Below are 54,136 nucleotides of genomic sequence, written 5' to 3' on the forward strand. Positions count from 1 at the left end.
GTGGAGCTTAGGGGAATCGAACCCCTGACCTTTTCATTGCGAACGAAACGCTCTACCAACTGAGCTAAAGCCCCGTGCCACTGCGTTTGATCATAAGACCGCGACACGTCGATCGCCAAGCTGGCAGGATGCAGTGTTGCGCGCCTGACACGCTGCCGTGGTGTCCTGCACAACCAGCGCTCCGCCCCGATCGCCGATTCTGATAACGAATGTGCAGCGCTCACTGGCGTCCTCACGGGCAAGACGAACCCGCGCCATAAACTCTGCCCATGGACAACAAAGTTCTCAAGGCCGTCTACACGGTCTTTTTGGGGGTCATCATCGCGCTCTTCGTCGGGCTCGGCATCCGCACGTTCTATGCCCCGCCGGAGGTGCCGGAGTACCCGGTGGAGATGATCTTCGAGAAGACTAACCCGACGGATGAGGAGCTGGCGAAGCAGCGGGAGGTGCAGATCCGGCAAGAAGCAGCCTTCCGCGAGTACAAGGAAGCATCCGAAATCTACAACCGCAACGTCACCATCGCGGCGCTGACCAGCTCGGTTGTCCTACTCGGTCTGAGCCTGGTGGTCGAGAGGCGCAACCGGGTGTTGGCCAACGGCGTGATGCTCGGCAGCCTGTTCACACTGATCTACAGCATCACGCGCAGCTTTATGTCCGGGAACACCACACTCTCGTTCATCGTGGTGACCGTGGGCCTGGCCATCGTGCTCTTCCTCGGCTACAAGCGATTCTTCCAACCGCGTGAGAAGCAGAACACTCCCCCGCTCAACGGCAACGCTCCGGCGAATGCCGCCTGAGCCTGCGCCCATCCAGCAACAGACACCCTTAACCCCATCAACAGCGAGACCCCTGACGGTCCGGAATCCGGACTGGCAGGGGTCTTCGGCTGTGTGAACAACAAGGTCCGGGCTTCGCGGGCCCGCAAACACTGCCCCGGCGTCGTGAGCTTGGACTGTGTACCTCAGCGGGCTACGGCTTGTGACTTCGCCCGATCTGGTAGCCATTCCAACAGCATGGCTACAATCCGTGCAAGAGGCGGCCTTATACTTGATCAGATTGTTCAAGCAGTCGCACGACAATCGGCAGGAAGTGGTCAAATTGCAGCAACTGGACGCGACCGATCGGCGAATCCTGCTCGCTCTGGACGAGGACCCGCGGGTCCCGGTGATGATGTTGGCGCAGCGGCTCGGCCTGGCCCGCGGCACCGTCCACTCCAGACTGGAACGTCTCGCAGCCTCGGGGTGTCTGCGCACTCACTCGGCCCGGGTGCTTCCGCAGGCTTTGGACCGCGGGGTGATGGCGATGGTGAGCGCCGAACTGGACCAGAGCAAGCTCAATGATGCAGTGGAAGCCCTGCGGAAGATTCCGGAAGTGCTGGAATGCCATGCCCCGGCCGGCGATACCGACCTGCTGATCCGCGTGGTGGCGCACAGCCCGGACGACCTATACCGGGTGAGCGAGGAGATCCGGTTCTGCCCCGGCATCACGCGCACATCCACGCAGATGTTCCTTCGCGAAGTCATCCCCTACCGGACCACCGGTCTGCTCAAGCAGGACTGATTTCTAGACGAACAGCACCAGCACGCCGACCACCCAGACGGCCCCGGCCGCGAACGCGCAGCCCAGCTCCACCAGCATCCCGAGGCCTACGGCCTTGAGCGCCGCCCAACTGGCCCCAACCGCCTGGCCGAAGTGCCGCCGTCGGGCGTATTCGCTGAGCAGCAGGCCGGCCGCAAACCCGATGAACAGCCCCACCACGGGAATCACGAACATTCCGACCACGCCTGTCAGCACGGCGACCAGGACTGACCAGTTGGGCACCTGCCGCTGCTTCAACCGCCGGCCGGTCAGCACCAGACTGGCCAGCATGCCGGCCGCCACGAACACCATGCCGATGGCGAAGACCACCCAGCCCACCGTGTTCTGCAGGGCGATGGCCCAGACCAGCAGGCTAATGCCGATGGTGATGGTGCCGGGCAAAACGGGCACGACGATTCCGGCAATGCCGACGGCGATGAGCAGACCGCAGACGACGGTCGCAATAATCTGTGCTTCCATTCACCCCACACTAATAGGGTTGTCCTGACTATCCGCGGTCGGCTGATGGCACGGCGCCGCTGAGTCCGGGTCGCAGGCCGGCCGTTCGCGTGGGGCTTCGGCGGCTGATACCCCTGCGGCCCACGCGCCGGGGTCTTGACTGTCCTGCCCGGCGAGGTTGTAGACTGCGCGCACGTTCTGGAAGGGCTCTAAGCTATCCGGTGCGGTGGTGCCGGGAAATCGGAGGTGGGTGCCATGAACTTCGGGGAATCGTTTTGGGACACAATCTGGTGGTTCTTTTGGGCGTTCGCTTTCATCGCCTACCTCTTCGTACTGTTCGGAATCATCACCGATCTGTTCCGTGACAAGTCGCTGAACGGGTGGCTGAAGGCCTTGTGGCTGATCTTCCTGCTTTTCCTGCCCTTCCTGACGTCACTGATCTATCTGATCGCGCGTGGCAGGGGAATGGCCGAGCGCAGCCACGAAGCATCGCAGGCGATGCGCATGGATACCGAGTCGTACATCCGCGGGGTGGCCGGCACGAGTCCGACCGATGAGATAGCAAAAGCCAAGGAACTGCTGGACTCCGGCGCGATCAACCAGCAAGAGTTCGAACACGTCAAAGCGCGGGCCCTCAGGTTTGAGCAGCAGCCGAGTTCGCCGGGCGCATCACCGGGCGGAACATCGGGTGCAGCACCAATGAATCCCGGCGCTGACTGGTAGCTCGGGCTTGTCTGGCTCCGGCCTGTCGCTTACCGACCGGCGGGGCCGCTTCCGGCGGGGCCGCTTGTGCCGGGTTCAGGCCCGTCAGCTCGGGTTGGCTCGCCGTCGCCGTGTTCTGGTGCAAACCCGTCGGCCTCGGCCTGGCCTGCGGGCCTGCCCCCGGCGTTCCTGAGGCCGACCTCCACTGCGCCCAGGAAAATCTTTATCACCAGACCCAGAAGCATCAGCCCGGTGATCATCTGCACCATGACGGCGATTCGCGCGGCCTGCGTTACCGGGACGATGTCACCAAATCCCACCGTGGCCAGCGTGGTGATGGTGAAGTACAAGGCGTCGGTTCGGTCCAGCGGTTCAGAGAAGGCGTCCGGGTCCCACGAGGACATGGTGGCGTGGGAGATGGCGAACAGGACAATGTAAAGCGGGATCGACGTGGCCAACGACTCCGCGGCGCGCAGCCGCGGCGACGGCGACCTGGTCACCGCCCGTATTTGCCAGGCGACCAGCGCGGCCAGCGCGCCAAGGCCGATCAAAAGCCCAGGGATGGAGCCTTGCCGGTTGAGCGGCAGCGCGTAATAAACCACCCCAAGGGCGACGCCGGTCAGGGCGGGACGCAGCAGCACCCACAGGCGCTGCCCACGCCGCGGAGCGGAAGGATGGTGGACCGTGCTCATCGCGCACCATTATCCTCCGCCCGCAGATTTGGGCCATCGCCTACAGCGAATGATGCCTGGTCCGGGAACCATCGGCTTGGCCATGGAACGGGCGGCACTGTGGTCACTCCGATGGCCGAGGACGTTGCGGTGGCCGGGGACACGATCACCGTCGGCGAGCGTCGCCCCCTCCGCGCACCGGAACTGCAGGGCTCGCCGATAGGTCCGGACAGTGAGGGCCGGGGAATGCCTTTTGCCGCTCGACCGGACTTTCCCGCCCAACCGGAGCACCGCCGTCGTCCGCCGTCTGCTGATGGCGCTTGGCGCGCCGCCTCCGCTTCACCAAGGAATATACGACGACGGCGATCACCACCGCTGCGCCTGCCCCCGCCCACGGGGACGCCAGAATGAGGGCGACCCAGGCCGCGATCGCGGCTAACCCGACCGTGGCGTAGACGACGGCCCACAGCAAACTGCCGGCGATGACCGCGGGCAGGAAGCGGCGCAGCGGCATGCGGGCGATGCCCGAGCTGCCGATCACGGCGGTCTGCAGGCCGACGGTCAGGAAGCACAGCGTCACCGCGAACGGTCCGAACCTGGCCGTCATCGCTTCCGCCCGGCGCATCAGCGGCCCGTCCAGATGCTTCTCCAGTCGGGTGTGGCGGCAGCCAGCGGCAACACCGCGGCCCAGCCAGTACGTGGCGTTAGACCGGATCATCGCACCGCCGAACAGCGCGGCGATGGCCCACCCCAGCGGCAGCCCGAGGAAGAAGTCCATGAACGTCCTTTCACTGGCGAGCGGACCGGACATATCAATTCTACGCACCGTAGAAACAGTAGGGGCGTCGGGGTACGGCCGCCGCCCGGGTCTTCCGGGACAGACAGCTGGCTTGTGAGCTGAATCCACACCTTGCGCAGCCGCTATTCAGTGTTACTATCTACCAGTAGTCAGCAAGACTAAGTAGCTGAGGAAGGGCACCATGGCGAAGCAAATGACCGAGATGCTCAAGGGCACGCTCGAGGGTATCGTTCTCGCAATCCTGGCCGTGCAGCCGGCCTACGGATACGAGATCACGGCGCGGCTGCGGGAACAGGGCTTTTCCGACATCGCAGAGGGCACCATCTATGCGCTGCTGATCAGGATTGAGCGGCGCGGATTCGTTGACGTGACGAAGGTTCCGTCCGAGAAAGGGCCCCCGCGCAAGGTCTACTCGATCAACGACCTGGGCAGCGAGTGCCTCGACGAGTTCTGGGGAGCCTGGACCTTCCTCGCACAACGCATCGAACGGCTCCACCACCGCATCGAACACCCGCAGGATGAAGGAGAGTAATCATGGCAGCAAAGTGGATCGAGACCCTCACCGGATCACTTGAGCAGAAGAAGCGGTACAAGCAGGACAAGGCCCGTATCGATTCCCTCCCCGAGCCGTACGGAAGTGCCGCCAAAGCGATGCACCGCTACTTCATGCACTACGGAGGCATCACCGATGGTGAGACCCTCATGGCGATGTTCGGCGACTTGGCCGACCTTTGGGAGCGCGCCGCCGCCGATGGGACGCCCTTACGCGAGATCGTGGGCGACGACCCGATCGACTTTGCCGAGAACTTCGCTCAGGCCTACAGCGGTAAGCAGTGGATCGACAAGGAGCGTGCGCGCCTGACCAAGGCGATTGAGGACGCCGAGCGGGAGGAGCAAAAGTGACTGTTGAACCCGCGATCCGATTACGGGGCATCGAGAAATCGTTCAAGGACTTGCACGTACTGCGAGGCGTCGACTTCGATGTGAGGGCGGGGAGTATTTTTGCGCTGCTCGGCTCGAACGGCGCGGGAAAGACCACGCTGGTGCGGATCCTTTCGACACTGCTGAAGGCCGACGCTGGTACCGCCACCGTTCACGGCATCGACGTCGCCGCGAAGCCTGCCGAAGTACGCGAGTCGATCAGCCTCACCGGCCAGTTCGCTGCGGTCGATGAAGTGCTCACGGGGCGAGAGAATCTAATGCTGGTCGCCAAGCTTCGCCACCTGAAGAAGCCGGCCGCGATCGCCGATGACCTCCTCACCCGCTTCTCGCTCACCGACGCAGGCGACCGCAAGGCGTCATCGTACTCGGGCGGCATGCGACGCCGGCTCGACATCGCCATGAGCCTGATCGGGAACCCGCCGATCATCTTCCTCGACGAACCGACTACGGGGCTCGATCCGCAGGGGCGCACCGAGGTATGGCAGACCGTCAAGCAACTCGCAGGCCAGGGCACCACCGTGCTACTCACGACGCAGTACCTCGACGAGGCCGAGCAGCTCGCCGACCGCATCGCCATCCTGCACAAGGGAGTAATCATCCAGAACGGCACCCTCACCGAACTCAAGCAACTCATCCCGGCCACCACGGTCGAATACGTTGAGAAGCTGCCCTCCCTTGAGGACGTCTTCCTGGCCGTGGTCGCTGAAACCGGCGAGGCAGACACCACCAGCGCTGAACGCGCCGACAACAAAGAAACGGCACGAAAGGAACCCCGATGACCGCCCACGTCCTCGGCGGCACCGGTGTCCTCACCGGCCGCTCGCTGCGCCACATCCTCCGCAGCCCCGACACCATCATCACCACCGCGGTCACCCCGGTCGCGCTGATGTTGTTGTTCGTGTATGTGCTCGGCGGCGCGATCAATACCGGATCCAACCAGTCGTACGTCAATTATTTACTGCCCGGCATTCTGCTCATCACGATCGCATCCGGCATCGCCTACACGGCGTACCGGCTGTTCCTCGACCTACAGGGCGGTATCTTCGAACGCTTCCAGTCCATGCCGATCGCCAGGTCGAGCGTGCTCTGGGCGCACGTGCTCACCTCGCTGGCGGCCAACCTGGCCTCAGTCGCGATCGTCACCGGCGTCGGACTGCTCATGGGGTTCCGCACCGGAGCATCCGTGGCGGCATGGCTCGCCGTCGCCGGCATCCTGATCCTGTTTACGCTCGCGCTGACTTGGATCGCGGTGATCGCCGGGCTTTCCGCGAAGACTGTCGAGGGCGCCAGCGCGTTCAGCTACCCGCTGATCTTCCTGCCTTTCATCAGCTCGGCGTTCGTACCCACCAGTTCGATGCCCGCTCCCGTCGCCTGGTTCGCCGAGAACCAGCCCGTGACGTCCATCGTAAACGCCATCCGCGCCCTCTTCACCCAGCAATCCGTCAGGAATGACATCTGGACCGCCCTCGCCTGGCTGGTCGGCGTCCTCGTCGCCGCCTACGTGATCGCGATGGCCATTTACCGTCGCAAAATCAGCTGAGGCCGTTCGGCGCTGTCGCTTCCTATGGTGATGACGCCAGGACCTGTCGCCGAGTTTCCGCGTTCAAGGCAGGGCGACTTTACGGAGTTCCCTACGAGTTGCGCTGCACGTCGCGGAGCGATTCCGCATGGCGCATGACGAGCGACGCGGAGATGAGCGCCGCGGAAAACGGTAAAAATGTAGCCGTTATGAGCAAGTAGATCGTTGATACCGCCATGGCGACGGGCGCATCTGCAACAACGGTTGTTGTTCCGAAGTTGCCAAGAATCAGTGGGCTGAACGCGATCAGCAGCACGGCGATGATGCCCAACAAAACACCGACCCGCATCGTGGTCTTCAACATCCTTGATGCGCCCATAGTGCCCTCTCTGAGATGTGGCCGATTGTGTCAGCCAAACACCGAATGACAGAGGTGGCAACCAGCAAGTCCATTTCTTAACGAGACCGACACTTCCGCCCGGGCTTAGGCCAGTGACTTGTCCCCGGCCTTTCGGCGCTACAGCTCCGTGAAATGGCATGCCGCCAACCTTCCTCACGGCGCCATGGCGCCCCGGCGAGGGTTTCGACGGTGAGGAGCGTGGACTGAAACTGTTAACTCCCGGCTAGGCCGAGTAACCAGCAGGCGGCGCGGACATCGCTCCTCCGTCGTTGCCCGTTCATTGACATGGGCAACAGTTGTCGGTGCCGGCCACTGTGAACGGCGGGCAATCACTCGACCGGAGGTCCGTTTCATGCAACCGTCCCCCACTCCACAAACAGCCTGGCTGTCCCGGCCGCTGCGCCTGACCGTCGGCGCCCTAGCTCTGCTGGCCGCCGGCACCATGGTTGGTCCCGCCGCCAGCGCTGTGCCGCCCGGCCCTGCCCCGGCCGAAAACGACTGGGCCGCTTCCGCCTACCGAGGAGGAGTCGACGTCGTTATTGGTCCGGATGCAGACCAGCAGACCCTCGATGGCACCGTCTTCAATGACAAGAACAAGAACTCAAAGCAGGACGTCAACGAGCCCGGTCTGCGCGGCGTCACCGTCTCCAACGGCCGCGACGTCGTTAAGACGGACAGCCACGGCCGCTACGAATTGCCGGCCTTCGATAACATGACCGTCTTCGTCACCCAGCCGCGCGGCTACCAGGTGCCGGTGGACGAGGACAACGTCGCCCAGTTCTTTTACAACCACTTGCCCGAAGGCTCGCCGGAGCTGAAGTACGGCGGGATCGCCCCGACCGGAGCGCTACCTGAGGCGGTGAACTTCCCGCTGGCCCAGAGCCAGCTCACCCAGTCGCCGGAGCAGCACTGCGCCTTCGGCGCCGACGTCCAGACCTACAACCAGAAAGAGGTCGAGTTCGCGCGTGACGGCGTCTTCACCGATCTGGCCGCACGCACCGACTATGCCGGCTGCGGCGCCCTGTTCATCGGTGACATTGTGGGCGACGACCTTTCCCTCTTCGAGCAGACCCGGGAACTGACGGCCATGCTCAACGGCCCGGCACGGTTCCTCCCCGGCAACCATGACCTTGATTTCGACGCCCTCGACGGCGAGCACGAGTTCGACACCTACCGCAGCCAGTTCGGCCCGGAGTACTACTCGTACGACGCTGGCAAGGCCCACGTCGTCGCCCTGAGCAACATCGAATATCCGACGACGATCCCCGCGAAGAAGAGCAGCTACACGTATGCCCTCGGCGAGCGTCAGCTCGAGTGGCTCCGCGCGGACATCGCGAAGGTGCCCAAGGACCGGGTGATCGTGCTGGCCGGCCACAGCCCGCTGCTTGAGTTCTTCTACAGCGACTCCCACACCGTGAAGCAGCTGGAGGAGATTTATGGGATCCTTGAGGGCCGCGAGGTCGTTTCCCTCGGCGGGCACACACACATGGCGGAGAACCTGCGCGAAGGCGATCTCATGGCCGGCTGGCGCGACGAGGTCGGCGACGCGGGCCTGCCGTACACGCACCTGACCGTCCCGGCAGTGTCGGGCCACTGGTACGGCGGACGAGTCCTCGAGGAGGGCTACCCCACCTCGGTGCAGCGTGACGGAACCCCTCCCGGCGTCCTGACCCTGGACATCAAGAACACCGAGGTCAAGGAACGCTTCAGCATCCGCGGCGGAGACGAAACCGAACAGATGGCCCTGGGCCTGAACACCCCGGCCTACCGCACCTGGTACGCCGAAAACGTCACCAAGCCCCGCGGCACGGCTCCAGCCCTCGAGAATCCGCTGCAAGTCTCGCGAGACGACCTGGCCGGCCAGACCTGGCTGACCACCAACTTCTGGATGGGCAGCACCGGGTCCACCGTCAAGGTCACGCTGGACGGCCGCGGCGCCACCGAGGCCGTCCGCACCCAGCAAATGCAGGGCGAGACTCCGCTCATCGGAGCCGAGTGGTCAGACCCGTCGGCCATCCAGGAGCAGTTCGTCCACGGCGGCGGCCTGGCCGACCGCTCCATGCACCTCTGGCGGCTTGAGCTGCCCGCCGACCTCGAAGTCGGCAAGCACACCGCCGAGGTCGTCGCCACCGACGTCCACGGACGCGAGTTCACCGAGACACTGACCTTCGACGTCGTGGAGTAACCCCCGGCACTTCGGCCAGCACGGGCCCGGCGGTTCGCTCCGCCGGGCCCGTGCTGGCCTTTGTGGGGATCGGGTCCTGCTGCAAAACTGAACATCGACGCGGAGGAAGAGCATCGGTTCGCAGCGGGGTCTACAGCATAGGACATCTCCAGCTCAGGCGGTCGCTGCAACGAGGTTGAGGCGCGACAACAGTGCTGTCGTAACGTTCATCCGGCGCTTAGGCTGCCGCCATGCCGGGGCGGCAAACGGTTCACTCCTGCCCGGTTGGCTCACATTCGTGCGCCCCGACAATTACCTTGAAACCCTTCAGGCAGCGACCGCTACCCGGCGCCGGTTCCTTACCGGCACTGCAGCAGCTGCGGCCCTCGCCCTCACCGGCACCCTGGCAGGCATCCGTACCGCTGACGCGGCACCCCGTGGCCGCGAGACGCGGGACATGTTCACGCTCGGGGTGGCCTCCGGCGACCCGCTGCCGGACGGCGTCGTGATCTGGACCCGCCTGGCACCCGAACCCTTGGAACCGTACGGCGGGATGGCCAGCCGTAACGTCCAGGTTCAGTGGCAGGTCGCCGAGGACGAACGGTTCGGCAAGGTGGTGCAGTCAGGGACCGCGACCGCGCGGCCGGAATACTCACACACCCTCCATGTCGACGTCCGCAATCTACGCCCGTGGAGGCACTACTTCTACCGGTTCCGGGTGGACGGGCAACTCAGCCCGGTCGGGCGCACCCGCACGGCCCCGGCCCCGGACGCGGAGATCTCTGCCCTCACTCTTGCCTTCGCCTCATGCCAGAAATGGAACGACGGCTTCTATACCGCCCACCGGGACATCGCTGCCCGGGACCACGACCTCGTGTTCTTCCTTGGCGACTACATCTACGAAACCGGTGTGCCGGGCGACGGCGGGCTCCGCAAGCAAGCGGTCCCGGCGGAGGCCCAGGGCCCCTGCGTCTCGCTCGACGAGTACCGACTCCGCTATGCCCTGTACAAGCAGGACCCGGATCTGCAGGCGGCGCACGCGTCGGCGCCCTGGGTGGTCACGATGGATGACCACGAGGTTGAGAACGACTGGTCACCGATGGGGTCCCCGGAGTTCGTTGTCCGCCAGGCCAACGGCTTCCGCGCCTACTGGGAGCACATGCCGCTCCGAATGGCGCAGGAACCCAAAGGGCCGGACATGCAGCTCTACCGGCGGCTTAAGTACGGCCGGCTCGCGGAGTTCTCCGTGCTGGACACCCGGCAGTACCGCTCTCATGACGACGGCGGCTGGCGCGCCCCGAGCGATGCGACCTGTGACCCGAACCGCACCATTACGGGCGACGTGCAGGAGAAGTGGATCCTCGACGGCCTCGGCGGTTCCGATGCCCGCTGGAACGTGCTGGCCCAGCAAGTCATGATGATGCGCGCCGACAATTCGGCCGGCGAAGGGCAGTCCTCGCCGATGGGCACATGGGAGGGTTACTCGGCCTCCCGTGACCGTGTCCTTGGCGGAGTCCATGAGCGCGGGGTGGACAATTTGGTCGTGCTCACCGGTGACGTCCACGCCAACTTCGGCGCCGATCTCAAGCTCGACTTCGATAATACGGATTCTCCGACCGTCGGCGCCGAGCTCGTCGGCACCTCGATCTCCTCCGCCGGCGACGGAGCGGACCAGGACAGCTGGACCCGGACCATCGTGGCCGAGGGGCCGCACATCGCGTTTGCCAACCGGCAGCGCGGCTACGTCAGCTGCACGGTGACGCCGGAGGAATGGAGCGCGGACTACCGCGTGGCGGACAGAGTTACCGAACAGACCGGGTCAATGAACACCCGCACCACCCTCACGGTGGCCAACGGCGTCGCCGGCATCCAGCGCTGACCAAGGAGACATGACAATGCAGCGACCTACCAAAATCCTCGTCGCGGCGTCCGCATGCGCCGCCCTGCTTGCGGTACCGCTGGCCGGAGCAGCACTCGCCAACGAAGGCGGGCGCAAAAACAAGGCGCCCAGCGCGCCCCCGGCCGTCCTGATCAGCGCACCGAGTCTGGTGACCGTGTCCTCACCGCTGCCTTGCCTGCCCGGCGGCGGCTTCACGGTGGGCATGACCAACACGACCGACGAGTCCCTGTACACCGACATGGACCTGACCGTGCAGGCACCCCTGACGCTCTCCCAGCGGATCTTCTCCACGTATTTGCCCGCGGCGGCCCCGGACCAGACGGTCAACACCGAAATTAACGTCGCCCTACCCCGGACCGCAGAACCTGGCTACTACAAGGCGACGCTCAGCGTCCCCGGCCAGGACTCCCAGGACGTGTGGCTGGAGGTTGGGGAAGTCCCGGAGCGCGGCGCCGATGACAACCTCGCGCTGGGGGAACAGGCCTACGCCTCCTCGACCCACAGCAACGTCAAGCTCTGCGGCGGGGTCGACGGCAACACCGATTCCGCCCAGTGGGGCGGGAGCGGAACCCACGACGCGACGTCGGGAGTCTTCCCGGACACCTACGGCGTCAGCCTCGCGGCGAAAAGCACTATCGGCCGCGTGGAGCTTTACACTCTCGACTCCGCGAAGTACCCCGCCGCAGTGATGGGGGTCCGGGACTTCGACATCCAGGTGCACACTTCCACCGGATGGCAGACGGTCAAGGAGGTCAGAGGCAACGAGGTCGGCCGGATCACCGCAACGTTTGCTCCTGTCCAGGCGGACAAAGTGCAGGTCGTCACCTACGACTCGAACGACCACAAGTACTCGCGGATCGTCGAATTGGAGGCCTACGCCCAATAGCCTGGCTGCGAAACGAACGCCCACGACCTTGGGCTCGGTTACGGCATCACGTCCCCGCTGTTCGGGCCCAGAGTCTGCCCGGTGTACAGGTCTCCACCGGGCGAGGAGGCTAGCAGCAAGGCCGTGGGCGCTACCTCGTGGACGTGTCCGAAGCGGCCGATGGGAAGCTCCGCCTGTTTGGCGGCCTTCCACTCTTCGGAGAGTCCGTCGATCAGCGGAGTAAAGATGGGCCCCGGGGCGATCGCATTGACGAGGATGTGGTGCTCGGCCAACTCCAGTGCCATGGCTTTGGTCATGCCGATCACCCCTGCCTTGGCGGCCACGTAGTGAGTCAAACCGACCCCGCCCTTGAGCCCGAGCTGCGAGGCGATGTTGATGATCCGGCCTCCGCCGCGCTTCACCATATGGGGCGCGGCCCAACGCGCAGCCAGGAACACGCCTTTGAGGTCCACGGCGAGGGTCTTATCGAACGTCGCTTCGCTCATTTCCAGCAGCGGCGTCTCGTCGAGAATGCCAGCGGCACTGACCAAAATGTCAATGCCGCCGAACGTGTCTGCGACGTCGTCCATCACCCGCCGGACTGCTTCGCCGTCGGTGACGTCCACAGCGAGGGCTGCGGTGCGGCCGCCGAAGGTGCCGGCCTCGGCGGCTACGGCCGCTGCGCCCTGTTCGTCCCGGTCCAGCAGCGCCACATCGGCGCCCTCCTGGGCGAAGAGCAGAGCGATGGCCGCACCGATCCCGCTGCCTCCGCCGGAAATGACGGCGATCTTGTCTGCGAGCTGTCGTTCCATCTCAACTCCTGTCCGACACTCAGCTCGGCCAGCGGACGGTCAGCCCGCCATCGACAATGAGCTGTTGTCCCGTGATGTAGGCCGAGTCGTCACTGGTGAGGAAGCGGATTACGCGGGCGGCCTCGTCGACGTTGCCAACGCGGCCCCACGGGATGATGGATCCGGCGGCGTCGAGGCCCTCCCGGCCCAATGAGTGCACTGGGTCCAAGGACTGCGGGCTTTCGATAAGCCCAGGGATAATAGCGTTGACCCGGATCCGGCGCGGGGCCAACTCCACAGCCAAAGACCGGCACAGGCCAAGCAGGCCGGATTTGGCGGCGGCATAGTGGCTGTGTTCTTCCCAACCGTAAACGCCGCCGGCGATCGAGGACGTGGCGACCATCGCACCGCCGCCGTCCATCCGCATGCTGCAGGAGCGGAAGACCCGCAGGACGCCGGAAAGGTCCACAGCCATCATGTCGTCCCAGGCTTGGTCGGTCATGTCTGCCAGTGGCGCCCGGCGCAGAATGCCGGCCGCGGCCACCGAGATGTCCAGCCGGCCGAACTCATCCAGCGCGGTTTGGGCGAGTTTCTCCGTGTCCTCGAATCGGCGCACGTCCATGGGGACGGCGACGCAGCGTCCAGCGGCATCCTCGACGGCGCGGACTGTGTCCGTTGCGTCGTGAGGATCCGAGGGGAGGTAGCCGATCACACTGTGGGCGCCGGCCCGGGCGTAGGCTACGGCCAGCGCCCGGCCGATCCCGCTGCCTCCGCCGGAGATCACGGCGACCTTGCCCTCGAGTCCGTCGTCGCGGTTCACGCGACCACCGTCCTTCCGTCGTTCTTGCGGTTGGCGTCATTGGTGGTCATGCGATCACCGTCGTCCGCTGATGGGCATCGCGGATGGTGCGCGTGCCGGCCATGCATAGAGCCGAGACGAACAGCCCGCCGGTGCCGGTGATGATCGCCGCCCATCCGGTATTCACGCCGGCGGCGAGCAGAATGGAGAGCAGGCCGGAGCCGGCGATGCCGCCGACTGGCGCCATCACGTGGGCCACGTTGGTGCCCATGCCGCGGACGTGGGCGGGGAAGGACTCGCCCATATAGAACAGCAGCGCCGCATAGGGGCCGGTGAGGAAGAAGAGGGTCAGCGCGTACAGCGGGATGATGACAGCCGAATTGCTCGGGCCCAGCAGCATGATCAGGCTGACGATGCCACCCGCCAGCCAGCCGAGGACGACGGTGCGCTTCCGGGTGATTTTGTCACCGAGCCAGCCGTGGAAGACGTAGCCTACGAAGCCCACCGCGTTAGCCAGGACCAGAATGACCAGGGCGTTGTCGAAGGAGACCCCCTTGGCTTCGACCAGGATGGTGGTGCCCAAGACTGAGAAGACCATGATGGCGAGCCAGTTGAAGAACCATGACAGGGCCAGGAGGATGGTGTGCCAGCGCAACTCGGGGGTGAAGACGTCCTTGACACCGGTGGCATGGTGGGCTGCCTCCTCCAGGTCGTGTTCGTCTGCCAGCCGATGGGCGCCGTCGACGTCGCCACTGGCACGGCGGCGTTTGACCTCCTGCATTGCGGCAAAGGTGGGCGATTCGGGCAACCGCAAGGCCATGGCCACCACGACCAGGGACAGGACGGCGGCCACCACGAAGGTCCAGCGCCAGCCGATGATCGGCAGCAGCAGCGCCGAGAGGCCCGCAGAAATAAGGGCCCCGACCGGCCACCCGCCCTGTACCAGGGAGTACATCAGACCCCGGCTTTTGGCCTCCTTGTAGATCTCGTTTAGGTAGACCGCGTTGACGACCTCCTCGGACATGGAGAACCCGGTGAAGGAACGGATGATGATCAGGCTTACGGCGCCCGCCGCGAGGCCGGTCAGGCCGGAAGCCACAGCCCCGCCGAGCATGAGGATGATGAGGGCCCGTTTGCGACCCATCCGATCGAGGATGGTGCCAACGAGCAGGGAGACGATGAAAACGCCGATCGTTGCGAAGGTGTTGATGGCAGTCGATTCAGCTGTTGACCATCCGAACTCATCGGCGATGACCGGCAGCAGGGTGCCGAAAAGGGTGTAGTCATAGACCGAGGCGACCCAGGCGATGAAGCAGACGACCGAGACCTGCGTGATCGTCTTCTTGGTGATGGGGACATTCCACGGCTCGACGGAGCGGCCGCCGGGAGAACGAAGCGATGACATGGCAGTTGCTTTCCGTGACGCAAGGACTCTCAGGAGTCCTTTCGGGGGTGGCGGGCGGCGAAGTCCCGCGCGAGGTCTTCCATGAAGGCGAACTCAACGCCGTCATGCTGTTGGATGTGGTCGAACAGCCGCTCGAGCATGAGCAGGTTCTGCGGCTTGCCCGAGACATCAGGGTGGATGGTGATGGGGAACACTGCGTAGTCCATCTCGCGGTACACCCAGTCAAACTGGTCTTTCCAGAGCTGCTCGATGTCCCGGGGACTGACGAAGCCGTGGCTGTTGGGGCTGGACTTGATGAACATCATCGGCGGCAGATCGTCGAGATACCACGACGCCGCCACTTCAATGAGGTCGGTCTCTTGGCCGCGCACCAGCGGCTTCATCCATTCCCGGGCCGATTCGGCTTCGTAGTCGATTTTGGTCCAGCTGTCCCCCACCCTCACGTAGTACGGGGTGAAGTCGTCGTGCATCAACGAGTGGTCATAGAGGAACCCGCGCTCAAGCAGGATCTCATTGGTCACCGGGGAGAACTCCCACCAAGGAGCCACGTACCCAACTGGCTTGCGCCCGGATCGCTGCTCGATGAGATCGGTGCAGTAGTCAAGCACTTCGGTCTCCTGCTTTCGGGTCATGGCGATGGGATTTTCATGGCTATAGCCATGCACTCCGATCTCGTGCCCGGCAGCAACGACGGCGTCAAACTGCTCTGGAAACGTCTCAACGGAGTGCCCCGGCCAGAACCAGGTCACGGGCATCTGACGGCGCTGGGCGAGCTGAAGCAGCCGGGGCACGCCGACCTCGCCGGCGAAGAGCCCGCGGGAGATGTCGCCCGGGGAGTCCTCTCCCCCGTAGGAACCCAACCAGCCGCCGACGGCGTCGACGTCTATACCGACCGAGACGTAAATTTTCTTGGACATAATGTCTCCTCTGGTGGCGGTGGATGTTCTTAGAGGTAGGTTTCGAACGCTGCCGGGAATTCTTCTAGCGGTTTGCCGAACGAAAGCAGGACGGCGGTGAGGATGCGCGCCTGGAAGGGGTTGAGGTCCATCGAGGGGATGGCTCCGGCTTCGACCAAATCGATGCCGCCGCCATCGCCGTAGGTCGGGACCACGGGTCCCGACGGGGCCCGCGTGCTGAGCACCACGATGCAACCATTCCCCGTCGCCTGCTTGACGGCCTCGGCGAACCCCGGCCCCGCGTTGCCGACCCCGGTACCGGCCAGCACGACGGCGCGGCTGCCGAGCTGCACGGCGTGGTCCAACAACTCCGGCGTCGCGCCGGGGTAGGCAGTGATGATTTCCACCCGGGTGTTATCGAACCCGGTCGACAGGCCCGGCAACGGCGGGTAGCGGCGGGGTGTGGCTGTCACTACAAGCTGGTTGCCCGCCATGTGCGCCACTTCGGTGCCTCCGCCGAAAGGGCTGCCCGCGGTCGTATGTACCTTGCGAGCACCCCGGGCGGAACGGACTGTCCCGTTAAAGCAGATCAACGCTCCGGCCGCGCGCAAATGCTCGTCGGCTGCTGCGCGGACAGCCTCTGCGACGTTGCGTGGCCCATCCGCGTCGGGGCTATCGGCAGTCCGCTGGGCGCCAGTGACCACCACTGGCTTGGGCGAAGCATGCACGAGGTCGAGCAGGAAAGCCGTTTCCTCCAGTGTGTCCGTTCCGTGGGTGACCACCACGCCGTCGATGTCTGGATCCGCAACCGCCTGCCCGACCGCCTCAGCGATCCGGCGCAGGTCGGCCAGATCGAGCCGGTAGCTGCCGATGGTCAGTACGTCGCGGGCGCTGACCGTGACATCGCCGTACTGGGTATCGACCAGCGCGGATGAGGCGTCGCTTGCGACAGCTCCCCGCGTGCCATGGCTGCGCGAGGCGATAGTACCGCCGGTGCCCAGCAATTGGATATGGGCCACGGTGCGCCTCCTTCTTGAGCGAGGGACCGGCTCCGGAGGGTCGGGCTATCTTTCAAAAGCAAGCTGCAACGGGTCCAGAATATGACGCACTTGACACCAAGAAAAGGCTAGAGGGCATCAACGGCGGCGCATTAGGGCTCACCGCCGGGTTTCTGCCGCCTAGGACCTCTCCTGCTCAGGCGGTCACGGCGACGAAGTTGGGCGCGATTGAAGCCCCGCAGGTGCTCTGCGGGGCTTCAATGGTTATCTACGGTTTTCGGCTACAACGCCCGGTCTCTGGCCGGTTCGTCGACTGGGGACTTGTCAAGGAATGCGTTTACTTCGGAGTCATCGGACTTCGTCCAGGTCTCGCCCTTGGTGTCCTGGTCTTCCCGGCGGGTTTCCGGCGTGCGCTCGTTTTCCTTCCTGAAGCGCCAACCGAAATCCTTATTCGAGGCGTAGCACATCACGAACCTCCTTCGTCTCGATACCTTTAATCGTCCTCCTGTCGGCGGCGGAAGCCAAGGGCCCCGAGGCTCCTCCGAGGATTCTGGTTTCCCCTTTCCCCTCCCGCGCCGTTGAGGCGTCCAAGACCCCGATTGAGAAGCCCGGACGCGTGGACCGGGCTTCGTCGCCGGACCCGGGGACTACGGCTTGAGCACCGCCTTGATGCAGCCGTCCTCCTTCTTCTGGAACATCTCGTACATCGCCGGTGCCTCATCCAAGGACGCGGTGTGCGTCTTGAGGTCGAGGACGCCGAGGGGGTCCGAGGGGTCATCGACCAGCGGCAGCAGGTCGTCGATCCAGGACTTCACGTTGCACTGGCCCATGCGCAGTTGGAGCTGCTTGTCGAACATCGTGAGCATCGGCAGCGGATCCTTCATGCCGCCGTACACCCCGCTGATCGAGATGGTGCCGCCGCGCCGGACGGCGTCGATGGCGGTGTACAGCGCGTCGAGCTTGTCCACCCCTGCCGTCTCCATCGCCTTGCGTCCCAGCGGAGACGGTAGCAGCCCCACCGCTTTGTGGGCCAAGCCCGCTAGATGCGAATCGTGGGCCTCCATCCCGACCGCATCCACCACGGCGTCCGGGCCGCGGCCATCCGTGAGGTCCCTCAGCCGCTCGGGCACATCGCCGGAGGAATCCAGCGTCTCAATGCCGTGGCGCTCGGCCATGGCGCGGCGCTCGGCAACCGGGTCCACCGCGAGTACGCGGTAGCCCAGATGCCGTCCGATGCGGGCTGACATCTGGCCGATTGGCCCCAAGCCCAGCACCGCCAAGGAGCCGCCAGCCGGCGGCGCAGCGTATTGCACGGCCTGCCAAGCGGTGGGCACGACGTCGGAGAGGTAGAGGTAGCGCTCGTCCTCACCCGTATTGGGGACCTTGATCGGGCCGTAGTCCGCATGAGGGACGCGCAGGTACTCGGCCTGCCCACCAGGCACCGAGCCATAGAGGCGGGAGTAGCCCAGGAAAACCGCACCGCTGTTGTACTCCCGGACCTGGGTTGTCTCGCATTGCGACTGCAGGCCCTGCTTGCACATAAAACAGTGGCCGCAAGATACGTTGAACGGGATGACCACACGGTCACCGGCTTTGATGTGCGTGACGGCTGAACCGACCTCCTCGACGATCCCCATAGGCTCGTGGCCGATGATGTCGCCCTTGTCCATGAACGGGGCGAGTACCTCATAGAGGTGCAGGTCCGAACCGCAGATGGCGGTCGAGGTGATGCGGACGATCGCGTCCGTGGGCTCCTGGATTCGTGGATCCGGAACCTCTTCGACGCTCACCGAGCGTTTTCCCTGCCATGTCAAAGCCTTCATCTGTCCTCCTTCTCAGGGCCGCCGGCCCGCACTTCCTCACCGCGCATTCCAGCCGCCGGAAAAAACAGGGCGGGTATTGCCACTGTCCGCAAGCGGAGCGCTGTGGGGGTCTTGAAATGAACTGACGAGGAGAGGTTCACCCCTCCTCGTCAGTTCCTTCAGCATTTGTCAGGAGTTGTTTCCCTGATGGCTGTTTGCACCGCCTGCCGCCTTAGCTTCGTTAGGCTGGGCTTCTGCGCCCATCCGGCCGGCGGCGGAGGCATCGGCGCTATTCTCGCTGCCGAAACTGCCACTGCTGGCCTGGCCTCCCTTGCTGGCCTGCTGCTCCGTGTCTTCACGGTTTCCGAACTGTCCGGGATTGTTCTGGTCTGCCATCACGTTCTCCTTTCATTTCGACTGCATCCTCACCATAAACACAGAAAGAATTAGTAAGCAAACTTGCTATCAACACCTCGGCGTACGTCATTCCGCCCAGCTTGCTAGGTTGTGCAGCGGGCGCCACCGGCCGCCGGGGTACTGAAACCGCGCCTCCGTGCTAGCGCACGCCCTTGATCTTGACCACGAAGACCGCTCCTAGCAGGCCGATGACGGCGGACAGGACGAAAAGCGCGGTGTAGCCGCCGAGGTAGAGCACCGTGGGGGCAGCAATCAGCGGGGCAATGACTTGTGGCAACGAAGCCGCGATGTTGATGACCCCCATGTCCTTGCCGCGGTCCGCAGCGCTGGGCAGAACCTCCGTGAGCAGGGCGAAGTCCACGGCCAGGAACATGCCGAAGCCCGCTCCGAGGACCATCGCGGCCGTGATCACCGCCGGCCACGCAGGAGTAACAGCCACGATCACGGAGGCGGTCGCGATGGTCGCCGAGGACGCGATCACGAACGGCTTGCGCCGTCCCACCCTGTCGCTCAGTGGTCCCCCGAGCAAGGCCATCAGCACAACCATGGCGGCGTAGATACCGGTCAGCAGGAGCACACCGGCGGCGGGGTTCGGATGTCCCACGGCGTCCTGCAGGAAGAAAAACAGGTAGAGGGTGAAGATGTTGTTGCCCAGGTTGACCAGGAATCGGGTCAGCCAAGCCCAGCCGAAATCTGGATGCTTGGCAGGGGAAATCCAAAAGCTCTTGAGGAAACTCGACCAAGCGAAGGGCGGGCGGTCTTTCTTGTCCAGCGGGGTATCCCGGCCGGCAATCACGAACGGAATGATGCTGGCCAGCAGGAACACGGCGCAGTAAAGGTAACCGGCGGCAAAACCGCCGGCAAGGTTCGCCAACACGGCGCCCATCACGATGCCCAGCGTCTGCCCGATGGCAGCCAACCCGCCGATCTGTCCGCGCTGCCGCCGGGGCACGCGGTCCGGGATGCTGGCGGTAACGGCCGCGTATGCTCCGTTGCAACCGGCCTGCACCAGGCACCAGCCGATCACCATCACCGCAATGTTGGGCGCGCCCGAAAGCAGCAGCAGCGCAGCGAAGCCCAGGATGCCGCCGGCGAGCGCCCACGGCACCCGTCGTCCGAACCGGGACGTGGTGCGGTCGCTCAGCGCGCCGAAAATCGGATTCGCGACCAGCGACACCGCAGCGCCGAATCCGGTGGCCAGCGCGAGGACGGCTTCCTTATTCAACGCATCGAACGTCTGCGATTGCTGAGCCAGCAAGACCTGCAGCGGGCCGAAGAACGCCGCGTTAATGCCAAGATTGGTCAGCACGACGGCGGTGACCCAACCGGGGCGGACCTTGACGACGGGCTCCTGGAACGCCGCCGGAACAGCGAGCGCGGGCACCGGCTCGCGCGGTTCCTGGACTGTCATGGCGGCAGCCTCCCTACCCGACGACGCGGCATCGCCGCAGGCCTCTCTTTCGTGGCATCAGCGTACAACCGCCACCGAACAAGCAGGCACAACCGTTCCGTATATGTCTGCGTGGTCGGCAAACGGCGGGTTTGGTGCGGCAACCGGAGCGCTTATCTGCCTGCCGAAGCAGCCGAACGCTGCCGGGCTAGCTTCTTCAGACCGCGCGAGACATGTACCGGCTCCGGCCAGCGCGGCGGCAGGTTGTCTCCCAAGGTGACGCCCTTAAACTTTCGCCCGAACATCGGGATCACCCACTCCTGCAACCAATCACGTTCGCGACGGACCGCCTGCCGCCAGCCGGCCGGTACTAACGGCTCGGGCTGTTTCAGCTGGAGTGTGTGGTCGACGCCGAGGGCCTCGAGCACCCGGGCGGCCATGTATCTGTGCCCCAGCGAGGACATGTGCAGCCGGTCCGTGTCCCACATCCGGCGGTCCTGGTATCGCTCGAACGCCCAATGGTCCACCAGCACGGCGTCGTAGTGGCGGGCTAGTTGCCGGACAGCCTCGTTGAAGGCCCAGTTTCGACGCCGCATCGGTTCCAGCACCGGCGGCAGCATCACCTCGAACCCTGTGAAAAGGATCAATCGCGCGCCGGTTTCGGACAGTTGCCTGATGGCCGATTCGTACTCTGCCATGAGCTCCGGCATGCTCCGCTTGAATTCCAGGATGTCGTTGCCGCCAGCGTAGAAGGAGACGAGTGTGGGCTCCATGGCGATGGCCGGTTCCAATTGGTCGGCAATGATCTGGTGCAACCGCTTGCTGCGTACCGCAAGGTTGGCATAACGGAAGTCCGGGTCCTGCTTGCCGAGTTGCTTGGCCACCCGGTCCGCCCAACCGCGAACCCCGTTCGGGAAGTTCGGGTTGTAGTCCCCGACGCCCTCGGTAAAGCTGTCGCCCAACGCTACGAAGAGTCCGCCCACGCGCTCACGCTAGCGCGGACGGGGAAAGTCCGGGCAAACTCTGTGTGAAGGTCGAGGGCCTCCAGTGTCTCCACGGCCTGCCCGGGTGGGGTCTCATCGGTATGCACTGTGCGGAAAGTCAGCCGCGCGAGAGCGCCACTTGCGGCGGGTCGAAAATCCACGGCTCCAGCGGCAGCGCATCCGGACGGAACTCGGCGGCCAACTGGTCCAGCGGCACGTCCGGCAGGCGCAGCGACTCCAGCAGCACGCCACGCACGGCGGCCGCATTGAGCCCGGCCATCGCCAGGGCCCCCAGTGTCACCGCACCATCGCGCTTGGCCAGGCGCCGCCGTCGTTCATTGAGGACCAGCGGCACGTGGGCGTATTCCACCGGCGCCAGCCCCAGCAGCTGTGCAAGATATGCCTGCCGTGGGGCGGAGGACAGCAGATCGTCGCCGCGCACCACCTGGTCCACCCCTTGGTCCGCGTCGTCCACCACCACCGCGAGGTTGTAGGCGGGCACGCCGTCGTTGCGCCGCAGCACGAAGTCGTCCACCAAACCGGTGTAGTCCCCGTGCAGTCGGTCGGCAACCGTGTAGCTGGCGGTGTCCGCGCGCAGTCGCAGCGCGGCGGGACGGTGCTGGCGGCGCTCCTCGCGTTCGGCATCGGTCAGGTTGCGGCAGGTTCCCGGGTAGGCGCCTTCAGGGGCGTGCGGGGCGCTGGGCGCTTCCGCGATTTCCCGCCGGGTGCAGAAGCATTCGTAGACCAGGCCGGCCTCGGCCAACTGTTCGAGGGCCCGCTGGTAGATCGGTCCGCGGTCGGTTTGCCGCACCACCTCGCCGTCCCAGTCGAGCCCCATGGCCGCCAGATCCTCGAGCTGCTGGGCCTCGAAGCCGGCGCGCGCCCGGTCCAGGTCCTCGACCCGGATGAGGAAGCGGCGGCCGCTGCTGCGCGCGAAGAGCCAGGCCAGCACCGCGGTGCGCAGGTTGCCAATGTGCAGTTCACCGGAGGGGCTGGGCGCGAACCGGCCGGCGGCACTCAGCGGACCGGCGGGGCTCTGGACTGCTGGCACGTCCCCACGTTAGCAGGACGGCAGCAGGCCGGAAGCGGCCCGGCAGCCGGGCAAAGCTCGGCCGGGTCGTAGGGAAGGTAACAGCCGCAGTCCGGCCGGCTCGCCTGCCGGGTGTTGCCGCGGGATAATATGCTGTAGCCATGAGCGCACCCGACTCCCCCGAGGTAACCCCGATTGCCATCACCGGATCCACTGGCCAAGTGGGCGGGATGGTGGCCAGCATGCTGGCGGAGCAGAACCTGCCGCTGCGCCTGATCCTTCGCGATCCCTCTCGAGCGCCGCAACTGCCGGGAACGACGTCGGCGCGCGCCAGCTACGGCGACAAGGCCGCCGTGGCCGCGGCGCTGGAGGGCGTCGACACCCTCTTCATGGTCTCCGCGGCCGAAGCCGAGGACCGGCTGCAGCAGCACTTCACCTTCATCGACGCCGTGATCGACGCCGGCGTGGATCACATTGTCTACACCTCGTTCATCGGCGCGGCCGAGGACGCCACCTTCACGCTGGCACGCGACCACTTCGCCACCGAAGAGAAACTGCGCGGATCCGGCCTGAAGCACACGCTGCTGCGCAACAATCTCTATGCAGACATCCTGCCGCTCTTCGCCGATGAGGCCGGCGTGATCCGCGGGCCGGCCGGCGACGGGAAGGCGGGGTTTGTGGCCCGCGAAGACGCGGCCCGGGCTGCGGCGACGATCCTGGCCGAACCGATGCCGCACGCAGGCTTCACCTACGAGCTGACCGGTCCGGAATCGGTGACCCTGACCGAAGCGGCAGCGGCCATTGCTGAGGCAACCGGCCGTCCGACGTCGTTCCTCAACGAAACAGTAGAGGAGGCGTACGCCAGCCGGGCGCACTACGGGGCCCCCGACTGGCAGGTGGACGCCTGGGTCAGCACCTACACGGCAATCGCCGCCGGGGAGCTGGACCGGGTGACGCACGACGTGGACCTGTTGACGGGGCGTCCGGCGCTCAGCCTGCGCGAGCTGTTCGCCCGGGACTGATTCGCCCGGGGACTGGCTGCTTTACGCGTTCCAGAGGCCGTAGGAATCCGCCAGCGAGGAGATCTTCTCGGCACGGGCCAAGCGCGGCAGGTAGGAGCCGTCGCCCACCACGGCACCGGCCGCGTGCGCGTCCAGCAGCTCGTGCGCCCACTTGATCTCCGAGTCGCTGGGCGAGAGCCCCTTATTGATGGTGTCCGCGGCATCCGCCAGCAGGCAGAGCTTGCCGGTCATGCCCATGGACGCGGTCACCTTGCAGGCTTCGAGCAGTTCCTCGCCCAGTGCACCGACGGTCGGGCCGTCGATCGGGCCGGGCAGCTGCCCCACCCGGGAGGCGACCACCAGCCGGGAGCGGGCGTAGGCCAGCGCCATCGGAGAATCGCTGGCGCCGGTGTCGCGGCGGAAGTCGCCCACGCCGAAGGCCAGCCGGAAGGTGCCTGGCGCACGGGCGATGTCCGTGGCGTTCTCGATGCCGATGGCGGATTCGATCAGCGCCAGGACCGGGGTGCCGGCCTGCAGGCGCATGGCGGTGTGCGTGACCTGCTCGGGCTTCTCCGTCATCGCCAGCATGACGCCGCGCAGGCCCGGCGCCTTGGACAGGGCTGCCAGGTCGTCGGCCCAGTAGTCGGTTTCAATGCCGTTCACGCGGACCCAAGCGGTCATGCCGGTGGACAGCGCCTCCACCACGCGTTCGCGGGCCTCGGCCTTGCCCGCGGCGGGTACGGCGTCTTCCATGTCGAAAATGACCGAGTCCGCTTCAGAGGCGAGCGCCGGCCCGAAATTCGCTTCGTCCGCCGCCGAGGCCAGCAGCCAGGAGCGGGAAAGTTTGGCGGGGAGGGCGGCGGCACGACGGTTTCTGAAAGCGGGCATACCCCTAGCCTAATGTTTCCGCCGCCGGAGCCACCAACGGCGGGAGGAATACCGGCTGAGGCGTCTGACACGTGGTCCGCTCCGGCGCCCCGGCGCATCAGGCGGAGGCTTGGTCCCGCTGCCGACGGCGCCGGGCCAGCACGATTCCCACCGCCACCGCAACTGCCAGCAGCGCCACCACGGCGATCCCCACCGGGGAGCCTGCGGTCGCGGCCAGCCAGGCTTCCAGCGCGGCCAGTCCGACGGTGGCATAGAGCACCGCCCACAACACCGAGCCGACCACCACGGCCGGCAGATAGCGGCGCAGCGGCATCCGGCCCAGCCCCGCGGTGGCATTGACCGCCGTCTGGATTCCCACGGTGAGGAAACACAGCGCGACGGCGGGGGCTCCCCAGCGCGCGATGATCGCCTCCGCGCGGCGCATCGGCGGCGAATCCAGCCGGCGCGCCAGGCGGGTGTGCCTGCCGCCGGCGGCCACGGCCCGGCCGGCCCAATAGGTGGCGTTGGCGCGCAGCATCACGATGCCAAACAAGGTGAGCACCGCAAGCCCGAACGGGAGCCTGGCAATCTGCTCCATCAGTTCGCGGGCTCCGATGTGCTCCGCCGCTCCCCCGGCCCAGCCACGCCGGCCCCTCCCGCCTGGCGGTGCGCGGAGGCAGCGGCCGCGGTCCGGTTCAGCGAGAACGTCTGCCGCACGATGTCCTCCTGTGGGTGGGCGGATGGCGGCATGAGGAGTCGATTCTCCACGCCGGAAGGGGATTCTAGGAGCACCTAACATCACCGCCGGAAGGAATGTCAACGCCTGCCGGAGTAGGCGTCAAAGGCTGACGACGACGGCGGGGCACACCTTCCGCCGCCGGGCGGGGGAAGTGCCCTACGCTATGTTCATGGCCCAGCTGACGCCCCGCACCGCCGACGCCCTTCCCGCTGCCCAGGCGCAGCGGCTGCAGCGCGCGCTCGACGAAAGCGCTGATGTCACCGTCTTCGTGAATGGCACGGCGGTGAAGCTTCCCGCCCAGGCGGCGGACGCCGTCGTCGACATGCTCCGGAGGTTTGCCCACGGCGATGCGGTGATGGTCAGCTCCTCGGTGGAACTGCTGAACACCTCGCAGGCGGCCGAGGTGGCTGGTGTCTCGCTGACCTACATGCGGCGGTTAACGGATGCCGGAACCATTCCGGTCCAGTACCGCGGGACGCATCGGCGGATCCGGCTCTCCGATGTGCTGGCCTGGCTGGAGACCCGCACCGCGGCGCCGGACGCGGGTACTCCGGAGGCGGCGCCGGAGGCGGGTACTCCGGAGGCGGCGCCGGAGGCATCCGGCGGCTCAACCGCACCCGCCCACCGGTAGGACCCCCCCGGCTCTCTTCCACGTTCCGGCACGGGCGGCCGCTGCCGGGGTGCACAGCCGACGCGATCGCCCTTAGGCTGGGTGGCACTGGCCCGGAGGTCGGGCCGGAAGGACAACCAGAGGAGACTCTCATCGTGGCTGACCTGCTTGCTCCGCTCGTGACCCTGCGCAATGGGGCCAAAATGCCGTTGCTCGGGCTGGGAACCTGGCCGTTGGACAATGCCGAAGTTGCCCAGACGGTCGAAACCGCCCTCGGGCTGGGCTACCGGCTGATCGACACGGCGGAGAACTACCAGAACGAAGAGGGCGTGGGCGAAGGGTTGCGGCGCAGCGGACTGGACCGGGCCGACGTCTTCATCACCACCAAGTTCAACAAGGAGTGGCACAGCGTCGACGGCGCCCGGCAGGCTTTCGAAGCCAGCGCCCGGCGGCTGGGCGTTGACTACGTGGACTTGCTGCTGATCCACTGGCCGAATCCCGCGCAGGACCGCTATGTGGAGGCGTTCCAAGGGCTGGCCCGGCTGCTGGCGGACGGGAGCGTGCGGGCCATCGGCACGTCCAACTTCAAGCCCGCGCACCTGCAGCGGTTGTTCGACGCCGGGCTGGTACCAGAGGTCAACCAGATCCAGTTGGATCCGCGGCACACCCGCGGCGATCTGGTGGAGATCCACCGCGAACACGGCATCGTGACGGAGTCGTGGAGCCCGCTGGGCCGCGGCGGGGACCTGCTCCTCGAGCCGGCGGTCCGGTCGCTGGCCGAGAAGTACGGTAAAACTCCCGCGCAGGTGGTGCTTCGCTGGCACACCCAGTCGGGGCACGTGCCGATCCCCAAGTCTTCGCACCCGGAACGGCTGGCCGAGAATTTCGCCATTTTCGACTTCATGATGGAGGCCGAAGAGCTGGACCAGCTTTCGGCCCTGGACCGCGGCACCAAGGACATCGCCGACGCCGACGTCTTCGGACATTAAGCCGCCTGTTCGGCACCTGCCGACAGCGGTGACGCTGGTTCCCCACCGGCCCTGTCCGGAAGCGCAGCGGGCGCCCTCCGGTGGGAGGGCGCCCGCAATGGCAACTCGGGTCCTAGCGGCTTGCGGCCAGGGCCTCCGGTTGCGCGGCTTCCGGCGGAGCGGCGGCGGACGGGGCCACCGGCGAAGCGGGCTTGCGCAGCACCATCAGGGCAACGGCACCCAGCACCAGCGGCAGCACGAACACAAGGTAGATATTGCCCGGGATCCAGCCGGCATCCACCAGCGCACCGGCCAGGATCGGCGAGATGATCCCGCCGCAGCGGCCGATGCCGCCGATCAGCCCCACCGCAGTGGCGCGCATCGAGGCGTCATAGTAGACAGGGCCGATGGTGAACATGCCGGCAATGGACGCGTTAGTGAGCAGGCCCAGCAACACCGCACCCATGAGCGCCGGGTTCAGGGCGTCGGCCAGCAGAGCGAAGACGGCAAAGGACGCGGCCGCCATGATGAAGAAGACGGCCAGCGTGCTTTTGAGCTCGAAGCGGGCGCCGGCCCAGGCGAAGACCAGCGCCCCGATGATGGCGCCGACGCTGAACAGCACGCCGGCCGTGATGCCCTGGTTTGCCGAAAATCCGGATTCGGTCAGCAGGCGCGGGGTCCAGGAGTTGGCGAAGTAGAAGCTGCCCATGATCATCATGAAGGCGAAGGCCAGCAGCACCGTCTTCTTGGCCTGGCCGTTGGCAAAGACCGCCACCAGGTTGTTCTTCGGCCGCCCGGTGCTGACCGGAGCGGCAGGAAGCGCCTCGAGCTTGGGCTGCTCCAGCCGGACCAGGACCTTGTTGATCTCCTCCAAGGCGTTCGCCGGCCGCTTGGCATTGAGGTAGTCGATGGACTCGGGCAGCCACTTGATCACAATGGGGAGCATGGCCAGCGTGATCACGCCACCGAAAATGAACCCGGAGTGCCATTCGAAGTGGGTCAGGAGCGCGGCCACGATGATGCCGCCGATCACGCCGCCGATCGGCTGGCCGGCGGCGTAGATGCTCACCGCGGTGGCCCGGCGCCGGGCGTTGGCGTATTCGGCCACCATCACGTTCAGGCTGGTCTGCATGGTGCCTACCGCGATGCCGGTGATGATGCGCAGCACCAACAGGACCTCGTAGGACGGAGCAAGCGCGGAGGCGAACATGCCGAGTGTGATCACGGAGGTGGACAGGATGATGGTCTTCCGGCGGCCGATCTTGTCCGCGATCTGCGCCACGAAGATCGCGCCGATCGTCATGCCGGCCAGCGCGGAGCTGAGCAGGATGCCCAGGTCCGACCCACTCAGCGCCCAGGCTTCGGTAATCGCCGTCGCGCTGAAGGCCATGACCAGGACGTCGTAGCCGTCGATGAAGTTCAGGGCCAGACAGATGGCAACGATGCCAACCTGCGCCTTCGTCATCGGTGACGCTTCGATGCGTGCCTTAATGTCCATACTGTCCACTTCTCTTCTGAATTTGGTGCCAGGAGCGCCTGCTTCCAACCCCGACGGCGGTGTGAGGCTTCGCTGCGCCCCGCACTGACCGAACGTTCGGAAACTTCGTCCGTATACGGAGGGTTACCTTACGCGGCCTCCGGCGATGATCACAATTTGACCTTCGTCACACATTAAGCAATTGATGTAGACGTGAACGTGTCCCCTGCCACCCTGAAGCCCGCCGAGGATTCCCTGGACCGCGAGCGCTACCGCAGCTTCCAGCTCCGGCGCGCCTTGCAGTTCCATGGCGCCTTGTGGCAGCAGAAAGTGTCCACCGAGGTGTCTTCGGTGGCCTACGGAGTGCTGCTCGCGCTGCGGCATGCGCCCGGCATCGGGCAACGCGAATTGGGCCAGCTTGCGCAGCTGGATAAGTCCACCATGGCCGAGCTGCTGAAACGCCTTGAGCTGTTGGGCTTGATCAGCACCTGCCGGGACGAAGCCGACCGGCGGCGCAAGTGCGTGACTTTGGAGGATGCCGGCGTGAACCTGCTCCAAGAATTGATGCCTGGCGCTCTGCGCGTCAACGAACTGATGGCGGAAGGGCTGAATCCAGAGGAAGCGGCACAGCTGGATGCGCTGCTGGACAAACTGCTGGCCTCACCCGCAGCCGGACCCACTACCGGCGGCTGACATGCGCCGCTCCCTCGCCGCGTCCCTGGCCTCAGCCATCGGCGCCGTTGCCCTGCTTCTCGGCGGATGCAGCGGGCCTCACGGTCCGCTTCCTGAGCCGGGCAAGCATATGTACAGCGGAACGCCGCCGGGGTCGGCCTCCGAGCTCCAGGAGCCCGGCCCGCTAGCAGATCCCGAATCCGCCATCCAGGTGGTTCTCCTCGAGGGCGGCATCGAATTCGCCGTCGTCACCTATGGGTCATCGTCGTGCCCGGTGGTCAGTACCGGCAGTACGGTCTTGTCGCCGAACCACGTCGCTATCGACGCCGTCGATACTTATGACGATCCACGCTCAGAGGTCTGCACGGACGATCTCGCGCCCATGACGCACGTTTTCGACGTCCCGCCGGACATCGACCACCGAAAGCCGCTGACCGTATCCATCCTGGGGCAGGACCGGCGGCTCTCTTGGAATGAGCCCAGTCCTGAAGCCCCACAAAAGTAGGGTCTGACAAAAATAAGGATCAGGCCGGAGCATTGGGGGGAGGCTCCGGCCTGATCCTCTTGGGGGAGGATGGCTTGGTGGCCGGCGGAATGCCGGCGGGTTTTTCTCTTACTGCCAGGCTTGGTCCGCCCACGCGGCGTCACGCAAGTAATTGCTGCCGGTGAGGTTCCAGAGATCGTCATCCTGACCGTGCGCACCCAGTACGCCGATCTGGTCCAAATCAGATGATGTTCTTTCGTTCGGGACTTCCGGCACCCTGGATTCGGGTCCGATCGACGAGAAACCGAACGGGCTCATTTTGTCCTCTTTTCCAACAGTGAGGATTCGACCTCAGGCGACCATGCTCTGGCATAGACGCCCAGTGTGGCTTCCTCCCAGGTAGTAAAGCCCAGCCGGTTCATCAACAGGTGGGCCTGGCAGAACGTCAGTTGCTGGGCACTGCGGCTCACGCGGGCCCGATCAGCCCGGTAGAGATACGAGTCAAGGGTCCTGATCCAGCGACGACGCCAGTTCTGTACGCTGCTCTCGTCCGCGGTGGCCGCCATCAACCGGTGCATGGGTGCTGTGCGGGCGACCAACCCGGCGGTGAGACTGTGCCGTGCCTTCGGTGCCGAGCGGCCCAACTCGGCCGTGGATACCCGCAGGTGGTTGTCCCAGCAGTACTCCCAGGAAAGCCGACTGCGGTCCGGCCATTGCTGCGCTTTCGGCCCGTACATCATGGCCCAGGCGGCATCGCAGAGGAGCAACGAGGCCAGCGCTGAACGGCCTTGCGTCTTACTGAAGCGCTGCGTGGCCCACATGGCCAGCTCGGAGGAGAGTTCGAACACCTCCTCGGCCAGTTCCAACCCGTCCGGTCCGCCGAAGCGATCCAGGTCGGCTTCCGGAACGGGGACAACTGCGTCGCCGGGGGAAGTCTGGATGAAGTCCTCGCTGCCGGAAGGCAGGACGAAGTTCTCCTGGGTCGTCACGTCGGGGAGGATATCGAGGACCCGGTCCCGGGCCGCCAGCTCAAACCTTTGGAGGCTATCGAGGATTGGGCGGCGGCCCAGAAACCGGACCTTTAAGTGAGGCCCCATCTGGTCGGCACTGTTGCTGAAGTACCAGCGGCCCACGCCTTCGCGGCGAGCGTGGGCGACCAGCGGCGTAACCAGTTCTCCTATGACGGCGTCGACTACGTCCTGCCTACCCGTGTAAATAGACAGAACCCACCAGTACGGTTTGACGTTCACCGAACTTGTCGGGCGGATGGCTGTCAGCTGGCTCATGCGCTTCTCCTGGTTCGATGTTCTGGTGGTTTGGGGAGGGATAGTCGTCGTCATCCTGGTTACGGATTCAGCACAGTGCCGATGAGATGGGGCGGCTTTTTACCAGTCCCAGATAAGGGCGGAAGTGGAGACGTTGACTGACTTTACGGACTGCGGAACCGGACCTAGATCGGCGGCTGCTGCAGGGGTGGCAGCGGAGACCGCCCCCAATGCAACCAGCAGCCCTGCCGCGATGCTTGCGATCTTCTTGAACATGTCATTCCCTTCACATGGCTTCGGTTCGTACGGTGGCTAATCCAGCCGAACTGTTCGGCCCGACAACTCCAAGAGTTCCGTGCTACTGCTCCGCCTGTCCAGCCAATCCACTTGCAACATCCGGCCATGCCCTGATCGTGCCTCGAGGCTTGCACTGACAGCTTCCGGACACGGCGTGGAGGGCGCGCTTCTCCGCGAGAAACCGCAGAAATCAAGGGGTTAGACGGTTCGCCGGACAAACACCGAAAGCGGGTGGCATAATGTGGCCATGGCAGCAAGTAGCAGCCATCGGGCGGCGCAAGATCGGCCCAAGAAGTGCCCTAGACTGGCCAAAGGGCCGCCAATCGGCGGCTGAAACGGCAAGCCCTGCGTGATACATAAACGGATCAACCGGAGGAGCGCCCCATGCTGAGCGGGACAGCATTCGAGGTCTATGAATTCGCTGTGGCTCATCCCGGCTGGACCAAGGAGACCGCATCCACGGCCCTTGGGTACACCATCCGCGACCTCAATATTGCCATCGGGGAGCTGGTCAGCCGGCAGTTGCTACAGCAGCCGGCACCGGACGTGGAGTCCTACGTTGCCATCTCCCCCGACGTCGCGCTGTCGCAGTTGGTGGACTCCGACGAACGGCTGCTGATCGACCTGCGCACCAAGATCAGCGGACACCGCGCCGATATGGCTGCCCTGGTTCCCACGTATCTGGCGGCCCGTAAGCGCGTCTCGCTCGATTCCTCCGTAGAGGTCCTCGAAGACCCAGGCGTGATCCGCAAACTGCTGGTGGACTATGGCCGCGATGTCGCCGAGCAGGTGCTCATCAGCCAGCCCGGCTCCGGCTCCTCGGCCGATGTCCATGAAGAGGGCATCCAGAAGGACCTCGAACTGCTCAAACGCGGGGTGGTCCGCAAAAATATCAGCCACGCCAGCACCTTGGACCATGTGCCCACGCGCAAGGCGGTCGCCGCCATCTCCCCGGCCGGCGGCGAGTACCGCACACTGCCCTACGTGCCGCTGAAGATCATGATCTTCGACCGCAACCTGGCCCTGATCGGACGCCAACTGCACCCGGAAGACCGCGGCGCCCTGGTGGTTCGCGACTTCAACCTCATCCAGGTCTTCATCAACCTGTTTCATGTCGCCTGGGAACTGGCGGATCCCTACGTGCTCGACGGGCAGGACGGCGACGCGTCCGCCCTTAACGGCATCCAGCATTCCATCCTCAATGCCATGGCAGCCGGTTACTCCGATGAGGTCATTGCCCGGAGACTGGACATCAGCGTCCGCACCTGCAGGCGGCACATCGCCTGGATGCTGGACCAGCTTGGCGCGGACAGCCGTTTCCAGGCCGCACTGAGGGCCCGGGACGCCGGCTGGCTCTGAGCCGTAGCAGCACTAATAGAAAACTTCTGTTTCCTGTTCCGTAACATGTCGCGTTATCCTGTGTGAGTGACTTCACAGGATGCAGACCTCGCCCTGCCGGCCGAAACGGAAGTGGCGCTGGAACGCGCGACGGCGGCGCACCGGCACCAACATCTCTTCTCGCAGCGGGCGGCCAACATTAAGCAATCGGCCGTCCGCGACGTCTTTGACGTCTCGATGCGGCCCGGCTTGGTCTCGTTGGCAGGCGGCAACCCTTACCTGCAGTCCCTGCCGCTGGAGAAGATCGCCGGCATGGCCCAGCGGTTAATCGCCGAGCATGGGATGGCCGCCCTCCAGTACGGCGGCGGACAGGGCACCGAAGAGCTGCGCCGCGCGATCTGCGCCGTGATGGAGCACGAAGGCATCGCGGGGGCAGATCCGGCGAATGTGGTGATCACGGCCGGATCCCAGTCCGCCCAGGATGTGGCCGCCAAAGTCTTCTGCAATCCCGGTGACGTGGTGCTCTGCGAGAATCCGACGTACGTGGGTGCGCTCAACACTTTCGAGGCCTATGAGGTCCAGGTGGAACCGGTCGCCATGGACGAGCACGGCCTCATCCCGTCCGAGCTCCAGCGCCGCATCGAGGAACTGCAGGGCGAAGGCCGCAGCATCAAGTTCCTCTACACCATTCCCAGTTTCAACAACCCCTCCGGCATCACGCTCGCTGCCGAGCGCCGGCAGCACGTCGTCGAAATTTGCCGCGAGGCAGGCATTCTGGTCCTCGAAGACAATCCCTACGGGCTGCTGCGCTTCGACGGCCATCCGCTGCGGCCGCTGCGCGCGGACAATCCCGACGACGTGATTTATTTGGGCTCGTTCTCCAAGATCCTGGCGCCGGGCCTGCGGATCGGCTGGGCGCTGCTGCCCGACCACTTGCAGCGGAGTTTCTACCTGGCCAACGAGGCGGTCACCCTGTGCCCGCCCACGCTGAACCAGATGCTCATCACCATGTACCTAGCCGAACATGACTGGCTGGGCCAGATCGATACCTACCGGCAGCTGTACGCCGAGCGGTGCGCCGCCATGCTGGCCGCCCTGAAGGAGTTCATGCCGGCCGGGGCCAGTTGGACCGAGCCCGAGGGCGGCTTCTTTGTCTGGGTGACCCTGCCGGAGGGCGTGGACACCTACCCGCTGCTCTACGACGCGATCGATGCCGGAGTGGTCTTCATCCCCGGCGCCGCGTTCAGCCCCTCTGACGAGCCGTCGAATCAGCTCCGGCTGGCCTTCAGCGCCGTGCCCGAGGAGGCCATCCGCGAGGGCGTACGAAGGCTTGCCCCGGTCCTTGAGAAGGCTATGGCCGGCGGCGGTTCTTGATGTAGCGGTAGTACGCGTAGCGTCCGGCGAAATACAGCCCGATCACGATGATGATGCGCAGGATTGGGTGCAGGCCGGGCACCAGCCAGATCATCACATAGCTGAGCAGGAAGACGGCAGCCATGGCCCACAGCGTGCCCTTCCAGTCGATCCTGGGCACCCCTGAGTCATTGCGGCGCTGACCCGAGGGCCTGTTGTTACTCATGCGCCCAGTCTTTCACAGGCCGTTCGCTCCCGCGTCTTCCCCTGCGAGGTCAGGACGACGCCTCAGGAAGCGCTGGAGGCTGCACCATCCGGGCGGATTTCCTGGATGACCCAGCGGTTCCCGTCAGGATCGCCGAAATAGGCGAAGAGGAACCCGCCGAGGTCGTGCGGTTCGCTGATGTCTGCGCCGCGCCGCAGAAGCTCGGACCTCGTTGATTCCATGTCGGGCACAACAAGCTGCAGTCCTTCCAGGCTGCCGGGTTGCATGCTGGTCATTCCGGTGCCGATGACGATGGACGCCGAGGATCCGGGCGGCGTGAGCTGGACAACCCGCATGCCCGGGATGTGTTCCACATCGTGGTCGAGTGCGAAGCCCATCTGCTCGGTGTAGAACTCTTTTGCCCGGTCTACATCCGAGACCGGAACTTGGACGACCTCAAGGCGCAGTTCCATTTCACGGACATTAGCACGCATACCGTCCCGGTCAGGCGTCCACCAGGATGCCGTCCAGGTCGGCGTGGACCGTGGCGCCCGGCCGGAACAGCACTCCCCCGATCTCGACGGGTACGTCCGCTTTGCCGCTGCTCTCTTTGGCGCTTTTGCGCGGGTTGCTGCCGAGCGCCTTGACGCCGAGTGGCAGCTTCGCGAGGGCAGCCCGGTCCCGGACCGCTCCGTTGATGATCACGCCGGACCAGCCGTTGGCTACCGCGGCGGCAGCGATCATGTCCCCCATCAGGGCCGTCTCCAGGGACCCGCCGCCGTCCACCACCAGCACCGCGCCGTCCCCCGGGGAGTTGAGCACGGACTTCACCAGCCCGTTGTCTTGGAAACACTTGATGGTCCGGGCCGCTCCGCTGAAGGCGTCCCGGCCCCCGAAGTTGCCGAACTGGAGCGCCACCGACGCGAGCTCGTCACCGCGTTCGTCGTACAGGTCGGCGGTGGGCGTCACGGTGGGTTCGACGGCGGTGCTCGCCTGGGCATTGCCTGCTGGATTGGTCACGTGATGGGCTCCTCCTCGCCACACGGCGATCCTAGCAAGCAGGGCGCGGGCGGGCATCAATGTGCCGCGGCCAAACACCTCGCCGCCGCGCCGCCGGCGTCAGTCGAGCAGCAGCGCCGGTTCTTCCATAATGGCGGCGACGTCGGCCATGAACCGGGCAGAGAGGTCGCCGTCCACCACGCGGTGGTCGAACGATCCGCCCAGCGTGGTGATCCAGCGCGGGATGACTTCGCCGGAGACCACCCAGGGCTTCTGCCGGATGGTGCCGAAGGCGACGATCGCGACTTCGCCCGGGTTGATGATCGGCGTGCCGATATCGATGCCGAGGGCACCGATATTGGTGATGGACAGGGTGCCGTGCTGCATGTCCGCGGGCTTGGTCTTGCCTGCGCGGGCCGTGGTGGCCAGTTCGTTGAGGGCGACCGCGAGTTCCTTGAGCGAGAGGTTCTGCGCGTCCTTGATGTTCGGCACCAGCAGGCCGCGCGGGGTGGCGGCGGCAATGCCCAGGTTCATGAAGTGCTTGACGTGGATCTCGTCGCCGGACTCGGTCTCCACCCAGCTGGCGTTGACGCTGGGGTTGCGGGCGGCCGCCCAGATGACTGCCTTGGCCAGGATAAGCAGCGGGGACACCTTCACGCCTTCGAAGTCGCGGGACTTCTTCAGCCGCTGTACAAACTCCATGGTCCGCGAGGCGTCCACGTCCACGAAGATGCTCACGTGCGGGGCGCTGAAGGCGGACTCGACCATCGCCTTGGCGGTGGCCTTGCGCACGCCCTTGACCGGGATGCGTTCGATCCGGTTGTCCAGGAGGCCCTTCCGCGGCGTCCAGAAGGTGGGGGCGGCCGCTTGCTCCGCCTCGCGCTGGGCTTGGTAGCTGAGCAGGTCCTGCTTGGTCACCTCGCCGCCCTTGCCGGTGGGGGTGATGTCGGCCAGATTGATGCCCAGATCCTTGGCGGCCTTGCGGACCGGAGGCTTGGCCAGCACCCGCGTCAGCAGCCGGGAGACCGCCGCCTGGACCGCTTCGCCCCGGTGTCCGGCGGCAACCGGCGCCGAACCGGGGACGGCCGCGTCGTCGTCGGTGGGGACCGGGGGCACGTGCTGTGCTTGGCCGTGCGGTTCGGGCAAGTGCAGGGGGACGGCTGGCGGGGTCGCCTTGCCGGACGGAACCGCGGAGCCGCGCCCCGCCGTCCTCGTTGTTCCGGCAGTTGACGCGGCGCTGCCGCGCCGCAGCCGGCGCCGGATTGGGTCGGCTTTGGGGCCGGAACCGACCAACGGGCCAGCCTCTGACGTCACATCCGGCACCGGCTGCTCCGGCGCCTGCGCGGCGGCGGACGCTCCGGCGGTGGGCTGCGGCGTTGCGGTGACGGGTTGAACGCCTTCGGGGGCCACGGCGATGATCGGCGTGCCGACCTCCACGGTCTTGCCCTCCGGCACCAGCAGTTCCGAGACCACGCCGGCGTACGGGCTGGGCAGCTCGACCAGCGACTTGGCGGTCTCGATCTCGACGATGACGTCGTTCACCGCGACGGTATCTCCGGCCTTGACCTTCCAAGACACGATCTCGGCTTCGACCAGTCCCTCGCCGACGTCGGGGAGGTTGAAAATCTGCGTGTTCGACATTAAATCTCCGATATCAGTAGGCGAGCGAACGGTCGAGGGCCTCGAGCAGGCGGTCGATGTCCGGCAGGTACTGTTCCTCCACCTTGGCCAGTGGGTAGGGCATGTGGAAGCCGCCGACGCGCAGCACCGGGGCTTCCAGGCTCAGGAAGGCGCGTTCGCCCACCCGTGCGGCGATTTCGCCGCCGATGCCGCCGAAGGTCGGGGCCTCGTGTGTGACGATCAGCCGGCCGGTCTTCTCGACCGATGCCGTGACGGTGTCGAAATCGATCGGCGAGATGGAGCGCAGGTCGATCACCTCGACGCTGTTGCCGTCCTCTTCGGCCGCCATTGCCGCGGCCAGGGCCACCGGCACCAGCGGGCCGTAGGCCACAATGGTGGCGTCTGTCCCCTCCCGGACCACCTGCGCGCTGAAGGCATCGCGGCCGGCCGACTCGGTGTCCACCTCGCCCTTGAGCCAGTAGCGGCGTTTGGGCTCGAAGATGATCACCGGGTCCTCGCTGGCCACGGCCTGCTGGGTCATCCAGTAGGCGTCGTGCGCGTTGGAAGGGGTGATGATGCGCAGTCCGGGGGTATGCGCGAAGAGCGCTTCCGGGGATTCCGAATGGTGCTCGATGGACCCGATGCCGCCGCCGTAGGGAATGCGGATGACGACCGGGGCGGACAGCATGCCGGAGCTGCGGGAGCGGATCTTGGCCAGCTGCGTGGTGATCTGGTTGAACGCCGGGAAGACAAACCCGTCGAACTGGATCTCGCAGATGGGCCGGTAGCCGCGGAAGCACAACCCGATCGCGGTGCCGAGGATGCCCGACTCGGCCAGCGGGGTGTCGACCACCCGGTCGGCACCGAATTCGGCCTGCAGCCCTTCGGTGACCCGGTAGACACCGCCGAGCTTGCCGATGTCCTCGCCCATAATCAGCGTCTTCGGGTCGTCGGCCAGGACGGCGCGGAGGCCACTGGTAATCGCCTTGGCAATGGTCATGGTGGCCATCAGCGTGCCTCCCCTTCAGCCTGTCCAGCGTTGTCCTCGGCGAAGCCGGCCTGGTACTGCCGGTGCCACTCCAGCTCCTCTTGGACCAAGGGGTGCGGATCTCCGTACACGTTGGCGAAGTGGTCCTCGAAGTCCGGCGCCTCCATCGCCAGCACATCGGCACGCGTGCTTGCCGCGAGCTTGTCTGCCTCCACGTCGACTTGGTCGAAGAAGTCCTGGCCGGCGGTGTTGGTGCTGCGCAGATACCGTTCCAACCGCAGCAGCGGATCGCGTTCGCGCCACTGCTCTTCTTCGGCGGCCTCGCGGTATTTGGTCGGATCGTCCGCGGTGGTGTGGGCGCTCATCCGGTAGGTAAACGCCTCGATCAGCACCGGGCCCTTGCCCGAACGCGCCCGCTCCAGCGCCCAACGCGTCACCGCGTGGACGGCGACCACGTCATTGCCGTCCACCCGGATGCCGGGGAAGCCGTAGCCGGTGGCACGGTTGGACAGCGGTATCCGCGACTGGACCTCCGAGGGAACGGAGATGGCCCAGTGGTTGTTCTGGCAGAAAAAGATCACCGGCGACTGGTTGGAGGCGGCAAACACCATCGACTCGTGGACATCGCCTTCCGAGCTGGCCCCGTCGCCGAAGTAGGCGACCGTCACGGCATCGTCGCCGTCGCGCTGGACGCCCATGGCGTAGCCGACCGCATGCAGCGATTGGGCGGCCAGCACCAGTGTGTAGAGGTGGAAGTTGCTTTCCCGCGGGTCCCAACCACCGTTGCTGACGCCGCGGAAGAGCCGCAGCACCTTGGACAGTTCCAGCCCGCGGGTGAGCGCGACGCCGTGCTCGCGGTAGGTCGGGAACACATAGTCCTGAGGTTTCAGCGCGCTGCCCGAGCCGATTTGAGCCGCTTCCTGCCCGAGCAGGGGCGGCCACAAGAGCAGCTGGCCCTGCCGCTGCAAAGCGGTGGCCTCCTGGTCGAACCGGCGGACCAGGGCCATGTCCCGGTACAGGGCACGGAGCGCATCGCCGTCCAGGTGGGCTGCATACTGGCCGTACTTGGCATCCTCGCGGACGCTGCCGTCGGGCGCCATCAACTGCACCAGCGGTGGCGCGGCAGCGGGGTCGCTGGTCACTAAGGACTGCTCGAGTTCTTCGATATCGAATTCCGAGGCGGGCAAGTGCTCAGCGCCCATATGAACTCCTCGCCGATCCGCCGGGCATCCGGCGATCTTCGCTGTTCATATATGCCGGGTCGGGAATGCATTCCAGACCCGGCATATATCGGTCGTTTGTCTCGTCCTAGCCTAACGGCAGCGGCCCCGGGGACCCGTGCTATTACCGTCAGGAAACGCCGGGGCCGTTTGTATAGTTCTCACAGAGCGTCAGGAAACGGGTGTTGGCCTCGACCTCGCCGATACTGACCCGGACGCCGTCGCCGGCGAAGGCCCTGACGGACAGCGCATGCTGACCAGCCAGTTCGGCAAACTCCTGCGCCCGTTCGCCGAGGGGCAGCCACACGAAGTTGCCCTGGGTCTGCGGAATCTTCCAACCCAGCAGGGCGAGTCCGGCTACCACACGGTCGCGTTCGTCGACCAGGCTTTGTACCCTTTCTACAACTTCGTCGTAGTGGCGCAGCGATGTGATGGCCGCATGCTCGGCCAGGCTGGAGACCGCAAACGGCGTCGCCGCCACGCGCAGGTGCTGGGTGATCTGCGGCTGCGAGATCGAATAGCCCACGCGCAGGCCGGCCAGGCCGTGCGCCTTGGAGAAGGTACGCAGCACCACCACATTCGGGTACTTCCGATACATCTCGACACCGTCGACCACCTCCGGGTCGCGGACGAACTCCGTGTAGGCCTCGTCGATGACCACAATGATGTCGTCCCGGACGGAGCGGACAAAGTTTTCCACGTCCGCTGCCTTCAGGGCCGGGCCCGTCGGGTTGTTCGGCGTGCACAGCAGAATGACCTTGGTCCGCTCGGTCACGGCGTCCAGCATGGCTTCGAGGTCATGCGTACCGTCGGTTCTGTTGGGGATCTGCACGCTCCGGGCGCCGGAGAGTCCCACCATGATCGGGTAGGCCTCGAACGACCGCCAGGGATAGACGACTTCGTCTTCGCTGCCGTCCTCGTGCTGTCCGGCAAACGTCTGCAGGATCTGCACCAGGGCGCCCAGGCTTCCCGCGCCGGTGACAATGTCGTCGGCCGGGACGTCCAGGAAGCGGCCCAGTTCGGTCCGCAGCGCGGTGCACAGCGGGTCCGGGTAGCGCATGATGTCCGTCTGTGCGTTCACGGCTTCCAGCACGGCAGGCAGCGGCGGCAAGGGGTTTTCGTTGGAGGACAATTTGTAGGACTGCAGTCCCTCGATCGCCGTCGGCGGTTTGCCGGCAGCATACTTAGGCAGCCTGTCGAGGACCGGACGCGGGTGTATCCCGGCCGACGTTCCTGCTGCCTGAACCGCAGCTTCCTTGATGGGGTTCTCAGGAGAAATCATGCCTTTAAGGATACGTGGGCCGCGGCACAGTTCGGTCAGCGTGGCGACGGCGGGGGTGTGGCAGCATAAGCGCATGGGAAAGTTCATTGTGCGGGTCATCATCAATGCACTGGCACTCTGGGTGGCCAACTGGATCCTGCCCGGCATGGACATCCACGGATCCGCCGCGGCCGACGCGGTCGGCAATCAAACGCTCGGCACGGTTCTGGGTTACCTGTTCATCGGGCTGATCTTTGGCTTGGTCAACGCCATCCTCCGCCCGATCGTTTCCTTCCTCTCGATTCCCGTGACGATCCTGACCCTGGGCCTGTTCACCATTGTGATCAACGCGCTGATGCTGGTGCTGACCGCTTGGCTGTCCAGCTTCACCCCGGTGGAGTTCGTCGTCGATTCGTTCTTCTGGACCGCGATCCTCGGCTCGCTGATCATCAGCGTGGTGTCGCTGGTGGCCGGCACCTTGACCCGCAGCCGCTGAGTCAGGGCCGCGCCTTCCGGAGCCCACCGGAGCCGGCCCGCGGATGTGCCGTGCGGCCTACCGGTGAACCAGTCCGGGGCGGTCGTCCACCGTCCGGCTGGGAGCGGCGCAGCGTAAACAGATGCTGCCGGGCGACGCCGCCGGCGAGCGCCGCACCAAGGTACGCTGCCGCATCCTGCACGGAAGGATCCGGACTCGCATCCATCTCGCGGGCACCCTGCAGGTAGTTCTGCAGGTCGTGGCCCGGCCCCAGCCCGACGCCCGCGCCCGCAGGAGTGGCCAAGGGGTCGGTCAGCGTCACGGTGACCTGCTCGCGCCGGTCCGGATTGGGACTGGCGTCCGCGCCCGGAACCCAGTCCTGGACGTGTTCCAGGTGGACACTGCGGACGCCGGGGCCGGCCGCGATGCCGGCGACCGGCGATCCGGCCGTCAGCAGGAATCCCACGTTGTGCTCCGCCAGGAAAGCCGGGTCCGCGGCGAGGTTCATGGCGTGGATGCCGCCCTGGCTGTAGCCGGTCAGCACCACCAGCTCGTCGGCGTCCGCGCCCGCCTCGCGGAGGGCCCGCGACACTGCGTCCGCAACAAACGGGCTGCCGTCGGCGAACGCTTCGGCGATACCTGACTCGTCGAAGGGATTCACCGTCGGTTGGGTCGTGCCCGCGGCCTGGGTGCCCGGAAGTGCTACCACCCATCGCTTCTGCCCGCCGGACTCCACCTCAAGGACCTCCACCGTCCCGCCACCGGCTTCGGCGGCGATGGCGGTCCGTTCCAGCAGCGCCGCCAGCGAGGCCGGTGCGGGTTCGACTTCTCCGGCCGCCGCGTCCACGCGCTCAATCTCGATCCGGGAACCGTGGAGCAGGCCGGCGCGGTGCGCCGCCGAGCCCAGCAGTACCGCGATCTGCCGGCTCACGGGCTCGTTCCACAGGCCGCCGTGCCGGCCGTCCCGCAGCAGCACGCCCGCCGCCGGTCCGCCGATCGCCCCGGCGAGCGCGGCCGGCACCTGGTTCAGCAGCCGCTCGCCTCCGGCCAGCGTGGGCCGGCCCTCGTTGGCGGCCATGCCGGCGGGAACCGTGAACCACCAGGTCGCCGCATCTACGGCCTGCAGCCCGCTGGAGGCAGCCTGCTCCGCGGCCCGGTAGGTGCCGTGTGCCAGCCGCACCTTTGCCGCCAAGGCACCGCAGTCGTCGGCGAGGGCGGCCAGCGATCCCGCGGCCGCGTTCACCGCCGCCTCGGCCGCCACTCGTTCCGGCAGCACTGACCAGCGCGGGTCGGCCAGCAGCAGCTGTACTCGTAGCACCTGCTGCCACAGGTGGCCGATGGTTGCAGCGGCAGCTTCGAGTCCGGTCGCGGCCGACGCCAGCTCCTGCCATTCGAACGCAATACCGCCGATCCCGCCGGCCACCCGGTAGCCGTCATAGCTGCGGTAGCCGGCCCCGCCGTCCCACCACCGCGCTCCCCCGGGCAGCCAGCCTGCCTCAGCCACCGGGCATCCTCACCACGAGGTCTGCGGGCCGGATGTCACAGCCGGCGGCCATACAGGGCTGCGGCCGACGCCCTTGCAGCGCTGACCGCCCCATCTGCGGCACTGAGCGCGGCCGCCGAGACCCTGAGCAGTTCGGCCGCCTCGGCCATCCGGCGGCGGTGCTCGTACAGCCGCTCCCTGAAGGCCTTGCCGGCCGGCGAGACCCACGCCTGAGCGGCGGCCGCCAGATCCGCGCGCACCCCCAGCAGTTCCTGCTCGCAGGAAAGGAGCCGTCCGGGAGCCGGCCCCCATCCCGGGTCCGGCGGCCCGCCCCATCCGGCCTCCGCCGTCGTTGTTTGCCAGAACATCACCCAGACCTCCTTTGCGCCTCCGCCATCGACGCTAGGCCCGGCGCCTTCCTCGGCGGCCGAGGGGATCCGGCGATGTGCACGGCGCCTGACGGAGCACCGCTGTGGAGGCGAAGTCACGCAGGAAACGGCGGCGTTGAACATGGAAGAATAAGGGCCATGGCTGAAACTCCCCGCGTCCCCTTGGCAGAAGTCACCCCCGCTATCGCGCTTGGTCCGCTGGACGGGCGGTACCACCACGCGGTCGCGCCGCTGGTGGACTACCTCTCCGAAGCGGCGCTGAACCGCGACCGCGTCCACGTGGAGGTGGAATGGCTGATCCACCTGACCAGCCAGTCCGTCCTGCCCGGCGCGGGTCCGCTGACCGAGGACCAGCAGGCTGCGCTGCGCAAGATCGTCACCGACTTCGACGGCAATGCCGTGCGCGAACTGGCCGAGATCGAAGCCGTCACCGTCCACGACGTGAAGGCCGTGGAGTACTTCATCGGCCGCCGGCTCGGCGGGATCGGCATCGAGCACCTCACCGCGATGGTGCACTTCGGCTGCACCTCCGAGGACATCAACAACCTGTCCTACGCGGTGGGCGTCAAGGGAGCCGTGGAGCAGGTCTGGCTGCCCGCCGCGCGCGCCCTGGTCGAGCAGTTCGCGGAGATGGCGCGCGAGCACCGCGACGTGCCGATGCTCTCGCGCACCCACGGACAGCCCGCCACCCCCACCACCTTGGGCAAGGAGATGGCGGTCATCGCGCACCGCCTGAACCGCCAGTTGGACCGGATCGCCCAGACCGAATACCTGGGGAAGATCAACGGCGCCACCGGCACCTACGCGGCGCACTACGCCTCGGTGCCGTCGGCCGACTGGCAGGCCGTGTCCAGGTCCTTCATCGAGGGCCTCGGGCTGACCTGGAACCCGCTGACCACGCAGATCGAATCGCACGACTGGCAAGCCGAGCTGTACGCGGACATGGCCCGCTTCAACCGGATTCTGCACAACGCCTGCACCGACATCTGGAGCTACATCTCCATCGGCTACTTCGCGCAGATCCCCGTGGAAGGCGCCACCGGCTCGTCCACCATGCCGCACAAGGTGAACCCGATCCGCTTCGAGAATGCCGAAGCCAACCTGGAGATCTCCAACGGGCTGCTGGACACGCTGGCCGCCACCCTGGTCACCTCCCGCTGGCAGCGCGACCTGACGGACTCGTCGTCGCAGCGCAACATCGGCGTGGCCTTCGGGCACTCGCTGCTGGCCATCTCCAACGTGGCCAAGGGCCTGGACCGGCTCAGCGTGCCGGCGGACGTGCTGGCCGCCGACCTGGACCAGAACTGGGAGGTGCTCGGCGAGGCCATCCAGATGGTCATGCGCGCCGAGGCCATCGCGGGCATGGAAGGCATGGAGAACCCGTACGAGCGGCTCAAGGAGCTCACCCGCGGCCACCGAGTGGACGCCGAGCGGATGAAGGAGTTTGTCTCCGGTTTGGGACTCTCCCCCGACGCCGAAGCGCGGCTGCTGGCGCTGACCCCGGGCAACTACAACGGCATCGCCGGCAAGCTGGTGGACCACCTCAACTAGTCCTCCACAGGCTCTGCCGACGACGGCGGCTGCGCACCTTCCGCGGGGAAGGCGCCCGGCCGCCGTCGTGCTTTGAGGACAGAGGTTTTGGACGCTCGCGGTGACGCGCCTCACCAAATTCGTCGTTTGGTCACTTGGGGGTCTACAGTCATTAATACGCCGCGGGGTGGAGCAGTTCGGTAGCTCGCCGGGCTCATAACCCGGAGGTCGTAGGTTCAAATCCTACCCCCGCAACTCCACTAAGAATCCCGGCCCGGGTCACCGGGTCGGGATTCTTTTTTGTGCGCGCTGCCTGCAGCGGACCGCCCGTCGGCATCGGCAGACAGCGATGAGAAGACGCCAAGCCGCCTGCGGCGCAGGTCGATGAGCAGACCTGAGTTTGCTGAATGAGCACCGCCAGGCACCCTTGCTCCAGCACCTCTGGAGCGTCGGCCAAGGTCCGAGTACCGTGCCTCTTACGGGGCGGTGCGTCCAGCCCCGTGATAGAAGGAGATCGTTATGGCCAAGGCCGAAGACGCATCCACACCGGAGAATGAGACCCCGAAGCCGCTGGTTGAACGCAGCCGCTTCGGCGCGGTTGAACGGCGCAAACCCGTGGACGCCGAGGTTGAAGCCAAGCGTCCGCCGATTTCCAGCACCGAGCTGAGCAAGGGGCCCACCGAGCTTGCCGAGCATCTCGGCCCGCGGGTCAACTGGCGCGTGTTCATCATTTCCTCCGCGATCGTGCTGGCGTTCTCCATCTGGGCGATGGCTGCCCCGGACAACGCGGCCGGAGTCATGCTCACGGCGGTCACCTGGATTTCCACCAACCTTGGCTGGTTCTACGTTGTGACCGTCACGTTGGTCATCCTCTTCGTCCTGTGGGTGGCCTTCTCAAAGGAGGGCAGCGTCCGGCTGGGCCCGGATCATTCACGCCCCCAGTACAACCTGTTCACCTGGGTCGCCATGCTTTTTGCTGCGGGCGTGGGCATCGACATGCTTTTCTACTCCGTGACCGGCCCCATCACGCAATACATCTCTCCGCCCACCGCCACCCCGGAATCCGCGGAAGCCGCCCAGGACGCGGTGGTTTGGACCATGTTCCACTACGGCGTGGCCGGCTGGTCAATGTACGCGCTGCTGGGCATGGCGATGGGCTACTTCGCCTACCGCTGGGGAATGCCACTCTCCATCCGGGCAGCCCTCTACCCGCTGCTGGGCAAGCGGGTGCGCGGGGCAACCGGCGACGTGATCGACATCTTCGCCTTGGTGGGCACGGTCTTCGGGGTGGCCACCTCGATGGGCATCGGCGTTGTCCTGCTCAACGTCGGCTTCAGTTGGCTGTTCGGCCTGCCGGAGGGGCTGGCCCTGCAGATCGCCCTCGTGCTGGTGGCCGTCGTGATGACGGTTGCCGCCTGTACCTCCGGCGTGGACAAGGGGATCCGCTGGATTTCCGAACTCAACCTGTGGGCGGCCGGAGCGATGATGCTCTACATCCTCGTCACGGGCAAGACGTCCTTCCTGCTGAATGCCATGGTGGAGAACATCGGCCGCTTCATCTTTACGCTGCCGGAGCGCACCCTGCAGACGCTGGCCTACGAAGAGGACGGATCCTCGTGGATGGCCGGCTGGACGCTCTTCTTCTGGGCCTTCTGGCTGGCGTGGGGGCCGTTCGTCGGGCTCTTCCTGGCGCGGATCTCGCGGGGCCGGACGTTGCGCGAGTTCGTCATCGCCGCTATCACCGCCCCTGTTCTCTGCGACTTCTTCATCGTCTCGATCTTCGGCAACAGCGCCATGAGCGAGGTGCTCGGCGGGAATACGGAATTCGCACGGCTCGCCGTCGACAGCCCCGAGCACGGGTGGTACGCGTTGCTGGAGATGTTCCCGGGCGCGCCGTTCCTGATCGGACTCGCCACGCTGTCAGGCCTGTTGTTCTATTTGACCAGCGCCAACTCCGGCGCGATGGTGATGTCCAACTTCTCCTCCTCGATACCCGACCCGGCGATGGACGGGGCCAAGTGGCTGCGCATCTTCTGGGCACTGGTCACCGCAGTCCTCACGGTGGCCATGCTGGTGGCCGGCGGCGTGACCACGATGGAACATGCCACTTTGATCTTCGCCCTGCCGGTCACGATCATCGCCTATTTGGTGATGGCCTCGTTCTCGAAAGTACTTCGGATGGAGCGCGCGGAGCGGGAAGGCCAAGTGCGGCGCAGGCGTTCGGCCGCTGCGCACGGCGGACAGGTTCCGGAAAAGACCTGGCGGCAACGCCTGGCCCGCCTGCGTTCCTACCCGTCGAACAAGGCGGTGGCGCAGTTCGCCGAACGGACCGTGCTGCCGGCCCTGCAGGACGTGGCCAGGGAGTTCACCAGCCTCGGCTACGAGGCAGAGCTGACGACCACGCCGAACGAGGAAACCGGCATCGACGAGCACACCCTGGTGGTGAACATGGAAAACCACCGCAACTTCCACTACCAAGTGGCCGCGGTTGAGGCACCGGTGCCGACGTTTGGCGGCCGCAGCATGCCACGGGAGATCGACACCTACTACCGCCTGGAAGTGTTCACCCAAACGGGGACCGAGGGCTACGACCTGATGGGCCTGACCCAGCAACAGGTCATCAACGACGTGCTCGACCGGTACGAGGCGCACCTCGGCTTCCTCAACTACTCCACTGAACACGACTACGCTTCGGTGCTCACGCCCCGGGTGCCGCCGATTACGGAATCCATCCCACATGTACCTGCGAAGGCCGACGACGTCGAAAAACTCGACGAGTAACTGCCGCTTCGGCCCACGGCTTCCGGGGATGTGCTCCGTCGGGCGTGGGCCGCGGCCCGCAGGTCGGCTACTGTCGATTCCATGGAGAACGGCGACATCACGTTTCACACCCGCAAGTGGGTGCGGCCCGAAGACCTCAATGCCAACGGCACCTTGTTCGGCGGCAGCCTGCTGCGCTGGATCGATGAAGAGGCGGCCATCTACGCCATCGTCCAGCTGGGCAACGGCATGGCGGTGACCAAGTACATGTCGGAGATCAACTTCGTCAGCTCTGCGCAGCAGGGAGACCTGATCGAGATGGGGCTGACGGCGACGCACTTCGGCCGGACATCGCTGACCATGCGGGCCGAGGTCCGCAACATGTTTACCCGCCAGTCCATCCTGACCATCGAGAAGATCGTGTTCGTGAACCTCGGCGAGGACGGCAAGCCGGCGCCGCACGGCTACACCGAGATCACTTACTCCCGGGACCGCGTGCCGAGCCAACATCTGGACGCTGTCCGCCGCGCCGCCGAGTAACGAATCCCGGACCGTCCCTCAGACCGCGCGGACAAGCCAGGGGTTCAGCGGAACCCACGGAAGCCCCGCGGCGGCCGGCGCTTTTCCCGCCAGAGCCCGCAGGGCTGTGTGGAGCCGCGGCGCACACCGCGGCAATCGGGCATCGGCTCCGGCTGATGTTCCTCACAGTAGTTTGCCGGGTCCCAGAGGTCCCCGTTGGGCTCATAGGCACTGAGAAACAGCTCGCAGTCACAGTATCCGCCGCGCGCTGCCAGCCTCTCCTCCAACATGGTGGCTCTCGGTGCAGTCAGGTCGCGGTAACGCTTCGCCCACACCAAGCCGGTACAGCCGTATTCGAGCATCCGGAGCGTGTAGCAGAGCAGGCATTCGTGAGGCCATGGCCACGTCATCTCATCGGATAGAAGCGTTACCTGCCCGGCGATGTGTTCCCGCTCGCCTCCAGGTCCGTTGCCGTCCTGCACAATGTGGTTGCCCATGCCGTTCCCCTTTCCTGTAGGGAAAGCATCACAGCCACAGGAACCCGCACGTGGAGCCACGTTGTCGGATGTGGAACGGGGCTGGTTATCCGAGCCTGTGGAGGCCTGGTCAAAGCTGGCCGGAGGCGGGCTCTTTCCCACAGACAACAGGGAGGCGGGACCCGGGTCTCCGCGCGCTCGCTAGCGCTCGCTTGGTCGACCACCGTAGGCAGGGAGAGGCTACTCTGCTGCCGCCAGCTGGCCGCAGGCGCCGTCGATCTCCTTGCCGCGGGTGTCGCGCAGCGTGGTGGGGATGCCGGCGTCGTTCAACCGGTTGACGAACTCACGGGTGACAGCCGGATCCGACGAGGTCCAGATGGAGCCCGGCGTCGGGTTCAGCGGGATCGGGTTGACGTGCACCCAGCCGCGGCCGCGCTTGTTCAGCTTCTTGGCCAGCAGGTCGGCGCGCCAGGCGTGGTCGTTCATGTCCTTGATCAGCGCATATTCGATGGACACGCGGCGCCCGGTCTGCTGGTAGTAGCCGTAGGCGGCGTCGAGGGCCTCGTCCACCTTCCAGCGGGAGTTCACCGGGATCAGCTCGTCGCGCAGCTCGTCGTCCGGCGCATGCAGGCTGAGCGCGAAGGTGAAGGGGAGGTTCTCATCCGCCAACTTCTTGATCGCCGGCACCAGGCCGACGGTGGAGACGGTGATGCCGCGGGCACTCATGCCCAGGCCCTCGGGCGCCTCGTCCACCATTCGATGCACGGCGTTCATTACGCGCTTGTAGTTGGCCAGCGGCTCGCCCATACCCATGAAGACGATGTTGGTGACGCGCTCGGCGTCGTGCCCGGCGTCCTTGCGCTTGCCGCCCAGGCCGCCCTCGGCGATCACGCGGTTGGCCTGGACAATCTGGTCCAGGATCTCCGCGGTGGACATGTTGCGGGTCAGGCCGGCCTGACCCGTGGCGCAGAACGGGCAGTTCATGCCGCAGCCGCACTGGCTGGAAACGCAGAGCGTGATCCGGCCGGGGTAGCGCATCAGCACCGACTCGACCAGCGAGCCGTCGAAGAGCCGCCAGAGGAACTTGATCGTGTCGCCGTTGTCCGTCTTCAGCCGCTTGACCTCGGTCAACAGGGTGGGGAAGAACGTCTCCGCCAACTCCGCACGGCGTTCCTTAGGCAGGTCGCTCATCTGCTCGGGATCGGTGGTGTAGTGCTGGAAGTAGTGCGTGGAGAGCTGCTTGGCGCGGAACGCCGGCAGCCCCAACTCCTTCATCTTGTCCTGCCGCTCGGCCAGCGTCATGTCCGCCAGATGCATCGGCGGCTGCTTGACCCGCGGGGACTTGAACTGCAGCAGCGGCCGGCCCTCGGTGGTGACGGCTTGGTCCCAGCCCTCGGCGGCTGGGCGCACCTGGGGCCGGTCGGAAGTATTTTGGGGGGAAGAAATCTGCGAAGACATTGCCACCCATTGTCGCACAGTCGGGATATAGTTCTCCCTCCGCCCCCGAATGGCGCTCCGCGCGGCCGCGGGGACGCGATCAAAGGTCCGCCCGGGAGGCCGTCCGGCAGGCCGGGTGTGCCTATTCTGGATTAATGCGTATCTGGAGCCTGCATCCCCGGTTGCTCGACGGCAAGGGCTTGGTGGCGTGCTGGCGGGAGACTTTGCTGGCCCAGAAGGTGCTCGCCGGGGAGACCAAGGGTTACCGAAACCACCCGCAGCTGCAGCGCTTCCGTGCCACCCCGGACCCCATGGCCGCCATCGGCGCCTACCTCTGCGGCGTGGAAGCCGAGGCGCTGTTCCGCGGCTACGGGTTCAATGCCGGCCTGATCCGCCAGACACCCGAACTGGTCGTGGGATGTGCGCCCGGCACGCTGGCCCCTCCGATACCGGTCACCACTGGACAGCTCCGCTACGAATTCGAGCACTTGCTGGTCAAGGTGGCCCTGCGGGACCCGGCACACGCGCGGGTCTTGACCGGCGGAACAGACGCGCCCGGAAACAGCCCGGACCCGGCGTACGTCCCGGAGCCGCACCCCCTGTTCACCGTGGTCGACGGGCCGGTGGAGGCCTGGGAGCGGGCCGCCTGACCTTCCGGAGATCAGCCCTCCCGGGCGCGGTTCGCCTGGAACCGGATGATCCGTTCCACGGCTGCGGCCACGGCTTCCGCGCCGGCGGCGAAGGACAGCCGGACGGAGCGGGTGCCGTTGACGGCGTCGAAATCTGCGCCGGGCACCAGTGCCACGCCCTCTTCCTCCAGCAGCGCCTGGCAGTATTCGGCCGAATCCGCGAAGCCTTTCAGCTGGTCCCCGAGGTCGGCGTACAGATAGAACGCGCCGTCGGCCGGTGCCGCCGCTCCCCACTGCAGCCCGTCCAGGTTCTGCAGCAGCACTTCGCGCACCTGGGCGAAGGCGGCCACCGCAGCATCGGCCTGCTTGTAGGAGTCCTCCGTGAACGCCGCCAGCGCTGCCAGCTGGGCCGGCGCCGGCGGGCACAGCGCCACGTTCCCGGCGAGCGCCTCGATGGCCAGGGCGAGGTCGGCGGGCATCAGCGCCCAGCCCAGCCGCCATCCCGTCATGCCCCAGTACTTGGAAAAAGAGGAAATGACGACGCCGGTGCGGTCCAGTTCCCAGGCGCAGGTTCCGCGGGCGTCGGGGTCCGAGGGATCGGCCGGGTAGGTGATGCCGTGGTAGATCTCGTCGCTGACCAGCCGGACAGCGTGCTCGGCGCACCAGGCGGTGAGGGCGGCCAGTTCGCTGCGCGTCACCATGGTGCCGGTGGGGTTGGCGGGCGACGCCAGCACCAGTCCCGACAGCGGTCCATGTGCGGCGGCCGCGGCGTCCAGCAGCTCCGGCGTGGGCTGGTAGCGGACCTCCGGCCCGCAGTCGATCTCCACCACCTCGCAGCCGAGCGCGCGCAGGATGTTCCGGTAGGCCGGGTAGCCGGGCCGTGCCAGCGCCACCCGGTCCCCCGGGTTGAACGCGGATAGGAAAGCCAGCAGGAACCCGCCGGACGACCCGGTGGTCACTGCCACTTCCTCAGCCGACACATCCAGCCCGTACCAGCGCCGGTAATGCCCGGCGATCGCCGTCCGCAGCTCACGGATGCCCAGCGCGCTGGTGTAGGTCAGTGCCTGGCCGGAGGCATGGATCTGGGCGGCCTGCTCCGACACCGCCCGCGGCGCTCCGCCCGAGGGCTCGCCGGCACACAGCGAAATCACGTCCTGGCCCGCGGCGCGCATCTCCGCCACCCGGTCCAGGATGTTCATCACCTGGAACGGCGGCACCTGGGCCCGGTCGGACACCTGCAGTTCGTTCACGGCCCGGCGCCAGCTACGCGGTCTTGGCGATGTAGACGTCGCAGGCCGCCTTGTGCGTGACCGAGCTGGCCACGCTGCCGAGCACCCGGCCCAGCCCCTGCATCCCGACGTTGCCCACCACGATCAGGCGGGCGTTGACCCGTTCGGCTTCGGCCACCAGCGCGTCCTGGGGTTTGCCCAGCACGGCAGTGAAACTGGTCCGCAGCCCTTCCGCGCCCAGCTCCGTCGCGACATCGCGGGCAACCTTCTCGGCCTTTTCCGACTCGTGGATGAACCACTTGTCGTTGCCGATCTCCACGACTTCGGTCGTATCGGACTCGTGGGCGGTAACCACGCGGAGCTCGGCGCCCATGGATGCGGCGAGCTTCGCCGCCGTGCGCGCCGCCTTCATGGCGGTTTCGCTGCCGTCTACTCCTACGATGATGATTCCGGCCATTGGGCCACCCCTTCGAGCACGTCGTCTAACGGCCATGTGGGCCGATTCACACCAACTTACCCGCCCCGGGGCCGATCCGCCGGGAGCCGACCGCCGTCGTCGTTATCAGTCAACGAACTCCGACTGGGTCTCGATGAACTCCCAGTCCTCCTCCGGGAGCGTGGCCTCCTTCAGGTCCGGCCCGCCTGCCTCGTAGACCGCCGCGGCCGCATCGGGATCCACCACGTCGGCGCGCAGGTTCTCCCGGAACCACTGCTTGTGCCCCGTCGGCAGTTTCAGCCACCACTGTTCAATCCGCAATTCCGCCATCTCACGCATCCTCTGCTCGCCGGTACCTCCACCGTAGGTCGGCCGGTCGCGGCGGACAAGGGACGTGCGGCCGGCGGCGCCAGCAGGCAAAGGACGTGACGCCGGCGGGTGCCGCCTTCAACTATCTCCGCCGATAGCCATTGGCGGGAACGCACCGGAGTGTCAAGGTGGACATCGTCCGCAACCACCCGGCCGCCGACAGATCCGGCGGCCGCTTTCTGAAAAGGACCACCCATGGACCGCATGGTTTTCATCAACCTCCCCGTCAGCGACCTGAAGAAGTCCACCGACTTTTACAAGGGCTTGGGCTACACGCAAAATCCGGACTTCTCCTCCCCGGATGCCTCCTACATGACCATTTCCGACACCATCGCGGTGATGCTGTTGACGGAGGAGTTCTTCGGCAAGTTCCTCCGCAACGGCACCCCGCATCTGGGCTCGGATGCCAAGGAAGTATTGGTGGCCCTCAGCGCCGAATCGAACGAGGAAGTGGACCGGTTCCTGGCCAACGCTCAGTCCGGCGGCGGCACCGTCTACCGGCCCGCGGAAGAGGAGATGCCCGGGATGTACGGAGCCGCCATGGCGGATCCGGACGGCCATGTCTGGGAGATCATGTACATGTCGCCGGAGGCGTTGCAGGGTACCGTGCAGGAGAACACGTCCGACAAAGACGCCGGCGCCGGCATCTAGTTCGGCGGCGCGGGCCGGTGACGTGGCGGTCGCCGCCTTCGGCGCGCATACGGGCTAGCGGCCGGTCAGTTCCTGCTGCAGGCCGCGCACCTTGGCGGCGATCTGGTCGCGGACCAGGCGCATCCGCTCCTCGCCGTGGATCCCGCGCAGGCTCGGTTCCTCAATCTCCCAGCGCTCGTACCGGGTGCCGGGGAGTTCCTCCAGTTGCGCGTTGCTGCCCAAGATGACTACGACGTCGGCGCTTCGCTGCGCTTCGTCGGTCACCGCCGTCGGGACTTGGCTGGAGATGTCGATGCCCAGTTCCGCCAAGGCGGCGGCGGACTCCGGGTTGACGGCTTCACCCGGCTTCGTGCCGCAGGAGTGGACGTCGACCGTGCCGGCCGCGGCGGCTTCCATCAGGCCGGCGGCCATCGGCGATTTCCCGCTGTTGCTGGAGCAGACGAACAGGACGCTGGGCTTCTCGGCTTTGTACCTCATGCCTGCCATTATCTCCGGCGCACCCTATGGGTCTGCCCGAACTTCTGGCACAGTGAAGGGAAGCAGCCGGCGCCGGCAGCGGTGGCCGGGAGCCGATCGACGCGAAGGGCCGCCATGACTGCCGAACCGACGGGCGCCGTCCGCCCCACTGTCCTGTTCGTGGCCGTGCGCGACGCCGGACGCTCCCAAATGGCCGCCGCCTACCTGACCCAGCTCGCCGACGGCGCCCTCAACGCCCGCTCGGCCGGCACCCGGCCGGCTGCGAGGCTGGACTCCGCCGTGGTTGATGCCATGGCGGAAGAGGGCATCGATCTGTCCTCGGCGCGGCCGGCGGAAGTGACGGTCGAATCCATCAACAACGCCCAGATGGTGGTGACCCTGGGCTCCGGCAGCGAATGTCCGGTGGTTCCGGGCCGGCGCTACGAAAACTGGGACGTGGACGACCCCGCCGGCCAGCACCCGGACGGGGTCCGCGCGGTCCGCGACGACATCAAGCACCGCGTGCAGCAGTTGATGTCCGAGCTGCAGCCGGCCCTGCATCCGGACGCCCAGTAGACCTTGCCCATGCTCTGGAGGAGCTCAGGATGAACAGCGAGAAGCTCATCATTGTCGGTTCCGGCCCGGCCGGTTACACCGCTGCCATCTACGCCGCCCGTGCAGGCCTGGCGCCGCGGGTCCTGGCCGGCTCAGTCACCGCCGGCGGCGCGCTGATGAACACCACGGAGGTGGAGAACTTTCCGGGCTTCCCGGACGGCGTCCAAGGGCCGGAGCTGATGGAGCTGCTCCAGAAGCAGTCGGAGAAGTTCGGCGCAGCTGTGGAGTACGACGACGTTGCCTCCGTTGAGCTCTCGGGCCACCTGAAAAGCGTGACCACTTTGGGCGGCGACGAGTACCAGGCGCCGGCGGTCATCTTGGCCACCGGCTCGGCCTACAAGGAACTCGGGCTGCCGGACGAGAAACGGCTGTCCGGCCACGGGGTGTCCTGGTGCGCCACCTGCGACGGGTTCTTCTTCCGCGACCAGGACATCATCGTCGCCGGCGGCGGCGATTCGGCGATGGAGGAAGCGCTCTTCCTGACGCGCTTCGGAAAATCGGTCACCGTCGTCGTCCGCCGGGACACGCTCCGTGCCTCCAAGATCATGGCTCAGCGGGCCAAGGACAACCCCAAGATCCGCTTCGAGTGGAACAGCACCATCACCGCGATCCACGGCGACAGCAAGGTCACCGGGGTGACGCTGGCCGACACCGTCTCCGGTGCGACCCGCGAGCTGCCGGCGGCCGGCCTGTTCGTGGCGATCGGTCACCTGCCGCGCACCGAACTGGTCAAGGGCCAGATCGAGCTGGACGACGCCGGCTACATCAAGGTGGACTCGCCCACCACCGTGACCAGCATCCGCGGCGT

The 54,136-nt window shown here is 66.1% G+C and carries 61 protein-coding genes and 2 tRNA genes (1 of these 63 cut by a window edge); 26 read left to right on the forward strand and 37 right to left on the reverse strand.

The features are described from left to right. Window position 1: 1 nt before the first annotated feature. Window positions 2-74: transfer RNA gene (locus tag AC5RWT_RS01435), tRNA-Ala, on the reverse strand. A gap of 195 nt (window positions 75-269) precedes the next feature. On the opposite strand from AC5RWT_RS01435, the gene AC5RWT_RS01440 reads away from it, so the two are divergent. After that, window positions 270-797 (forward strand): hypothetical protein, encoded by a 528-nt coding sequence (locus tag AC5RWT_RS01440; RefSeq protein ID WP_494078835.1) that lies wholly within the window; start codon window positions 270-272, stop codon window positions 795-797. 301 nt (window positions 798-1,098) lie between these two features. Next, entirely contained in the window at window positions 1,099-1,560 is a 462-nt protein-coding gene (locus tag AC5RWT_RS01445; protein ID WP_127512479.1) for an Lrp/AsnC family transcriptional regulator, read from the forward strand. A gap of 3 nt (window positions 1,561-1,563) precedes the next feature. Here AC5RWT_RS01445 and AC5RWT_RS01450 read toward each other — a convergent pair whose 3' ends face one another. Next, window positions 1,564-2,058 carry a DUF456 domain-containing protein gene (locus AC5RWT_RS01450; protein WP_494043064.1) on the reverse strand — a complete coding sequence of 165 codons (495 nt, stop codon included), beginning with the start codon at window positions 2,056-2,058 and terminating at the stop codon, window positions 1,564-1,566. Window positions 2,059-2,292: 234 nt separating this feature from the next. Between AC5RWT_RS01450 and AC5RWT_RS01455 the strand changes: the two genes are divergently transcribed. Then, complete coding sequence (locus AC5RWT_RS01455) at window positions 2,293-2,760, forward strand: SHOCT domain-containing protein (protein WP_494078836.1); 468 nt, start codon at window positions 2,293-2,295, stop codon at window positions 2,758-2,760. Between the two features lie 29 nt (window positions 2,761-2,789). On the opposite strand, the gene AC5RWT_RS01460 is transcribed toward AC5RWT_RS01455, so the two are convergent. Together AC5RWT_RS01460 and AC5RWT_RS01465 are read right to left on the reverse strand one after the other, a co-directional pair. Further along, window positions 2,790-3,431, reverse strand: coding sequence for a potassium channel family protein (locus AC5RWT_RS01460; protein WP_494078837.1), 642 nt, complete (start codon window positions 3,429-3,431; stop codon window positions 2,790-2,792). A 145-nt stretch (window positions 3,432-3,576) separates the two neighbouring features. Then, window positions 3,577-4,188 (reverse strand): DedA family protein, encoded by a 612-nt coding sequence (locus AC5RWT_RS01465; RefSeq protein ID WP_494043067.1) that lies wholly within the window; start codon window positions 4,186-4,188, stop codon window positions 3,577-3,579. A 202-nt stretch (window positions 4,189-4,390) separates the two neighbouring features. On the opposite strand from AC5RWT_RS01465, the gene AC5RWT_RS01470 reads away from it, so the two are divergent. Genes AC5RWT_RS01470 through AC5RWT_RS01485 form a run of 4 tightly spaced genes read left to right on the forward strand, consistent with a single transcriptional unit; the run spans window position 4,391 to window position 6,691 of the window. After that, complete coding sequence (locus AC5RWT_RS01470; protein ID WP_494078838.1) at window positions 4,391-4,741, forward strand: PadR family transcriptional regulator; 351 nt, start codon at window positions 4,391-4,393, stop codon at window positions 4,739-4,741. 2 nt (window positions 4,742-4,743) lie between these two features. Continuing rightward, window positions 4,744-5,112 carry a DUF1048 domain-containing protein gene (locus AC5RWT_RS01475; protein ID WP_494078839.1) on the forward strand — a complete coding sequence of 123 codons (369 nt, stop codon included), beginning with the start codon at window positions 4,744-4,746 and terminating at the stop codon, window positions 5,110-5,112. After that, on the forward strand, window positions 5,109-5,930 hold the full coding sequence (locus AC5RWT_RS01480; protein WP_494078840.1) for an ABC transporter ATP-binding protein: 822 nt from the start codon (window positions 5,109-5,111) through the stop codon (window positions 5,928-5,930). Before AC5RWT_RS01475 ends, AC5RWT_RS01480 begins: the two co-directional genes overlap by 4 nt. Further along, entirely contained in the window at window positions 5,927-6,691 is a 765-nt protein-coding gene (locus AC5RWT_RS01485; protein ID WP_494078841.1) for an ABC transporter permease, read from the forward strand. The genes AC5RWT_RS01480 and AC5RWT_RS01485 overlap by 4 nt, the downstream gene beginning before the upstream one ends. A gap of 91 nt (window positions 6,692-6,782) precedes the next feature. Here AC5RWT_RS01485 and AC5RWT_RS01490 read toward each other — a convergent pair whose 3' ends face one another. Continuing rightward, on the reverse strand, window positions 6,783-7,031 hold the full coding sequence (locus tag AC5RWT_RS01490) for a hypothetical protein (protein WP_494078842.1): 249 nt from the start codon (window positions 7,029-7,031) through the stop codon (window positions 6,783-6,785). Between the two features lie 391 nt (window positions 7,032-7,422). On the opposite strand from AC5RWT_RS01490, the gene AC5RWT_RS01495 reads away from it, so the two are divergent. From AC5RWT_RS01495 to AC5RWT_RS01505, 3 genes are all read left to right on the forward strand, one after another. After that, window positions 7,423-9,255: a calcineurin-like phosphoesterase C-terminal domain-containing protein gene (locus AC5RWT_RS01495; protein WP_494078843.1), complete on the forward strand. Its 1,833-nt coding sequence runs from the start codon at window positions 7,423-7,425 to the stop codon at window positions 9,253-9,255. A 277-nt stretch (window positions 9,256-9,532) separates the two neighbouring features. Beyond that, on the forward strand, window positions 9,533-11,113 hold the full coding sequence (locus tag AC5RWT_RS01500; protein WP_494078844.1) for an alkaline phosphatase D family protein: 1,581 nt from the start codon (window positions 9,533-9,535) through the stop codon (window positions 11,111-11,113). Between the two features lie 16 nt (window positions 11,114-11,129). Next, on the forward strand, window positions 11,130-12,020 hold the full coding sequence (locus tag AC5RWT_RS01505; protein WP_494078845.1) for a galactose-binding domain-containing protein: 891 nt from the start codon (window positions 11,130-11,132) through the stop codon (window positions 12,018-12,020). 38 nt (window positions 12,021-12,058) lie between these two features. On the opposite strand, the gene AC5RWT_RS01510 is transcribed toward AC5RWT_RS01505, so the two are convergent. From AC5RWT_RS01510 to gluQRS, 11 genes are all read right to left on the reverse strand, one after another. Beyond that, window positions 12,059-12,811: an SDR family oxidoreductase gene (locus AC5RWT_RS01510; RefSeq protein WP_494043072.1), complete on the reverse strand. Its 753-nt coding sequence runs from the start codon at window positions 12,809-12,811 to the stop codon at window positions 12,059-12,061. A 19-nt stretch (window positions 12,812-12,830) separates the two neighbouring features. After that, window positions 12,831-13,610 carry an SDR family NAD(P)-dependent oxidoreductase gene (locus AC5RWT_RS01515; RefSeq protein ID WP_494078846.1) on the reverse strand — a complete coding sequence of 260 codons (780 nt, stop codon included), beginning with the start codon at window positions 13,608-13,610 and terminating at the stop codon, window positions 12,831-12,833. 46 nt (window positions 13,611-13,656) lie between these two features. Then, entirely contained in the window at window positions 13,657-14,994 is a 1,338-nt protein-coding gene (locus AC5RWT_RS01520; RefSeq protein WP_494078847.1) for an MFS transporter, read from the reverse strand. Between the two features lie 29 nt (window positions 14,995-15,023). Further along, window positions 15,024-15,911, reverse strand: a complete 888-nt coding sequence (locus AC5RWT_RS01525; protein WP_494043075.1) for a polysaccharide deacetylase family protein — start codon at window positions 15,909-15,911, stop codon at window positions 15,024-15,026. A gap of 29 nt (window positions 15,912-15,940) precedes the next feature. After that, on the reverse strand, window positions 15,941-16,909 hold the full coding sequence (locus AC5RWT_RS01530; protein ID WP_494078848.1) for an asparaginase: 969 nt from the start codon (window positions 16,907-16,909) through the stop codon (window positions 15,941-15,943). Window positions 16,910-17,169: 260 nt separating this feature from the next. Next, window positions 17,170-17,355 (reverse strand): hypothetical protein, encoded by a 186-nt coding sequence (locus AC5RWT_RS01535; protein WP_494043077.1) that lies wholly within the window; start codon window positions 17,353-17,355, stop codon window positions 17,170-17,172. A gap of 180 nt (window positions 17,356-17,535) precedes the next feature. Then, on the reverse strand, window positions 17,536-18,711 hold the full coding sequence (locus tag AC5RWT_RS01540) for a zinc-dependent alcohol dehydrogenase (RefSeq protein ID WP_494078849.1): 1,176 nt from the start codon (window positions 18,709-18,711) through the stop codon (window positions 17,536-17,538). A 168-nt stretch (window positions 18,712-18,879) separates the two neighbouring features. Beyond that, window positions 18,880-19,086, reverse strand: a complete 207-nt coding sequence (locus tag AC5RWT_RS01545) for a stress protein (RefSeq protein WP_494078850.1) — start codon at window positions 19,084-19,086, stop codon at window positions 18,880-18,882. A 160-nt stretch (window positions 19,087-19,246) separates the two neighbouring features. Continuing rightward, window positions 19,247-20,518, reverse strand: a complete 1,272-nt coding sequence (locus AC5RWT_RS01550) for an MFS transporter (RefSeq protein WP_494078851.1) — start codon at window positions 20,516-20,518, stop codon at window positions 19,247-19,249. A gap of 152 nt (window positions 20,519-20,670) precedes the next feature. After that, window positions 20,671-21,480 carry an SGNH/GDSL hydrolase family protein gene (locus AC5RWT_RS01555; RefSeq protein ID WP_494078852.1) on the reverse strand — a complete coding sequence of 270 codons (810 nt, stop codon included), beginning with the start codon at window positions 21,478-21,480 and terminating at the stop codon, window positions 20,671-20,673. Window positions 21,481-21,598: 118 nt separating this feature from the next. Further along, window positions 21,599-22,501 carry a tRNA glutamyl-Q(34) synthetase GluQRS gene (gene gluQRS, locus AC5RWT_RS01560; RefSeq protein ID WP_494078979.1) on the reverse strand — a complete coding sequence of 301 codons (903 nt, stop codon included), beginning with the start codon at window positions 22,499-22,501 and terminating at the stop codon, window positions 21,599-21,601. A gap of 170 nt (window positions 22,502-22,671) precedes the next feature. On the opposite strand from gluQRS, the gene AC5RWT_RS01565 reads away from it, so the two are divergent. Beyond that, window positions 22,672-23,532, forward strand: coding sequence for an SDR family oxidoreductase (locus AC5RWT_RS01565; protein WP_494078853.1), 861 nt, complete (start codon window positions 22,672-22,674; stop codon window positions 23,530-23,532). Window positions 23,533-23,553: 21 nt separating this feature from the next. Here AC5RWT_RS01565 and AC5RWT_RS01570 read toward each other — a convergent pair whose 3' ends face one another. Beyond that, window positions 23,554-24,399, reverse strand: coding sequence for an HpcH/HpaI aldolase/citrate lyase family protein (locus AC5RWT_RS01570; protein WP_494043083.1), 846 nt, complete (start codon window positions 24,397-24,399; stop codon window positions 23,554-23,556). A 97-nt stretch (window positions 24,400-24,496) separates the two neighbouring features. Further along, on the reverse strand, window positions 24,497-24,976 hold the full coding sequence (locus AC5RWT_RS01575; protein ID WP_494078854.1) for a DedA family protein: 480 nt from the start codon (window positions 24,974-24,976) through the stop codon (window positions 24,497-24,499). A 310-nt stretch (window positions 24,977-25,286) separates the two neighbouring features. Between AC5RWT_RS01575 and AC5RWT_RS01580 the strand changes: the two genes are divergently transcribed. Continuing rightward, window positions 25,287-25,748 (forward strand): helix-turn-helix domain-containing protein, encoded by a 462-nt coding sequence (locus AC5RWT_RS01580; protein WP_494078855.1) that lies wholly within the window; start codon window positions 25,287-25,289, stop codon window positions 25,746-25,748. A gap of 134 nt (window positions 25,749-25,882) precedes the next feature. Beyond that, window positions 25,883-26,716: an aldo/keto reductase gene (locus AC5RWT_RS01585; RefSeq protein WP_494078856.1), complete on the forward strand. Its 834-nt coding sequence runs from the start codon at window positions 25,883-25,885 to the stop codon at window positions 26,714-26,716. Between the two features lie 112 nt (window positions 26,717-26,828). Here the strand turns inward: AC5RWT_RS01585 and AC5RWT_RS01590 are convergent, their stop codons facing one another. Then, window positions 26,829-28,193 (reverse strand): MFS transporter, encoded by a 1,365-nt coding sequence (locus AC5RWT_RS01590; RefSeq protein ID WP_494078857.1) that lies wholly within the window; start codon window positions 28,191-28,193, stop codon window positions 26,829-26,831. Window positions 28,194-28,385: 192 nt separating this feature from the next. Between AC5RWT_RS01590 and AC5RWT_RS01595 the strand changes: the two genes are divergently transcribed. Together AC5RWT_RS01595 and AC5RWT_RS01600 are read left to right on the forward strand one after the other, a co-directional pair. After that, window positions 28,386-28,865, forward strand: coding sequence for a MarR family winged helix-turn-helix transcriptional regulator (locus AC5RWT_RS01595; protein WP_494078858.1), 480 nt, complete (start codon window positions 28,386-28,388; stop codon window positions 28,863-28,865). A 1-nt stretch (window position 28,866) separates the two neighbouring features. Beyond that, window positions 28,867-29,349: a hypothetical protein gene (locus AC5RWT_RS01600; RefSeq protein ID WP_494078859.1), complete on the forward strand. Its 483-nt coding sequence runs from the start codon at window positions 28,867-28,869 to the stop codon at window positions 29,347-29,349. A gap of 108 nt (window positions 29,350-29,457) precedes the next feature. Here the strand turns inward: AC5RWT_RS01600 and AC5RWT_RS01605 are convergent, their stop codons facing one another. From AC5RWT_RS01605 to AC5RWT_RS01615, 3 genes are all read right to left on the reverse strand, one after another. Continuing rightward, window positions 29,458-29,646: a ubiquitin family protein gene (locus tag AC5RWT_RS01605; RefSeq protein WP_494043090.1), complete on the reverse strand. Its 189-nt coding sequence runs from the start codon at window positions 29,644-29,646 to the stop codon at window positions 29,458-29,460. Then, window positions 29,643-30,614, reverse strand: a complete 972-nt coding sequence (locus tag AC5RWT_RS01610; protein WP_494043091.1) for a lantibiotic dehydratase C-terminal domain-containing protein — start codon at window positions 30,612-30,614, stop codon at window positions 29,643-29,645. The genes AC5RWT_RS01605 and AC5RWT_RS01610 overlap by 4 nt, the downstream gene beginning before the upstream one ends. Before the next feature lie 99 nt (window positions 30,615-30,713). Further along, window positions 30,714-30,869, reverse strand: coding sequence for a hypothetical protein (locus tag AC5RWT_RS01615; RefSeq protein WP_494078860.1), 156 nt, complete (start codon window positions 30,867-30,869; stop codon window positions 30,714-30,716). Between the two features lie 405 nt (window positions 30,870-31,274). Between AC5RWT_RS01615 and AC5RWT_RS01620 the strand changes: the two genes are divergently transcribed. Together AC5RWT_RS01620 and AC5RWT_RS01625 are read left to right on the forward strand one after the other, a co-directional pair. Continuing rightward, window positions 31,275-32,249: a LuxR C-terminal-related transcriptional regulator gene (locus tag AC5RWT_RS01620; RefSeq protein ID WP_494043093.1), complete on the forward strand. Its 975-nt coding sequence runs from the start codon at window positions 31,275-31,277 to the stop codon at window positions 32,247-32,249. Window positions 32,250-32,315: 66 nt separating this feature from the next. Beyond that, on the forward strand, window positions 32,316-33,602 hold the full coding sequence (locus AC5RWT_RS01625) for an aminotransferase-like domain-containing protein (RefSeq protein ID WP_494043094.1): 1,287 nt from the start codon (window positions 32,316-32,318) through the stop codon (window positions 33,600-33,602). Here AC5RWT_RS01625 and AC5RWT_RS01630 read toward each other — a convergent pair. The 7 genes from AC5RWT_RS01630 to AC5RWT_RS01660 form a co-directional block, all read right to left on the reverse strand. Then, window positions 33,580-33,807, reverse strand: a complete 228-nt coding sequence (locus tag AC5RWT_RS01630) for a hypothetical protein (RefSeq protein ID WP_452034544.1) — start codon at window positions 33,805-33,807, stop codon at window positions 33,580-33,582. The two genes, AC5RWT_RS01625 and AC5RWT_RS01630, sit on opposite strands and share 23 nt — an antisense overlap. Before the next feature lie 62 nt (window positions 33,808-33,869). Beyond that, window positions 33,870-34,259 (reverse strand): VOC family protein, encoded by a 390-nt coding sequence (locus AC5RWT_RS01635; protein WP_494078861.1) that lies wholly within the window; start codon window positions 34,257-34,259, stop codon window positions 33,870-33,872. Window positions 34,260-34,290: 31 nt separating this feature from the next. After that, the gene (gene rraA, locus AC5RWT_RS01640) at window positions 34,291-34,806 is read right to left on the reverse strand and encodes a ribonuclease E activity regulator RraA (RefSeq protein WP_494078862.1); all 516 of its coding nucleotides are present in this window, start codon (window positions 34,804-34,806) and stop codon (window positions 34,291-34,293) included. A gap of 99 nt (window positions 34,807-34,905) precedes the next feature. Then, the gene (locus tag AC5RWT_RS01645; protein ID WP_494078863.1) at window positions 34,906-36,426 is read right to left on the reverse strand and encodes a dihydrolipoamide acetyltransferase family protein; all 1,521 of its coding nucleotides are present in this window, start codon (window positions 36,424-36,426) and stop codon (window positions 34,906-34,908) included. Between the two features lie 13 nt (window positions 36,427-36,439). Further along, the gene (locus AC5RWT_RS01650) at window positions 36,440-37,414 is read right to left on the reverse strand and encodes an alpha-ketoacid dehydrogenase subunit beta (RefSeq protein ID WP_364649251.1); all 975 of its coding nucleotides are present in this window, start codon (window positions 37,412-37,414) and stop codon (window positions 36,440-36,442) included. Beyond that, window positions 37,414-38,595, reverse strand: a complete 1,182-nt coding sequence (gene pdhA, locus AC5RWT_RS01655; protein ID WP_494078864.1) for a pyruvate dehydrogenase (acetyl-transferring) E1 component subunit alpha — start codon at window positions 38,593-38,595, stop codon at window positions 37,414-37,416. The genes AC5RWT_RS01650 and pdhA overlap by 1 nt, the downstream gene beginning before the upstream one ends. 148 nt (window positions 38,596-38,743) lie before the next feature. Further along, window positions 38,744-39,895 (reverse strand): histidinol-phosphate transaminase, encoded by a 1,152-nt coding sequence (locus tag AC5RWT_RS01660; protein WP_494078865.1) that lies wholly within the window; start codon window positions 39,893-39,895, stop codon window positions 38,744-38,746. A gap of 73 nt (window positions 39,896-39,968) precedes the next feature. On the opposite strand from AC5RWT_RS01660, the gene AC5RWT_RS01665 reads away from it, so the two are divergent. After that, window positions 39,969-40,370 (forward strand): phage holin family protein, encoded by a 402-nt coding sequence (locus tag AC5RWT_RS01665; protein WP_494078866.1) that lies wholly within the window; start codon window positions 39,969-39,971, stop codon window positions 40,368-40,370. Between the two features lies 1 nt (window position 40,371). Here the strand turns inward: AC5RWT_RS01665 and AC5RWT_RS01670 are convergent, their stop codons facing one another. Then, a complete protein-coding gene (locus AC5RWT_RS01670; protein ID WP_494078867.1) occupies window positions 40,372-41,853 on the reverse strand; it encodes a hypothetical protein in 1,482 nt (493 codons plus the stop codon). Window positions 41,854-41,888: 35 nt separating this feature from the next. Next, window positions 41,889-42,200: a hypothetical protein gene (locus AC5RWT_RS01675; RefSeq protein ID WP_494078868.1), complete on the reverse strand. Its 312-nt coding sequence runs from the start codon at window positions 42,198-42,200 to the stop codon at window positions 41,889-41,891. A gap of 159 nt (window positions 42,201-42,359) precedes the next feature. Here AC5RWT_RS01675 and purB point away from each other — a divergent pair, with 159 nt between their 5' ends. From purB to AC5RWT_RS01695, 4 genes are all read left to right on the forward strand, one after another. Further along, entirely contained in the window at window positions 42,360-43,772 is a 1,413-nt protein-coding gene (gene purB, locus AC5RWT_RS01680) for an adenylosuccinate lyase (protein ID WP_494078869.1), read from the forward strand. Between the two features lie 160 nt (window positions 43,773-43,932). After that, window positions 43,933-44,006, forward strand: a tRNA-Met gene (locus tag AC5RWT_RS01685). A 264-nt stretch (window positions 44,007-44,270) separates the two neighbouring features. Next, window positions 44,271-46,532 carry a choline BCCT transporter BetT gene (gene betT / locus AC5RWT_RS01690; protein ID WP_494043106.1) on the forward strand — a complete coding sequence of 754 codons (2,262 nt, stop codon included), beginning with the start codon at window positions 44,271-44,273 and terminating at the stop codon, window positions 46,530-46,532. Between the two features lie 81 nt (window positions 46,533-46,613). Further along, window positions 46,614-47,051 carry an acyl-CoA thioesterase gene (locus tag AC5RWT_RS01695; RefSeq protein ID WP_353917612.1) on the forward strand — a complete coding sequence of 146 codons (438 nt, stop codon included), beginning with the start codon at window positions 46,614-46,616 and terminating at the stop codon, window positions 47,049-47,051. 44 nt (window positions 47,052-47,095) lie between these two features. Here AC5RWT_RS01695 and AC5RWT_RS01700 read toward each other — a convergent pair whose 3' ends face one another. Further along, a complete protein-coding gene (locus tag AC5RWT_RS01700) occupies window positions 47,096-47,527 on the reverse strand; it encodes a DUF2695 domain-containing protein (protein ID WP_494078870.1) in 432 nt (143 codons plus the stop codon). Between the two features lie 219 nt (window positions 47,528-47,746). Next, window positions 47,747-48,964 carry a dual-specificity RNA methyltransferase RlmN gene (gene rlmN / locus AC5RWT_RS01705; RefSeq protein WP_494043108.1) on the reverse strand — a complete coding sequence of 406 codons (1,218 nt, stop codon included), beginning with the start codon at window positions 48,962-48,964 and terminating at the stop codon, window positions 47,747-47,749. Between the two features lie 134 nt (window positions 48,965-49,098). Here rlmN and AC5RWT_RS01710 point away from each other — a divergent pair, with 134 nt between their 5' ends. Continuing rightward, a complete protein-coding gene (locus AC5RWT_RS01710; protein ID WP_494078871.1) occupies window positions 49,099-49,593 on the forward strand; it encodes a pyrimidine dimer DNA glycosylase/endonuclease V in 495 nt (164 codons plus the stop codon). 11 nt (window positions 49,594-49,604) lie between these two features. On the opposite strand, the gene AC5RWT_RS01715 is transcribed toward AC5RWT_RS01710, so the two are convergent. From AC5RWT_RS01715 to AC5RWT_RS01725, 3 genes are all read right to left on the reverse strand, one after another. Continuing rightward, the gene (locus AC5RWT_RS01715; protein ID WP_494078980.1) at window positions 49,605-50,771 is read right to left on the reverse strand and encodes an aminotransferase class I/II-fold pyridoxal phosphate-dependent enzyme; all 1,167 of its coding nucleotides are present in this window, start codon (window positions 50,769-50,771) and stop codon (window positions 49,605-49,607) included. Between the two features lie 64 nt (window positions 50,772-50,835). Further along, window positions 50,836-51,258, reverse strand: a complete 423-nt coding sequence (locus AC5RWT_RS01720) for a universal stress protein (RefSeq protein WP_364649219.1) — start codon at window positions 51,256-51,258, stop codon at window positions 50,836-50,838. Between the two features lie 105 nt (window positions 51,259-51,363). After that, window positions 51,364-51,567 (reverse strand): hypothetical protein, encoded by a 204-nt coding sequence (locus tag AC5RWT_RS01725; protein WP_364649216.1) that lies wholly within the window; start codon window positions 51,565-51,567, stop codon window positions 51,364-51,366. A gap of 234 nt (window positions 51,568-51,801) precedes the next feature. Between AC5RWT_RS01725 and AC5RWT_RS01730 the strand changes: the two genes are divergently transcribed. Next, a complete protein-coding gene (locus AC5RWT_RS01730) occupies window positions 51,802-52,257 on the forward strand; it encodes a VOC family protein (RefSeq protein ID WP_494043110.1) in 456 nt (151 codons plus the stop codon). A 54-nt stretch (window positions 52,258-52,311) separates the two neighbouring features. On the opposite strand, the gene AC5RWT_RS01735 is transcribed toward AC5RWT_RS01730, so the two are convergent. Next, on the reverse strand, window positions 52,312-52,734 hold the full coding sequence (locus AC5RWT_RS01735) for an arsenate-mycothiol transferase ArsC (RefSeq protein WP_494078872.1): 423 nt from the start codon (window positions 52,732-52,734) through the stop codon (window positions 52,312-52,314). Between the two features lie 114 nt (window positions 52,735-52,848). Here AC5RWT_RS01735 and AC5RWT_RS01740 point away from each other — a divergent pair, with 114 nt between their 5' ends. Together AC5RWT_RS01740 and trxB are read left to right on the forward strand one after the other, a co-directional pair. After that, a complete protein-coding gene (locus AC5RWT_RS01740) occupies window positions 52,849-53,289 on the forward strand; it encodes an arsenate-mycothiol transferase ArsC (protein WP_494078873.1) in 441 nt (146 codons plus the stop codon). Between the two features lie 29 nt (window positions 53,290-53,318). Next, window positions 53,319-54,136 carry the 5' portion of a thioredoxin-disulfide reductase gene (trxB, locus tag AC5RWT_RS01745; protein WP_494078874.1) on the forward strand. It continues 160 nt past the right edge of the window, so 818 of the gene's 978 nt are visible here — the first part of the coding sequence; its start codon is at window positions 53,319-53,321; the stop codon falls past the right edge of the window.

The organism is Arthrobacter sp. Dra40, from assembly GCF_059091905.1.

Excerpts from the sequence above, each read along its gene's own strand:
- AC5RWT_RS01440 (WP_494078835.1), top strand. The coding sequence starts at position 270 with ATGGACAACAAAGTTCTCAAGGCCGTCTACACGGTCTTTTTGGGGGTC.
- AC5RWT_RS01450 (WP_494043064.1), bottom strand. The coding sequence starts at position 2,058 with ATGGAAGCACAGATTATTGCGACCGTCGTCTGCGGTCTGCTCATCGCC.
- AC5RWT_RS01455 (WP_494078836.1), top strand. The coding sequence starts at position 2,293 with ATGAACTTCGGGGAATCGTTTTGGGACACAATCTGGTGGTTCTTTTGG.
- AC5RWT_RS01460 (WP_494078837.1), bottom strand. The coding sequence starts at position 3,431 with ATGAGCACGGTCCACCATCCTTCCGCTCCGCGGCGTGGGCAGCGCCTG.
- AC5RWT_RS01465 (WP_494043067.1), bottom strand. The coding sequence starts at position 4,188 with ATGGACTTCTTCCTCGGGCTGCCGCTGGGGTGGGCCATCGCCGCGCTG.
- AC5RWT_RS01470 (WP_494078838.1), top strand. The coding sequence starts at position 4,391 with ATGGCGAAGCAAATGACCGAGATGCTCAAGGGCACGCTCGAGGGTATC.
- AC5RWT_RS01475 (WP_494078839.1), top strand. The coding sequence starts at position 4,744 with ATGGCAGCAAAGTGGATCGAGACCCTCACCGGATCACTTGAGCAGAAG.
- AC5RWT_RS01485 (WP_494078841.1), top strand. The coding sequence starts at position 5,927 with ATGACCGCCCACGTCCTCGGCGGCACCGGTGTCCTCACCGGCCGCTCG.
- AC5RWT_RS01495 (WP_494078843.1), top strand. The coding sequence starts at position 7,423 with ATGCAACCGTCCCCCACTCCACAAACAGCCTGGCTGTCCCGGCCGCTG.
- AC5RWT_RS01505 (WP_494078845.1), top strand. The coding sequence starts at position 11,130 with ATGCAGCGACCTACCAAAATCCTCGTCGCGGCGTCCGCATGCGCCGCC.
- AC5RWT_RS01510 (WP_494043072.1), bottom strand. The coding sequence starts at position 12,811 with ATGGAACGACAGCTCGCAGACAAGATCGCCGTCATTTCCGGCGGAGGC.
- AC5RWT_RS01520 (WP_494078847.1), bottom strand. The coding sequence starts at position 14,994 with ATGTCATCGCTTCGTTCTCCCGGCGGCCGCTCCGTCGAGCCGTGGAAT.
- AC5RWT_RS01525 (WP_494043075.1), bottom strand. The coding sequence starts at position 15,911 with ATGTCCAAGAAAATTTACGTCTCGGTCGGTATAGACGTCGACGCCGTC.
- AC5RWT_RS01535 (WP_494043077.1), bottom strand. The coding sequence starts at position 17,355 with ATGTGCTACGCCTCGAATAAGGATTTCGGTTGGCGCTTCAGGAAGGAA.
- AC5RWT_RS01540 (WP_494078849.1), bottom strand. The coding sequence starts at position 18,711 with ATGAAGGCTTTGACATGGCAGGGAAAACGCTCGGTGAGCGTCGAAGAG.
- AC5RWT_RS01545 (WP_494078850.1), bottom strand. The coding sequence starts at position 19,086 with ATGGCAGACCAGAACAATCCCGGACAGTTCGGAAACCGTGAAGACACG.
- AC5RWT_RS01550 (WP_494078851.1), bottom strand. The coding sequence starts at position 20,518 with ATGACAGTCCAGGAACCGCGCGAGCCGGTGCCCGCGCTCGCTGTTCCG.
- AC5RWT_RS01565 (WP_494078853.1), top strand. The coding sequence starts at position 22,672 with ATGAGCGCACCCGACTCCCCCGAGGTAACCCCGATTGCCATCACCGGA.
- AC5RWT_RS01570 (WP_494043083.1), bottom strand. The coding sequence starts at position 24,399 with ATGCCCGCTTTCAGAAACCGTCGTGCCGCCGCCCTCCCCGCCAAACTT.
- AC5RWT_RS01575 (WP_494078854.1), bottom strand. The coding sequence starts at position 24,976 with ATGGAGCAGATTGCCAGGCTCCCGTTCGGGCTTGCGGTGCTCACCTTG.
- AC5RWT_RS01580 (WP_494078855.1), top strand. The coding sequence starts at position 25,287 with ATGGCCCAGCTGACGCCCCGCACCGCCGACGCCCTTCCCGCTGCCCAG.
- AC5RWT_RS01590 (WP_494078857.1), bottom strand. The coding sequence starts at position 28,193 with ATGGACATTAAGGCACGCATCGAAGCGTCACCGATGACGAAGGCGCAG.
- AC5RWT_RS01600 (WP_494078859.1), top strand. The coding sequence starts at position 28,867 with ATGCGCCGCTCCCTCGCCGCGTCCCTGGCCTCAGCCATCGGCGCCGTT.
- AC5RWT_RS01605 (WP_494043090.1), bottom strand. The coding sequence starts at position 29,646 with ATGAGCCCGTTCGGTTTCTCGTCGATCGGACCCGAATCCAGGGTGCCG.
- AC5RWT_RS01610 (WP_494043091.1), bottom strand. The coding sequence starts at position 30,614 with ATGAGCCAGCTGACAGCCATCCGCCCGACAAGTTCGGTGAACGTCAAA.
- AC5RWT_RS01615 (WP_494078860.1), bottom strand. The coding sequence starts at position 30,869 with ATGTTCAAGAAGATCGCAAGCATCGCGGCAGGGCTGCTGGTTGCATTG.
- AC5RWT_RS01620 (WP_494043093.1), top strand. The coding sequence starts at position 31,275 with ATGCTGAGCGGGACAGCATTCGAGGTCTATGAATTCGCTGTGGCTCAT.
- AC5RWT_RS01630 (WP_452034544.1), bottom strand. The coding sequence starts at position 33,807 with ATGAGTAACAACAGGCCCTCGGGTCAGCGCCGCAATGACTCAGGGGTG.
- AC5RWT_RS01635 (WP_494078861.1), bottom strand. The coding sequence starts at position 34,259 with ATGGAACTGCGCCTTGAGGTCGTCCAAGTTCCGGTCTCGGATGTAGAC.
- AC5RWT_RS01645 (WP_494078863.1), bottom strand. The coding sequence starts at position 36,426 with ATGTCGAACACGCAGATTTTCAACCTCCCCGACGTCGGCGAGGGACTG.
- AC5RWT_RS01650 (WP_364649251.1), bottom strand. The coding sequence starts at position 37,414 with ATGGCCACCATGACCATTGCCAAGGCGATTACCAGTGGCCTCCGCGCC.
- pdhA (WP_494078864.1), bottom strand. The coding sequence starts at position 38,595 with ATGGGCGCTGAGCACTTGCCCGCCTCGGAATTCGATATCGAAGAACTC.
- AC5RWT_RS01660 (WP_494078865.1), bottom strand. The coding sequence starts at position 39,895 with ATGATTTCTCCTGAGAACCCCATCAAGGAAGCTGCGGTTCAGGCAGCA.
- AC5RWT_RS01665 (WP_494078866.1), top strand. The coding sequence starts at position 39,969 with ATGGGAAAGTTCATTGTGCGGGTCATCATCAATGCACTGGCACTCTGG.
- AC5RWT_RS01675 (WP_494078868.1), bottom strand. The coding sequence starts at position 42,200 with ATGTTCTGGCAAACAACGACGGCGGAGGCCGGATGGGGCGGGCCGCCG.
- purB (WP_494078869.1), top strand. The coding sequence starts at position 42,360 with ATGGCTGAAACTCCCCGCGTCCCCTTGGCAGAAGTCACCCCCGCTATC.
- betT (WP_494043106.1), top strand. The coding sequence starts at position 44,271 with ATGGCCAAGGCCGAAGACGCATCCACACCGGAGAATGAGACCCCGAAG.
- AC5RWT_RS01695 (WP_353917612.1), top strand. The coding sequence starts at position 46,614 with ATGGAGAACGGCGACATCACGTTTCACACCCGCAAGTGGGTGCGGCCC.
- AC5RWT_RS01700 (WP_494078870.1), bottom strand. The coding sequence starts at position 47,527 with ATGGGCAACCACATTGTGCAGGACGGCAACGGACCTGGAGGCGAGCGG.
- rlmN (WP_494043108.1), bottom strand. The coding sequence starts at position 48,964 with ATGTCTTCGCAGATTTCTTCCCCCCAAAATACTTCCGACCGGCCCCAG.
- AC5RWT_RS01710 (WP_494078871.1), top strand. The coding sequence starts at position 49,099 with ATGCGTATCTGGAGCCTGCATCCCCGGTTGCTCGACGGCAAGGGCTTG.
- AC5RWT_RS01715 (WP_494078980.1), bottom strand. The coding sequence starts at position 50,771 with ATGAACATCCTGGACCGGGTGGCGGAGATGCGCGCCGCGGGCCAGGAC.
- AC5RWT_RS01720 (WP_364649219.1), bottom strand. The coding sequence starts at position 51,258 with ATGGCCGGAATCATCATCGTAGGAGTAGACGGCAGCGAAACCGCCATG.
- AC5RWT_RS01725 (WP_364649216.1), bottom strand. The coding sequence starts at position 51,567 with ATGGCGGAATTGCGGATTGAACAGTGGTGGCTGAAACTGCCGACGGGG.
- AC5RWT_RS01730 (WP_494043110.1), top strand. The coding sequence starts at position 51,802 with ATGGACCGCATGGTTTTCATCAACCTCCCCGTCAGCGACCTGAAGAAG.
- AC5RWT_RS01735 (WP_494078872.1), bottom strand. The coding sequence starts at position 52,734 with ATGAGGTACAAAGCCGAGAAGCCCAGCGTCCTGTTCGTCTGCTCCAGC.
- AC5RWT_RS01740 (WP_494078873.1), top strand. The coding sequence starts at position 52,849 with ATGACTGCCGAACCGACGGGCGCCGTCCGCCCCACTGTCCTGTTCGTG.